This window comes from Micromonospora sp. NPDC023966, from assembly GCF_040639095.1.
Classification (GTDB): domain Bacteria; phylum Actinomycetota; class Actinomycetes; order Mycobacteriales; family Micromonosporaceae; genus Micromonospora.
Genome location: NZ_JBEZZJ010000021.1, coordinates 1 through 56,506, shown reverse-complemented (window position 1 = coordinate 56,506; position 56,506 = coordinate 1). Strand labels below are relative to the sequence as shown.

55 protein-coding genes and 2 pseudogenes (1 of these 57 cut by a window edge) are annotated in these 56,506 nt (G+C 70.0%); 39 read left to right on the top strand and 18 right to left on the bottom strand.

The window, feature by feature from the left end; all coding sequences use genetic code 11:
* From AB0F68_RS24045 to AB0F68_RS24015, 7 genes are all read left to right on the top strand, one after another.
* Positions 1-869: the 3' portion of an ABC transporter ATP-binding protein gene (locus AB0F68_RS24045; protein ID WP_357341910.1), read on the top strand. Its footprint begins 244 nt before the window's first position; the window shows 869 of its 1,113 coding nt (coding positions 245-1,113); its start codon lies beyond the left edge, outside the window; it ends in the stop codon at positions 867-869.
* A 649-nt stretch (positions 870-1,518) separates the two neighbouring features.
* The gene (locus AB0F68_RS24040; RefSeq protein WP_357341990.1) at positions 1,519-2,979 is read left to right on the top strand and encodes an aldehyde dehydrogenase family protein; all 1,461 of its coding nucleotides are present in this window, start codon (positions 1,519-1,521) and stop codon (positions 2,977-2,979) included.
* 80 nt (positions 2,980-3,059) lie between these two features.
* A complete protein-coding gene (locus AB0F68_RS24035) occupies positions 3,060-3,881 on the top strand; it encodes a p-hydroxycinnamoyl CoA hydratase/lyase (RefSeq protein WP_357341908.1) in 822 nt (273 codons plus the stop codon).
* Complete coding sequence (locus tag AB0F68_RS24030) at positions 3,881-6,022, top strand: acetate--CoA ligase family protein (RefSeq protein ID WP_357341906.1); 2,142 nt, start codon at positions 3,881-3,883, stop codon at positions 6,020-6,022. The genes AB0F68_RS24035 and AB0F68_RS24030 overlap by 1 nt, the downstream gene beginning before the upstream one ends.
* Positions 6,019-6,762, top strand: a complete 744-nt coding sequence (locus tag AB0F68_RS24025; RefSeq protein ID WP_322440894.1) for an enoyl-CoA hydratase/isomerase family protein — start codon at positions 6,019-6,021, stop codon at positions 6,760-6,762. Before AB0F68_RS24030 ends, AB0F68_RS24025 begins: the two co-directional genes overlap by 4 nt.
* Before the next feature lie 33 nt (positions 6,763-6,795).
* Positions 6,796-7,941 (top strand): extracellular solute-binding protein, encoded by a 1,146-nt coding sequence (locus AB0F68_RS24020; protein ID WP_357341903.1) that lies wholly within the window; start codon positions 6,796-6,798, stop codon positions 7,939-7,941.
* A 95-nt stretch (positions 7,942-8,036) separates the two neighbouring features.
* Positions 8,037-9,689 carry an iron ABC transporter permease gene (locus AB0F68_RS24015; RefSeq protein WP_357341901.1) on the top strand — a complete coding sequence of 551 codons (1,653 nt, stop codon included), beginning with the start codon at positions 8,037-8,039 and terminating at the stop codon, positions 9,687-9,689.
* A gap of 192 nt (positions 9,690-9,881) precedes the next feature.
* Here AB0F68_RS24015 and AB0F68_RS24010 read toward each other — a convergent pair whose 3' ends face one another.
* Entirely contained in the window at positions 9,882-10,670 is a 789-nt protein-coding gene (locus AB0F68_RS24010) for a FadR/GntR family transcriptional regulator (RefSeq protein WP_357341899.1), read from the bottom strand.
* Positions 10,671-10,976: 306 nt separating this feature from the next.
* The gene (locus AB0F68_RS24005; protein ID WP_322440898.1) at positions 10,977-11,300 is read right to left on the bottom strand and encodes a 2Fe-2S iron-sulfur cluster-binding protein; all 324 of its coding nucleotides are present in this window, start codon (positions 11,298-11,300) and stop codon (positions 10,977-10,979) included.
* Positions 11,301-11,854: 554 nt separating this feature from the next.
* Here AB0F68_RS24005 and AB0F68_RS24000 point away from each other — a divergent pair.
* The 13 genes from AB0F68_RS24000 to AB0F68_RS23940 all read left to right on the top strand — a co-directional run bounded on the left by AB0F68_RS24000 (position 11,855) and on the right by AB0F68_RS23940 (position 21,972).
* Entirely contained in the window at positions 11,855-13,000 is a 1,146-nt protein-coding gene (locus AB0F68_RS24000) for an ABC transporter ATP-binding protein (protein ID WP_357341896.1), read from the top strand.
* Between the two features lie 63 nt (positions 13,001-13,063).
* Entirely contained in the window at positions 13,064-13,225 is a 162-nt protein-coding gene (locus AB0F68_RS23995) for a hypothetical protein (protein WP_357341894.1), read from the top strand.
* Positions 13,226-13,512: 287 nt separating this feature from the next.
* Positions 13,513-13,644: a hypothetical protein gene (locus tag AB0F68_RS23990; RefSeq protein WP_357341892.1), complete on the top strand. Its 132-nt coding sequence runs from the start codon at positions 13,513-13,515 to the stop codon at positions 13,642-13,644.
* A gap of 84 nt (positions 13,645-13,728) precedes the next feature.
* A complete protein-coding gene (locus tag AB0F68_RS23985) occupies positions 13,729-15,012 on the top strand; it encodes an aromatic ring-hydroxylating dioxygenase subunit alpha (protein ID WP_322440902.1) in 1,284 nt (427 codons plus the stop codon).
* Positions 15,013-15,025: 13 nt separating this feature from the next.
* The gene (locus AB0F68_RS23980; protein WP_357341890.1) at positions 15,026-15,520 is read left to right on the top strand and encodes a hypothetical protein; all 495 of its coding nucleotides are present in this window, start codon (positions 15,026-15,028) and stop codon (positions 15,518-15,520) included.
* 5 nt (positions 15,521-15,525) lie between these two features.
* Positions 15,526-16,332 carry a 3-methyl-2-oxobutanoate hydroxymethyltransferase gene (locus AB0F68_RS23975; RefSeq protein WP_322440904.1) on the top strand — a complete coding sequence of 269 codons (807 nt, stop codon included), beginning with the start codon at positions 15,526-15,528 and terminating at the stop codon, positions 16,330-16,332.
* A gap of 8 nt (positions 16,333-16,340) precedes the next feature.
* Positions 16,341-17,189 carry an alpha/beta hydrolase gene (locus AB0F68_RS23970; protein WP_357341887.1) on the top strand — a complete coding sequence of 283 codons (849 nt, stop codon included), beginning with the start codon at positions 16,341-16,343 and terminating at the stop codon, positions 17,187-17,189.
* Positions 17,189-17,497 carry a histidine phosphatase family protein gene (locus AB0F68_RS23965; protein WP_357341885.1) on the top strand — a complete coding sequence of 103 codons (309 nt, stop codon included), beginning with the start codon at positions 17,189-17,191 and terminating at the stop codon, positions 17,495-17,497. The genes AB0F68_RS23970 and AB0F68_RS23965 overlap by 1 nt, the downstream gene beginning before the upstream one ends.
* Positions 17,498-17,709: 212 nt before the next feature.
* On the top strand, positions 17,710-18,855 hold the full coding sequence (locus tag AB0F68_RS23960) for an alcohol dehydrogenase catalytic domain-containing protein (RefSeq protein ID WP_357341883.1): 1,146 nt from the start codon (positions 17,710-17,712) through the stop codon (positions 18,853-18,855).
* Positions 18,855-19,562: a 4-carboxy-4-hydroxy-2-oxoadipate aldolase/oxaloacetate decarboxylase gene (locus AB0F68_RS23955; protein WP_357341881.1), complete on the top strand. Its 708-nt coding sequence runs from the start codon at positions 18,855-18,857 to the stop codon at positions 19,560-19,562. Before AB0F68_RS23960 ends, AB0F68_RS23955 begins: the two co-directional genes overlap by 1 nt.
* The gene (locus AB0F68_RS23950; RefSeq protein ID WP_357341879.1) at positions 19,559-20,554 is read left to right on the top strand and encodes an amidohydrolase family protein; all 996 of its coding nucleotides are present in this window, start codon (positions 19,559-19,561) and stop codon (positions 20,552-20,554) included. Before AB0F68_RS23955 ends, AB0F68_RS23950 begins: the two co-directional genes overlap by 4 nt.
* Positions 20,551-21,525: an ABC transporter substrate-binding protein gene (locus tag AB0F68_RS23945; RefSeq protein ID WP_357341877.1), complete on the top strand. Its 975-nt coding sequence runs from the start codon at positions 20,551-20,553 to the stop codon at positions 21,523-21,525. Before AB0F68_RS23950 ends, AB0F68_RS23945 begins: the two co-directional genes overlap by 4 nt.
* A 207-nt stretch (positions 21,526-21,732) precedes the next feature.
* The gene (locus tag AB0F68_RS23940; RefSeq protein ID WP_357341875.1) at positions 21,733-21,972 is read left to right on the top strand and encodes a hypothetical protein; all 240 of its coding nucleotides are present in this window, start codon (positions 21,733-21,735) and stop codon (positions 21,970-21,972) included.
* Positions 21,973-21,989: 17 nt separating this feature from the next.
* On the opposite strand, the gene AB0F68_RS23935 is transcribed toward AB0F68_RS23940, so the two are convergent.
* Together AB0F68_RS23935 and AB0F68_RS23930 are read right to left on the bottom strand one after the other, a co-directional pair.
* Complete coding sequence (locus AB0F68_RS23935; RefSeq protein ID WP_357341985.1) at positions 21,990-22,334, bottom strand: oxidoreductase C-terminal domain-containing protein; 345 nt, start codon at positions 22,332-22,334, stop codon at positions 21,990-21,992.
* A gap of 36 nt (positions 22,335-22,370) precedes the next feature.
* Positions 22,371-23,227 (bottom strand): annotated as a pseudogene (locus tag AB0F68_RS23930) (NAD(P)/FAD-dependent oxidoreductase); the annotation flags it as partial.
* A gap of 435 nt (positions 23,228-23,662) precedes the next feature.
* Here AB0F68_RS23930 and AB0F68_RS23925 point away from each other — a divergent pair.
* From AB0F68_RS23925 to AB0F68_RS23910, 4 genes are all read left to right on the top strand, one after another.
* Positions 23,663-23,932, top strand: a complete 270-nt coding sequence (locus AB0F68_RS23925; RefSeq protein ID WP_357341868.1) for an aldehyde dehydrogenase family protein — start codon at positions 23,663-23,665, stop codon at positions 23,930-23,932.
* A 66-nt stretch (positions 23,933-23,998) separates the two neighbouring features.
* Positions 23,999-25,114: a hypothetical protein gene (locus AB0F68_RS23920; RefSeq protein WP_357341866.1), complete on the top strand. Its 1,116-nt coding sequence runs from the start codon at positions 23,999-24,001 to the stop codon at positions 25,112-25,114.
* 7 nt (positions 25,115-25,121) lie between these two features.
* Positions 25,122-26,636: an ethanolamine ammonia-lyase reactivating factor EutA gene (locus tag AB0F68_RS23915; RefSeq protein ID WP_357341864.1), complete on the top strand. Its 1,515-nt coding sequence runs from the start codon at positions 25,122-25,124 to the stop codon at positions 26,634-26,636.
* A gap of 137 nt (positions 26,637-26,773) precedes the next feature.
* Positions 26,774-27,100, top strand: coding sequence for a winged helix-turn-helix domain-containing protein (locus AB0F68_RS23910; RefSeq protein WP_357341861.1), 327 nt, complete (start codon positions 26,774-26,776; stop codon positions 27,098-27,100).
* A 1-nt stretch (position 27,101) separates the two neighbouring features.
* Here the strand turns inward: AB0F68_RS23910 and AB0F68_RS23905 are convergent, their stop codons facing one another.
* The gene (locus AB0F68_RS23905; protein ID WP_357341857.1) at positions 27,102-27,554 is read right to left on the bottom strand and encodes an RpiB/LacA/LacB family sugar-phosphate isomerase; all 453 of its coding nucleotides are present in this window, start codon (positions 27,552-27,554) and stop codon (positions 27,102-27,104) included.
* Between the two features lie 11 nt (positions 27,555-27,565).
* On the bottom strand, positions 27,566-28,510 hold the full coding sequence (locus AB0F68_RS23900; RefSeq protein ID WP_357341855.1) for an ABC transporter substrate-binding protein: 945 nt from the start codon (positions 28,508-28,510) through the stop codon (positions 27,566-27,568).
* Between the two features lie 105 nt (positions 28,511-28,615).
* Between AB0F68_RS23900 and AB0F68_RS23895 the strand changes: the two genes are divergently transcribed.
* Positions 28,616-28,837: a hypothetical protein gene (locus AB0F68_RS23895; RefSeq protein ID WP_357341853.1), complete on the top strand. Its 222-nt coding sequence runs from the start codon at positions 28,616-28,618 to the stop codon at positions 28,835-28,837.
* Positions 28,838-28,867: 30 nt separating this feature from the next.
* Here the strand turns inward: AB0F68_RS23895 and AB0F68_RS23890 are convergent, their stop codons facing one another.
* Together AB0F68_RS23890 and AB0F68_RS23885 are read right to left on the bottom strand one after the other, a co-directional pair.
* Entirely contained in the window at positions 28,868-30,121 is a 1,254-nt protein-coding gene (locus AB0F68_RS23890) for an FAD-dependent oxidoreductase (protein WP_357341851.1), read from the bottom strand.
* Entirely contained in the window at positions 30,118-30,441 is a 324-nt protein-coding gene (locus tag AB0F68_RS23885; RefSeq protein WP_322440922.1) for a 2Fe-2S iron-sulfur cluster-binding protein, read from the bottom strand. Before AB0F68_RS23885 ends, AB0F68_RS23890 begins: the two co-directional genes overlap by 4 nt.
* Positions 30,442-30,666: 225 nt before the next feature.
* Between AB0F68_RS23885 and AB0F68_RS23880 the strand changes: the two genes are divergently transcribed.
* Positions 30,667-31,407 carry a class II aldolase/adducin family protein gene (locus AB0F68_RS23880; protein WP_357341848.1) on the top strand — a complete coding sequence of 247 codons (741 nt, stop codon included), beginning with the start codon at positions 30,667-30,669 and terminating at the stop codon, positions 31,405-31,407.
* Positions 31,408-31,419: 12 nt separating this feature from the next.
* Here AB0F68_RS23880 and AB0F68_RS23875 read toward each other — a convergent pair whose 3' ends face one another.
* Complete coding sequence (locus AB0F68_RS23875; protein WP_357341847.1) at positions 31,420-32,697, bottom strand: MFS transporter; 1,278 nt, start codon at positions 32,695-32,697, stop codon at positions 31,420-31,422.
* Between the two features lie 780 nt (positions 32,698-33,477).
* Between AB0F68_RS23875 and AB0F68_RS23870 the strand changes: the two genes are divergently transcribed.
* The 5 genes from AB0F68_RS23870 (at position 33,478) to AB0F68_RS23850 (ending at position 40,135) form a co-directional block, all read left to right on the top strand.
* Positions 33,478-34,611 carry an ABC transporter substrate-binding protein gene (locus AB0F68_RS23870; RefSeq protein ID WP_357341845.1) on the top strand — a complete coding sequence of 378 codons (1,134 nt, stop codon included), beginning with the start codon at positions 33,478-33,480 and terminating at the stop codon, positions 34,609-34,611.
* Entirely contained in the window at positions 34,608-35,744 is a 1,137-nt protein-coding gene (locus AB0F68_RS23865) for an extracellular solute-binding protein (protein ID WP_357341843.1), read from the top strand. The genes AB0F68_RS23870 and AB0F68_RS23865 overlap by 4 nt, the downstream gene beginning before the upstream one ends.
* Positions 35,745-35,819: 75 nt before the next feature.
* On the top strand, positions 35,820-37,553 hold the full coding sequence (locus AB0F68_RS23860) for an iron ABC transporter permease (RefSeq protein WP_357341841.1): 1,734 nt from the start codon (positions 35,820-35,822) through the stop codon (positions 37,551-37,553).
* A gap of 23 nt (positions 37,554-37,576) precedes the next feature.
* A complete protein-coding gene (locus AB0F68_RS23855) occupies positions 37,577-38,722 on the top strand; it encodes an ABC transporter ATP-binding protein (RefSeq protein WP_357341839.1) in 1,146 nt (381 codons plus the stop codon).
* A gap of 69 nt (positions 38,723-38,791) precedes the next feature.
* Positions 38,792-40,135: an MFS transporter gene (locus AB0F68_RS23850; RefSeq protein WP_357341838.1), complete on the top strand. Its 1,344-nt coding sequence runs from the start codon at positions 38,792-38,794 to the stop codon at positions 40,133-40,135.
* 65 nt (positions 40,136-40,200) lie between these two features.
* Here the strand turns inward: AB0F68_RS23850 and AB0F68_RS23845 are convergent, their stop codons facing one another.
* From AB0F68_RS23845 to AB0F68_RS23805, 9 genes are all read right to left on the bottom strand, one after another.
* Positions 40,201-41,964, bottom strand: coding sequence for a thiamine pyrophosphate-binding protein (locus AB0F68_RS23845; RefSeq protein ID WP_357341836.1), 1,764 nt, complete (start codon positions 41,962-41,964; stop codon positions 40,201-40,203).
* Positions 41,961-42,620: an isochorismatase family protein gene (locus tag AB0F68_RS23840; RefSeq protein WP_357341824.1), complete on the bottom strand. Its 660-nt coding sequence runs from the start codon at positions 42,618-42,620 to the stop codon at positions 41,961-41,963. Before AB0F68_RS23840 ends, AB0F68_RS23845 begins: the two co-directional genes overlap by 4 nt.
* Positions 42,617-44,098 carry an aldehyde dehydrogenase family protein gene (locus AB0F68_RS23835; protein ID WP_357341822.1) on the bottom strand — a complete coding sequence of 494 codons (1,482 nt, stop codon included), beginning with the start codon at positions 44,096-44,098 and terminating at the stop codon, positions 42,617-42,619. Before AB0F68_RS23835 ends, AB0F68_RS23840 begins: the two co-directional genes overlap by 4 nt.
* 22 nt (positions 44,099-44,120) lie before the next feature.
* Positions 44,121-45,929 (bottom strand): thiamine pyrophosphate-binding protein, encoded by a 1,809-nt coding sequence (locus tag AB0F68_RS23830; RefSeq protein ID WP_357341820.1) that lies wholly within the window; start codon positions 45,927-45,929, stop codon positions 44,121-44,123.
* Positions 45,926-46,831, bottom strand: a complete 906-nt coding sequence (locus tag AB0F68_RS23825) for an AAA family ATPase (protein ID WP_357341819.1) — start codon at positions 46,829-46,831, stop codon at positions 45,926-45,928. Before AB0F68_RS23825 ends, AB0F68_RS23830 begins: the two co-directional genes overlap by 4 nt.
* 12 nt (positions 46,832-46,843) lie before the next feature.
* Positions 46,844-47,911: a cupin domain-containing protein gene (locus tag AB0F68_RS23820; protein WP_357341816.1), complete on the bottom strand. Its 1,068-nt coding sequence runs from the start codon at positions 47,909-47,911 to the stop codon at positions 46,844-46,846.
* A gap of 69 nt (positions 47,912-47,980) precedes the next feature.
* Positions 47,981-48,454 (bottom strand): isoprenylcysteine carboxylmethyltransferase family protein, encoded by a 474-nt coding sequence (locus AB0F68_RS23815; protein ID WP_357341814.1) that lies wholly within the window; start codon positions 48,452-48,454, stop codon positions 47,981-47,983.
* Positions 48,451-49,593, bottom strand: a complete 1,143-nt coding sequence (locus AB0F68_RS23810) for an MFS transporter (RefSeq protein WP_357341812.1) — start codon at positions 49,591-49,593, stop codon at positions 48,451-48,453. Before AB0F68_RS23810 ends, AB0F68_RS23815 begins: the two co-directional genes overlap by 4 nt.
* A gap of 27 nt (positions 49,594-49,620) precedes the next feature.
* Entirely contained in the window at positions 49,621-50,616 is a 996-nt protein-coding gene (locus AB0F68_RS23805; protein ID WP_357341810.1) for a cupin domain-containing protein, read from the bottom strand.
* A 318-nt stretch (positions 50,617-50,934) separates the two neighbouring features.
* On the opposite strand from AB0F68_RS23805, the pseudogene AB0F68_RS23800 reads away from it, so the two are divergent.
* From AB0F68_RS23800 to pcaC, 8 genes and pseudogenes are all read left to right on the top strand, one after another.
* A pseudogene (locus tag AB0F68_RS23800) lies at positions 50,935-51,252 on the top strand (CoA transferase subunit A); the annotation flags it as partial.
* Between the two features lie 44 nt (positions 51,253-51,296).
* Complete coding sequence (locus AB0F68_RS23795; protein ID WP_357341808.1) at positions 51,297-51,752, top strand: CoA-transferase; 456 nt, start codon at positions 51,297-51,299, stop codon at positions 51,750-51,752.
* A 23-nt stretch (positions 51,753-51,775) separates the two neighbouring features.
* Positions 51,776-52,519: a CoA-transferase gene (locus AB0F68_RS23790; RefSeq protein WP_357341983.1), complete on the top strand. Its 744-nt coding sequence runs from the start codon at positions 51,776-51,778 to the stop codon at positions 52,517-52,519.
* A 160-nt stretch (positions 52,520-52,679) separates the two neighbouring features.
* Complete coding sequence (gene pcaH, locus AB0F68_RS23785) at positions 52,680-53,396, top strand: protocatechuate 3,4-dioxygenase subunit beta (RefSeq protein ID WP_357341981.1); 717 nt, start codon at positions 52,680-52,682, stop codon at positions 53,394-53,396.
* On the top strand, positions 53,389-53,961 hold the full coding sequence (pcaG, locus tag AB0F68_RS23780) for a protocatechuate 3,4-dioxygenase subunit alpha (RefSeq protein ID WP_357341806.1): 573 nt from the start codon (positions 53,389-53,391) through the stop codon (positions 53,959-53,961). Before pcaH ends, pcaG begins: the two co-directional genes overlap by 8 nt.
* The gene (gene pcaB, locus AB0F68_RS23775) at positions 53,936-55,279 is read left to right on the top strand and encodes a 3-carboxy-cis,cis-muconate cycloisomerase (protein WP_357341804.1); all 1,344 of its coding nucleotides are present in this window, start codon (positions 53,936-53,938) and stop codon (positions 55,277-55,279) included. The genes pcaG and pcaB overlap by 26 nt, the downstream gene beginning before the upstream one ends.
* Positions 55,276-56,049 (top strand): 3-oxoadipate enol-lactonase, encoded by a 774-nt coding sequence (gene pcaD, locus AB0F68_RS23770; RefSeq protein ID WP_357341802.1) that lies wholly within the window; start codon positions 55,276-55,278, stop codon positions 56,047-56,049. Before pcaB ends, pcaD begins: the two co-directional genes overlap by 4 nt.
* Positions 56,050-56,060: 11 nt before the next feature.
* Positions 56,061-56,441: a 4-carboxymuconolactone decarboxylase gene (gene pcaC / locus AB0F68_RS23765; RefSeq protein ID WP_357341976.1), complete on the top strand. Its 381-nt coding sequence runs from the start codon at positions 56,061-56,063 to the stop codon at positions 56,439-56,441.
* Positions 56,442-56,506: the final 65 nt, after the last annotated feature.

Genomic DNA, 56,506 nt, shown 5'->3' with positions numbered 1-56,506 from the left:
GGCGCGCCATCGGCATGGTGTTCCAGTCGTACGCGATCTGGCCACACATGACCGTGGAGCAGAACGTCGGCTACCCGTTGCGCGTGGTGCGGCCGCGCCTGCCGAAGAGCGAGCAGAAGGAGCGGGTGGCCGAAGCGCTCGACCTCGTGGGTCTCGGTGCCTACGCGGCTCGCAGCGCCACCGCGCTCTCTGGTGGTCAACAGCAGCGGGTCGCTCTCGCTCGAGCCCTGGTACGGCGCCCGAAGATCCTGCTACTCGACGAGCCGCTGAGCAACCTCGATGCCGAACTCCGGGACCGGATGCGTGACGAAATCCGGCAATTGCAGCAGCAGCTCGGGATCACCACCGTCTTTGTTACCCACGATCAGGCGGAGGCGCTGGCGATCTCCGATCAGGTGATCGTGATGGATCAAGGCCGGCTCGTGGAGTCCGGCACGCCCGAGGAGGTCTATCGGCGACCGACGAGCCATGTCACGGCCCGCTTCCTCGGGCTGTCCAACCGACTGCGGGGTGAGGTCGTCGCTGTCGGTGAAGGGACCGTCCGGGTGCGGCTCGGTGGCAGCACGCTGGAGGTGGCTACCCCGGTGGCGGTGCCGACGGGATCGCCGACAGTGGTCGCCATACGTCCATCCGGGCTGCGTATCGACCGTCGGCGGATCTCTGCGGATTCGTGGCCTGGCACAGTCGAGCGCGGCATCTTCCGCGGCGACGCCTGGGACTACGCCGTCAAATTGGGTGCGGCCACGGTCTTCGTCCGCAGCTATGACCTCGACGCGCGGCTCCAGCCCGGCGAGGCGGTCTTCGTCGAGGCCCGACCAGGAGCGGCGATCCTGGTCGAAGACTTGGTGGCGGACGAGTCCCGGGGGTGACCGGGCCGAGGTCCCCGTCCGACCCTCAGCCGCTGGCCCGGATCCGTTGAGTGAGCGGGACCGCCCGATCCACGGCGCCGGCGCAGGGATCGATCGCCCGGTCCCGAGGAGCTTGCCGACGGCCAGGTAGTCCTGCGGAGAGTCCACCGTGTCGATCGACACGAGCCGGCCGGTCCGGTAACAGCGGACGGACGAACTGCTGCTTGCGGCGTGGTCGCATCACCGGCTCCGGTGGTGGGTCCGGTCAGCCGGCCGGACTCGCCCACTCGCAGACCAGGTCGATGTCCTCCTCGCGGTAGAGGTCCGGGCCGCGGAGGGCGGGGCCGCTATCGGTCACGGTTCCTTGCAGGAACGCTTTCGAAAGGGGCGGTGGCTGGTACGGCGGGCGTGGCTCCCCGCCAACCACGGTGACCGTCCCCCGTCGCCGAGAAGTCGCAGGCTTGCCGCAAGCCACAGCCCCGCCTGGCCCGCCCGATTACCGGTTGTGCCTGCGGCGCAACGTTTCGTCGCAGCCGTCCTCCTCGTATTTTCTCACCCCCGGGGTAGAGACATTCCAGGGGTTTGGGCTTATGGTCATACCACCAAATGGTTTGTTGTAGGGTCCAGTCGAGCCAGTTGGATCGGCTGATCGCAGGGCGCAGAGGTGAGCATGGATCAGGGCCACGAAACCGAGGTTCCGCTCCGCGGAATGCTCATTGATGGCGAGATCGTCGAGGCGTCTGACGGGGCGACGATGCCGTCGGAGAATCCGACGACCGAGGCGCGGATGGGAGCGCTGCCGGTCGCGACCACCGCGGATGTCCACCGCGCCGTCGAGGCGGCGCGGCGAGCATCCAGGAGTTGGAGCGAACTGCCGTGGGAGGAACGCGCGCGCGTGCTGCACGTGTACGCCGACGTGCTCGATGCTCACCGCGAGGAGTTGGCGCTGCTCGACGCGCTCGACGCCGGTCTGCCCGTGAAGAGTATGCGTGCGGACGTGACGAGCGCCGTCGCTGAGATCCGCTACTTCGCGGGCCTGGCGAGCGAGACCAAGGGGACCACGTTCCCGTCCGGTCCGGGCGCGGTGACCTTCACCGAGTTCGTTCCGTACCCGGTCGTCGCGCGGATCGTCCCGTTCAACCATCCGATCAAGTTCGCCGCCGGGAAATGCGCGGCCGCGCTCGCCGCCGGCGCTCCGGTTGTCATCAAGCCGGGAGAGCAGACCTCGCTGTCGGCACTTCGCCTGGGTGAGTTGGTCAGGGACGTCTTTCCGGCTGGCGTCTACAACATCATCACCGGCCCAGGCGCGACGGTGGGTGCCTTGCTCGCAGGTCACCCAGCGGTGCCGCGAGTGGCCTTCACCGGCAGCGTTGCCACCGGCGCCCGCATCACCGAGTTGGGAGCGCCGTACATCAAGCACGTCAGCCTGGAGTTGGGTGGCAAGAATCCTCTGATCGTCATGCCGGACGCCGACCCAGCGGACGCCGCGAGGGGCGCCGTCGGCGCGATGAACTTCGCCCGCTCGATGGGACAGTCCTGCGGATCCACCTCGCGTGCGTTCGTGCACGGGGACATCTACGACGACTTCGTGGCGCACCTCGTCGAGGCGGTCGCTGGCCTGAAGGTCGGGGATCCGCTGGACCCCGGAACCGACATGGGGCCGCTGGCCTTCCGCGCGCACCACAACAGGGTCCTGGAGTTCATCGAGGCCGGACGAAACGACGGTGCCAAGCTGCTGTACGGCGGGGGCCTGCCCACCGGCGTCAACCGCGGATTCTTCGTCGAGCCCACCGTGTTCGGAAACGTCGACATGACGATGCGGATCGCTCGAGAGGAGATCTTCGGCCCGGTGCTCTCGGTGCTGCGCTGGACCGACTACGAGCAGATGCTCGACGACGCGAACGGACTCGACGTCGGCCTCACCGGCAACGTCTGGACCAACGACATCTCGCTGGCCCTGAAGACCGCCCGCCGCATCGAGTCGGGCTACATCACCGTCAACGGGACGGGCAGGCGACCGTCAGGCTCGCCGTTCGGTGGATTCAAGCAAAGCGGAATCGGCAAGGAAAGCTCGCTCGACGAGCTCCTCAGCTACGGCCGGGAGCGCGCGGTGAACATCACGCTGCGGTGAGAGCGGACCGAACAGAAAGGCAAGAAAAATGCCGGCGATCAGCCTGGTTGAGCGAATCGACTAGCGAAAGTAGGGGAGCTTTGTACAACACGATTCTGATCGACAAGAAGGACCGTGTCACCACCCTCACCCTCAACCGTCCAGAGAAGCGCAACGCGATGAGCCCTGAGCTGCACGCGGAGATGGTCCAGGCGCTCACCGAACTCGCGCACGACGACGAGACGGCGGTGCTGGTGATCACCGGCGCCGGCGAGTCCTTCTGCGCCGGTCAGGACCTGAAGAAGTACTTCCACGAGATCCGCGACACGCCCGCGGCGCGCGAGGCGGCCCGCAAGAACTCCCATGACTGGCGCTATCGGATCCTCAATCACTTCCCGAAGCCGACGATCGCCGCGGTCAACGGCTACTGCTTCGGCGGGGCCTTCACCGTGGTGGCGTCGTGCGACATCGCGATCGCGGCCGACGAGGCCACGTTCGGCCTGTCGGAGATCAACTTCGGCCACATTCCCGGCGGGATGGTCGCAAAGATCGTGGCCGACGCGATGATCCCGCGCCAGGCGCTCTTCTACATCCTGACCGGCCGCAAGTTCGACGGTAAGACCTCGCGCGACATCGGTTTCACGACGATGTCCGTGCCGCGCGCCAATTTGATGGACACGGTCTACGAGATCGCCGAAGAGCTGAAGGCCAAGGACCCGCTCGCCCTGCGTGCCTGCAAGGAGGCCTTCAAGCAGGTCGACCTGCGCCGGATCTCGCACGAAGAGGCCCTCTCGTGGCTGACGGCCAAGAGCGACCAGCTCATCCGGAAGCAGAGCCAGCGTGGGGGCATTGACGGCATCGAGAGTTTCTTGAAGAAGGAGTACCGCCCCGGCTTCGGCCCGGCTCCCCAGGTCAACGCCTGATGGCCGAGTTCTCACCACCCCGCACCGGCGCCGTCGACGCCTTGCTGCACCCGTCGTCGATCGCCATCGTCGGGGCCAGCGAGCGGCCTGGCGGGTGGCCTCAGCGCATCCGCGACAACCTGCGCCGGTTTGGGTACGCCGGCGTGGTGCACCCGGTGAATCCCAACCGGGAGATCGTCTGGGGCGACATCTGCTACGCGAGCCCCAGCGACCTCCCGGAGCCGGCCGACCACCTGATCGTCCTGATCCCGGCGAAGCATGCGGTCGAAGCAGTGCGTCAAGGGGCGAGGGCCGGCTCGCGGAGCGCGACGGTGTTCTCAAGCGGGCTGGACGCGGACCAGCTGGCAGAGCTGCGAGCGATTGCCGACGAGACGGGCATGGCGATCTCCGGGCCGAACTGCCTGGGGAACATTTCCGCAGTCGCCCGAATGGTCACGACGACCGACTCCCGGCTGGACAAGATCAAGGATGGTCCGGTGGCTGTGGTCGGCCAGAGCGGAGGCGTCGTCACGGCGTTGCACCGTGCGCTGGTCAGCCGCGGCGTCGGCGTGCGCTACATGGTCTCCAGCGGCAATGAGACCGCTCTCACCACCGCGGACTACATCCGGTACTTCGCCGCGGACGACCAGGTCCGCGTCGTGGCGGCCTTCGTCGAGAGCGTGCGAGACCGGGACGCCTTCTTCGCGGCGTGCGACGAACTCGCCGCTCGTGGGAAGCGCCTGGTGGCGCTCAAGGTCGGCCGGTCGGAGGCGAGCCGGCTGGCGGCCGCCAGCCATACGGGCGCCCTGGCCGGATCGTTCGCCGCCTTCACGGCGGTGGCGGCCGCGCACGGCGTGGTTGTCGTGCCGTCGCTCGACGTCGCGGTCGAGGCATGCGAGCTGCTGTCGCGGGTGCCGGCCCCGTCCGGCGGCAGCGTCGGTGTGGTCGCGGTGTCCGGCGGCGTGCGAGAGCTGGCCCTCGACAGCGCCGCACTGCACGGGGTCGAGCTTGCCTCGCTTGCCGAGGCGACCCAGGAGCGGATATCCAAGATCATCGGGCCGGACATGGAGGTCAGCAACCCGCTCGACAGTGGATACGCCGGCCTCTCCGACCCGGCGAACCTGGTGGCGTGCGTCGAGGCGATGGCCGACGACCCCGCGGTCGGAATGGTGTTGCTGCAGGAGGAGTTGCTCGGAGTGCGGGCGCCGCACAAGGAACGAGCCCTCCGGTTGTTCGACGACTCCTTCCCCGGAGGAAGGACGGTTGGGGCACAGGTGCCTGTCGCGCTGTTCTCGATGACGTCCACCAACGTCACGGAGATCGGCCGGGAGATCCGCGACTCGCTGCCGAACCTCGCATTCGTCCAAGGGATAGACAACGCGGTCGCGATCGCCGGAGCGTTGCTCTCGGTCCGGCCGCACCTCACTGCGCCGGGGGGCCCGGCTTCCGCGACCACGTCAGCGACCGCCGACCCAGCCCGCTCGCTGCTGCGTGAGCTGCCAGAGGTCCTCACCGAGGCCGATGCCAAGCGTCTGTTGGCCCTGTACGGCGTGACCGCTCCGGAGGAGGCAGTCGTCGCTTCCCCCGAGGAGGCGGCGGCGTGGGCCAGCGGACACGGGCCGGGACCGTTCGTCGTCAAGGTCGTCGCCTCCGGCCTGCACCACAAGTCGGAGAGCGGCGGGGTGCGGCTGGGTCTCGTCGACCCCGAGGCCGTGGCGTCCGCCGCCGCCGAGGTGGTGGCGAAGCACCCGGGGCTCGACGGACTCCTCGTCGCCAAACAGGTCGTCGGCGGGATCGAGCTGATCGTCGGCTTCCAGAACGACCGCGAGGTGGGGCCCGTCGTGGCGGTCGGTCTGGGCGGGACCGCTGTGGAGCTGTATGGCGATGTCAGCCTCCTACCGGCCAGGTGTACGCCCCAGGAGGCGAGGGCGGCGCTCGACAAGACGGCCGCGGGTCCTGTGCTTGCCGGCTGGCGCGGAGCGGCAGGCGGTGACGTTGATGCGGCTGTTGACGTGATCTGCGCCATGGCCCAGTTGGCGGGCGACCTCGGCGACGAATTGGAGTCGGTCGAGATCAACCCCCTCGTCGTACTGCCGCCGGGCCAGGGCGCGATGGCGCTCGACGCGTTGTGCCTCGGGTTGCCGAGGGAGGCCGCATCGTGAGCGCAGATCGACCGGATCAGGCGGCCGAGCCGGGCATGACCTTCTCGGTAAAGGACGGCGTCGGCCTGCTCACTCTTGACCGTCCGGCCAAGCACAACGCACTCAGTACCCGCATGCGGTCGACGCTGCTCGAGATTCTCGAGGCCATCGGCACCGACAATTCTGTCCGCGTCGTGGTGCTCCGAGGCAACGGCCCGTCGTTCTGTGCCGGCGTGGACATCAAAGAGGCCCGTCCGCCGGAGCCGTCCAAGCGGAACGCTCTCTGGACCCGGGAACACGACAACCTCGGCGCAGCCATCGGCTGCCTACCCGTCCCGGTCGTCGCGGTGCTGCGCGGGAACGTGCTGGGTCGCGGGCTCGACCTCGCGCTGGCAGCCGACCTCCGCATCGGTACCCCGGAGGCTCGCCTCGCCTACCCGGAGGTCGAGCGCGGGATGATCGTCGGCGGGGGTGGCGCCCGTCGGCTTGTTCGTCTCGTAGGGGAGTCACGCGCCATGGACATGGTGCTGTGCGGAAAGATCCTCGACGGCCGAACGGCGCACGAGTGGGGCCTGGTGACCCGGCTCGTAGACGACTCGGAACTCGAGGAAGCTGCCTTGGCCCTGGCCTATCGGCTGGCCAAACAGCCGGCGCTGGCCACGTACATGGCGAAGGTGACCGTTCGGAGCGCGTTGGACGCATCGGCTGCGGTTGGTGCGTGGACGGACAGCGCGTTCAACGTTCTCGGACTCTCCGAGTAGGTCCCGGGTCGTCGAGCAGGTCTCGGCGCGTCGGTGAAACCCCTGTCGAACCGGCTTCAGTGGCGGAACGGAAGGCAAAGGAGCAAACACATGAGAAAGATGAGCATTGCGGCTCTCGCCTTGGTGATCGGAACGTCGGCGCTGGCCGGCTGCGGTAGGGATGCGTCGGCCGACGTGTCGGCGGAGGTAGCGAAGATCGATCAGCAGTCGGGCCCCGCCCGAGAGCAGGCGCTCTACGCCAAGGCCAAGGACGAGGGCAGCGTCACCTGGTACACCGGGTTGATCCCCAACCAGGTGGTCATTCCGATCAAGGAGGCGTTCGAGAAGAAGTACCCGGGCGTCGAGTTGAAGTATTACCGCGGGGGAAGCTCCGAAATCGCTCAGAAGATGCTGCTCGAGGCGAAGGCGCGCGCTCCCAAGTCGGACGTCTGGGACGGTGCGCACGCCGGCGAGGCGTTGAAGGGTGCCCGAGCCGCCGAGAAGTACGACTCGCCGTACGCCGAGGACTACCCGAACGACCAGAAGGACCCGGACGGCTACTGGACCGCGGTCAACATCTACGTCAAGGGCATCGCTTACAACACCGACCGAGTCAAGCCGGCGGACGCGCCGAAGACCTTCGACGACCTGCTCGACCCGAAGTGGAAGGGGCAGGTGGCCTGGACGCCGGAGGCGACCGGTGGCGCGGACTTCATCGGCAACGTGCTGAACACGCTCGGCGAGCAGCAGGGCGAAGAGTTCCTGCGGAAGCTGGCCGGCCAGAAGCTGAAAGTCGTCCAGGTCAGCTCGCGTGAGCTTCTCAACCAGGCGATTGCCGGGCAGTACCCGATCGTGCTGCAGGTCTTCAACAATCACGTCGCACTGAGCAAGAAGGACGGCGCGCACGTCGCATTCTCCGCCCTCAACGCCGCGAGCAAGGAACTCAACCCGCTGGGCCTGACGGCCGGCGCCGCGCACCCGTTCGCCGCTCGTCTGCTGATCGACTTCCTACTCTCGCCCGAGGGACAGGCGGTCTTCCGCGACGCTGCCTACATTCCGGCCAGCCCGGACGTGAGACCCACCGACCCCGATCTGGACCCGGAGTCCGGCCGCTTCAAGACGACGCTGCTGAGCCCGGCGCAGATCGAGAAGGACAGTGGCCGGTGGATGGACCTCTTCGACAAGGTCAACGCCGGCTAGCCAGATCACGCCCGTCGCCGGGGTACCGGGTCACCGCCCCGGCGACGAGTGAGGAGGAGTACATGAGAACCCGGTTCGTTGGTTGGGTTGTCCTAGTGCTCGGCGTCGTGCTCGCCGCCGTGATGGCGCCCATCCTGTGGCAGTTGATCGCCGGTAGCCTCACCGAAGGCATGCTGGTTGACTCGCGGGTGTGGACCCTGGAGAACTTCAGGGAACTCTTCGGGGACAGCTCGAACATCCACGCCGCGGTGAACACCGTCGTGTTCGCCATCGGGTCTGCGCTGCTCGCGATCCTGATCGGCGGAACCCAGGCATGGCTGGCCGAACGTACCAACGCGCCGTTTCGCACCCTGGCCTACCTGGGCGCAGTCATCCTGATCGGCACGCCGTACCTCGTCTACGTGATCTCGTGGACGCTGATCCTGGGACGCAACGGGCTGGTGAACTCGATCCTGGGACGGCTAACAGGATCGGACAATCCGTCGATCATCACCGTCAACAGCCTGCTGGGGATGATCTTCATCGAGGGGCTGATCTGGTCGCCGCTGGCCTTCTTGCTGATCGTCAGCGCGTTCAAGCGGGCGAACCCCGCCCTCGAGGAAGCGGCCCAGATGTCGGGCGCCGGCACCTTCACCGTGTTGCGCCGAATCACCCTCCCGCTGGCCTGGCCTGCCATCCTCGCGGTCGGTCTGCTGGCGTTCGTCCGTGTGATGGAGGCGTTCGAGGTGCCCGCCGTCGTGGGCCTGCCGGGCGGCGTCGAGGTCGTCACAACGAAGGTTTACCAGACGATCCGGCGCGGGATCACACCCGACTACGGCTTCGCCAATGCCTTGTCGGTGACCCTCATGCTCGTTGTCGGCGTCCTGCTGTGGCGCTACAACCGTCTGTCGAAGAGGGCCGAGCGCTACCAGGTGGTGAGCGGAGAGGCCTACCGGCCGGGCGTCATGGACTTCGGGCGATGGCGCTACGCCTACGGTGCCGTGTCCGTGGTGCTCTTCGGAATCCTCGTCGCCCTCCCGATCGTCGTCCTGGCATGGGCCGCCTTCGTGCCGGTCTTCCAGGGCTTCAACTCGAGCATGTTCAATTTCGTACTGCAGAACTTCCGCTGGGCTCTGAGTACCCCATCGCTCGTGGAGGGGGCGATGAACACCATCCTGCTGTGCGCGATCGCGTCCGTGGCCGCGAGCCTCATTACGTGCCTGGTGGCGTGGCTTGTCGTACGGCGGGCCCCAGCCAGTGCGCTGCTGGACCAGTTGGTGAGTGTGCCTCTGATCATCCCCGGCATCGTTGTCGGCATCGCGATCGCCCAGGTCGGCCTGGCCTCGCCCATCCCGGTGTACGGGACGATCTGGATCCTGATGTTCGGCTACTTCGTGACGTTCCTGCCGTTCACGATGAGGTTCGCCTACGCCGGAGTGATCCAGATCAGAGCCGACCTGGAGGAGGCAGCGCTGGTGTCGGGAGCGAGCCGGTTCCGGCTGTTCGTCCGGGTCGTCCTCCCCCTGCTGGCGACCTCGCTGCTCACCGGAGGAATCTTCGCGTTCATGCAGGGTGCCCGGGCGCTTTCGATGCCGATCTTCCTGGCCTCGCCGGACTCTCCGGTCGCTGCCGTCTCCTTGTACGACGCGTTCGTCAACGGCAGCACCACGCAAGTCGCGGCATTCGGACTTCTCTGGATGCTCGTGATGGTAACGATGTCCGGCCTGATCTTCGCTTTCGCGAAGCGAAGTAACGTATCGCTCTACTGACTCTCCGCGTCGCGATTTCGCGGGCACCGGGAACCGGTTCCGGTATCTCGGCTACGACACCGTTCACGTCTTCGACAATGCCAGCGGCCCTGCCGCGTCTGACGTCGGCTCCTCACGCCGGGTCGGGCGCACTCGCACGGCAGACGGCGGCGGGTTTCCAGAAACCCGCCGCCGTGGTGGTCCTTCCGGCCCTCAGGGCGATCGGACGGGCTCGGGGTCGGACACGTCCGCCGACGTTGCCTGCGTCTGGACGCGGGCTGCCGTGCGGTCGAGGTGAACACGCATGATCTGCTGAGCCCGCTCCAGGTCACGGTCCCGGATCGCTTCGGCGATCTCCAGATGCTCTGTGGTGCCCCGTTTGCCCATGAGCGGTGCGGCGACCTTGGCCTCGTGAAGCGACATCAACATCGGGCCGTGGAAACTGTGCACCAGCATCGCGATGGCCGGGTTGTGGGTGCACTCAGCCAGGCGTACATGGAACGCGGCCGACATCTCCATGGTGTACTCGCCGGCGTCCACGGCCTTCCGGCCCTCTTCCACCATCGCCAGCAGCGCCTGCACGTCGGCGTCGGTGGCCCGCTCCATCGCGAGCGGAAGCACGCCCAGCTCGACGATCTTGCGGGCCTCGGTCACGTTGGGGGCGGTCAGGCGGGACACGCTCAGCAAATCGGCGAGCCCTTCCCCGAGATGTTCGGGCGAGGGCGTAGTCACGAAGGCGCCGCCGCGGGCCCCGACCCGGATCGTGACTAGTCCGCCCGCCTCCAGCATGCGTAGCGCTTCGCGGACGGTGACCCGGCTGACGGCGAACCGCTGGCACAGGTCACGCTCACTGGGGAGTCGGTCGCCCGGCTTGAGTCTGCCGTCATGGATCAACATCTTGATTTGGTCGACGATGACTCGCGACGCGCGGTCGATGTTCACGCGACTGAACATGTCGTCGGACGTGTCGGAGCCCTCGCTGATCCTGAAGTTCGACGCCATCGTCGGCTCCCCGGTCGGGTGAAGATTGATGGACCAATGGTATGCCATTGGACGCGCGAGCCCGGTGATCCTCGCTGACCCTGACCGATCTCGTGAAGTCGTACGGGAGCCGATGCGGGCGCCCGGCGGCAGGGGCTCGGTATTCGCTGTGAACGGCTTGAGCTTCGATGTCCAGCCTGGTGGGCTGTTTCACCCTTCCCGGTCATGCGTCGAACAGGTGATGGGTCCGTCGTCGCCGTAGTCGCGCAGGGACACCGCCAACTGGGACGCCGGCGTGGCTCGCGCCGACGATGAGTGCTCCGCCGCTCACGGTTGTTCGTCCGGAAGCTCGACGGTCAGGCCGTCCAGGGCCTCGGTGACGGTGATCTGGCAGGACAGGCGGCTCGTCGGCCGGCGGTCCGACACCGCGAGGTCCAGCATGTCGTCCTCGAGATCGTTCGCAGGACCGACGAGCGGCAGGAAGTCCTCGTCGACGTAGACGTGGCAGGTCGCACAGGAGCTGTTACCTCCGCATTCGCCGACGATGCCGCGCACGCCGTTCCTGACGGCCGTGACCATGACCGAGTCGCCAACCGTCGCATCTATCGTGCGTGGGGTTCCACCGACGGTGACAAAGGTGACCTTGGGCACTAGACGGCTTCCTCTCCGGTAGTGGTCTTACCGTGCTGCCTTCTGACGTTCTCTGGCGCATCTCTCTTTGCTTCTTGACCCACAGGTAACGCTTCTGTAACGTCTCGAACCAAAGGTTAGACCTTTAGTCCTTGGCAGGATCTACTCGTCGTGACCACCACCACAGGAGGCGCTGTGCGACGATCACCTTCCGGTCGTACCCGGCAAGAGTCCTCGGCGTATCAGATGACGCGTACGGGACCAGGCACGACGACCGCGCCGCGGCCGTGGCCAGGCGCTCGATCACGGAGGTCGTGCGTCGCCTACTGGCGAGCTGACCACCCCGGTGGCGGGGAGAAAACGTCCAGTTGGCCGCTTCGGGTGGCCCACGTCCAGCCCATCGTCACGGGACCAAACGGGGTCGCCTCATGAAGACGGCGGCAAACGGGCCATGGCGATGCCTTCGTGGACTGGGAGTGCCCCAAGTGCCTTACAAGCTCGGCGCCAAGGTCGGGCTGCGGCAGGACTGAGCCGCGGGCTGCGATCAGTCCGCCGGCTGCTATCAGGAGGACAAGATGTTGCGCATCGACAATCTCGTCAAGACCTTCGACGGCGAGCGTCGCCGGCGTCGTGCACTTTCGTCCGGCACTGAGGAGCGGGTGTTCGCCGTCAACGACATCGGCTTCAAGGTCGAAGAGGGCGAGCTTTTCACCCTGCTGGGCCCGTCCGGGTGCGGCAAGACGACCACCCTCCGTTCCATCGCCGGACTTGAGAGCCCTGACTCCGGCACCATCGAGGTCGGCGACCGGGTCTTCTTTTCGGGCGCTGCGGGCAGGAAGACGGTCAACGTGCCCGCGAACGAGCGCGGGCTGGGCATGGTCTTCCAGTCCTATGCGATCTGGCCGCACATGTCAGTGTTCGACAATGTGGCGTTCCCGTTGCAGGTGAAGAAGCGCCGCGAGCGGCCGGGCAAGCGGGAGATCGCCGAGCGGGTGATGCGGGTGCTGGAGACGATGGAGCTAGGCAGCTATGCCGACCGTCAGGCCACCAAGCTCTCCGGCGGGCAGCAGCAGCGGCTCGCCCTCGCCCGCGCGCTCGTCATGGAGCCCCCACTGCTGCTGCTCGACGAGCCGCTGTCCAATCTCGACGCGAAGCTGCGGGAGTCCCTGCGTTACGAGCTCAAGCGGCTGCAGCGGGAGCTCGGCATCACCTCGGTGTACGTCACCCACGACCAGACGGAGGCACTGGTCCTCAGCACCTCGATCGCGGTGATGCGCAGCGGCAAGGTCGTTCAACTGGGCCGGCCCCGGGAGATCTACGAGAATCCCAACTGCAAGTTCGTCGCCGAGTTCATCGGCACGTCGAACTTCATTGCTGGCAACGTCGTGGCGAAGGACGGCGAGCGGTACTCCGTCGGCACCGAGGACGGGCAGCTCCTGGTCGATTCGGCGGCGGACCTACCGGTCGGCGCCGACGTCATCGTCTCGATCCGGCCCGAGGCGGTGGAGGTCAGCACCAGCTCGCGGGCGGGTGCGGTGCCGAACGAGTGGACGGGGACCGTGCTGACCCGGGCCTTCCTCGGGGAGGCCGTCGACCATGTGGTCAAGGTCGGCAAGCACGAGATCCGGGCCCGGGGCAACCCCTCGGTCTCGATCGAGCAGGGGACCTCGATCTACCTGCGCCTGGATCCCAGCAAGCTGGCCCTGGTGCCCGTGGGTTGAGGCGGTCACGCGTGGCGCTGCCCGTGGTCCTGCACAACCGTGACTTCAACCCCTACTGGGGGAGTGGTCCTCTCCGAGATCGGCACCCGGGGCACCGTCGCCGCCAACCTCTGCCAGGTCTACGACCTGACCGGCGCCATCGCGTACACCGGCCCGGTCGGTGTCGGACAGGCTGTCGCGCTGCTCGTGCTCAGCCCGCTCGGTGGGGCGGCTGGTAGAAGGTGATCACCCGGCCGCAGGCCTCGTCCGGTCTGGCCCGTTGACGTACGTCACACCTGTGGAATAATGGTCAGGCCATTAGGCAACAAGGAGGACGTGCCGCGTGCCGAAGGTCGTGTATGTGGGCAGTGACGACGACGAGCGTGTGATCGACGCCAGCGTCGGCGAGAACGTCATTGAGCGCGCGCCGTGCACCGGCGTCCCCGGCATCATCGGCGCTGCGGCGGCAACAACTCCTGCGCCACCTGCGATGTGGGTCCGCGAGGGGTTATTCGAGGCCGTCGGCGGGCCTGGTGACCTCGAGGAGGACCTGCTCGACCCTCGGTGTCACCAGCCGCCGCGACTGCAGCCGCCTCGGTTGCCAGATCGAGATCACCGACGCGCTCGACGGGCTCACGGTCGAGGGGCCGCCCACGCAGTCCTGACCACAAGCAATCCCTGGCCACACAGGCCCCTTTCATCCCGCCCATCGGTTTGATAGCCCTCAGACAGGTCCTGGAAGGAACGAGATGCTCCGCGCCGAGATCAACGAGCTGCTGACGCGTACCGGCCCCGGCACGCCGATGGGTGAGCTCTTCCGCCGCTATTGGCAGCCCGTGCTGCTGGCCGAGGAGCTACCGTCCAACGACTGTCCGCCGGTGCGCGTGAAGATCCTCTCGGAGCGCCTGATCGCCATCCGCGACAGCAACGGCAACTACGGCCTCATGGACGAGTTCTGCGCGCACCGTGGCGTCTCGCTCTGGTTCGGCCGCAACGAGGAGGGCGGGCTGCGCTGCCCTTACCACGGCTGGAAGTACGACTACACCGGCCAGGCGATCGAGGTTCCGAGCGAGCCGGAGACCAGCAACTTCTGCGCCAACGTCAAGCTCAAGTCCTACCCGCTGGTGAAGCTCGGCGACGTGCTGTGGACCTACCTGGGCGACCCGGAGAAGCAGCCGCCGCTGCCGGAGTGGGAGGCCTACACCGTCCCCGAGGGCCAGGCGTTCACGTCGAAGCGCCTGCAGGAGTGCAACTGGCTGCAGGCGCTCGAGGGCGGCATCGACTCCAGCCACGTCACGTTCCTGCACTCCGGCAGCCTCGACCGCGACCCGTTGTTCAAGGGCTCGAAGGGCAACCAGTACAACAAGGGTGACCTCAAGCCGTTCTTCGAGGTCGTCGACTACGAGGGTGGCCTGCTCATCGGCGCCCGCCGCAACGCGGAGGAGGGGTACTACTACTGGCGCGTGACGCCGTGGGTGCTGCCGAATTTCACGATGGTGCCGCCGCGCGGCGACCACCCGGTGCACGGCCACTTCTGGGTGCCGATCGATGACGAGAACTGCTGGGCCTACAGCTTCGACTACCACCCCACCCGTCCGCTCACCGAGACCGAGGTCGCGGCGATGCGGGCCGGCAAGGGCGTCCACAGCGCGAACGACGCGGCGTACCGTCCGCTCGCCAACAAGGACAACGACTACCTGATGGACCGCGAGGCGCAGCGCCGCGGTGAAACCTACTCCGGCATCGAGGGCATCGCGCTCCAGGACTCCTCCCTGCAGGAGTCGATGGGCCCGATCGTCGACCGGACGAAGGAGCGCCTCGTCGCCACCGACGCCGGCATCATCAAGGCCCGCCAGAAGCTCCGCAAGGCTGCGCTCGCGCTGTCCGAGGAGGGCACCGAGCCGGTCGGCAACCGCGCGCAGGACCAGAAGGTCCGCTCGGTCGCCATCGTGCTCCCGGCCGACCAGTCGTTCGTCGAGGGCATCGGCGAGGCGATGATCGCCAAGCCGGGCGTCCCGCAGACCACCGTCTGAGGCAGGCGCGTCGATGACCGACCAGCAGCTGTCGATCCCGGCAGGCGTCAGTGCGTGCTCCGAGGCGACCACCGCCAGGGAGGCGGCCTTCCGCATCGACTATCCCTTGGCGGCGGCCCGCAACACGCGGGTGGTCGCCCTCGGCGCGGAGGCGGAGCGGATCGTCCGTCGAGCCTCCGAGCTGGAGTGGGGCCAGGCCCGGTTCTACTCCGTCGTCGACCCGGGCCACACCCTGGTCGCCATGACGGGTGAGTCCGTGCCGCTGGCCGACGCGCTGGAGGACAGCAACACCGTCGTGATGGTCTCCGTCGACGGCGCCAACGTCGAGGCGGTCGGCACCATCGGCGCGGCCTGCAAGGTCCGCGGCATCATGACCGCCGGCCTCGTGGTCGCGCCGGGAGCACTTACCAGCGAAGCGCTGTTTCACCTGCGGCCGCACGCCCGGATCCTCCTGGTTCCGGCCGAGGAGGACGACCTCACCGAGCTGCTGAGGGCGACGCGCGCATGAGCGGGATGACCGTCCCCCTGCTGCAGGCAATGAAGGCGGCCGGCGAGAAGAGCGTCTGCATCGTCGCCTGGGACTACCAGATGGCCAGGATCGCCGACCGGGCCGGCGCCGACATCATCTCCGTCGGCGACACGGTCGGAGTCAACCTGTGGGGCCAGCCGCACCCGCTCGAGATCACCTTCGACGAGCTGCTGGTGGTCGCCAAGGCGGTCCGCCGCGGGGTCAAGGATGCACTCCTGAGCTGCGACTTCCCGTACGGGCCGCTGCAGTCCGGTGACGCGGTGCCTGCCGCAATCCGGCTGGTCAAGGAGGCCGGCGTCGACCTGGTCAAGCTCGACGGCGCCGCTGACTTCCCCGAGGCGGTCGAGGCGGTCACCCGGGCCGGGATCCCGGTCTTCGCGCAGTTCGGCATCACGCCGCAGACGGCGCTCAAGTACGGCGTGGAGTACGTTGCGGCGCACACCGTCCAGGTCCCCGACGAGATGCTCGGAGAGCTTGTCGCTGAGGCCAAGCGGCTCGAGGCGGCCGGTGCGGTCGCCCTCAACTTCACCAACTCGGGGCCGGTGGTCGGCCCGGCCGTCGTACAGGCCGTGTCGATCCCCGTCCTCGGTGGCTTCGGCGGCGGCCCATGGCTCGACGGCCGGATCAGGATGTCCACGGCTGCGATCGGATACTCGGCGAAGTGGCTCGACGAGGAGCCGGACACTTACGCCAACGTCGCGCGGGTCGCGTACGACGCGCTGACTGAGTGCATCACCGACATCCGTGAGGGCCGTCAGATCCGCGGCGGCATCCCCGTTCCGAAGCAGTAGGAGGCGTCATGCCCATCGTCGAGCTCGACGGCATCCGCACGCGCTACGAGACGGTCGGCCAGGGCCCAACGCTGCTGATGTTCAGTCCCGGCGGCTTCGACTCGAGCCTCGAGAACTGGACCTCCTTCGGCCGCTACCGCGACCTGGGGTTCATCGACGCGCTCTCGCCGCACTACACCTGCATCGTCTTCGACCGCCGCGAGTCCGGGCGCTCCGGTGGGCGGCTCGAGCGCCTCTCGTGGGACAAGTACGTCGCCCAGGCGATCGCCCTGCTCGACCACCTCGGCGTTGAGCAGACCCACACGATGGGCGGCTGCGTCGGCTGCTCGACGGCGGCGCTGATCGCTGTCGCACAGCCGGAGCGGGTCCGCAGCATGGTGCTCGTCTCGCCGGCCGGCGGCGTCACCTATCGCGCTGCCCAGCACCGCCGGTTCACCCAGCACCTGGGGTTCGTCGCCGAGCACGGCTTGGCCGCGGTCGTCGAGCTGGCCCGGTCGACCGGAGCCGGGTTCAGCAAGGACCCGCGGGTCGGCCCGTGGGCGGCGGTGCTGCGCAGCGACGACGAGTTCGCGAAGGCCTACGCCGAGGCGGACCCCGCGCGCTACGCGACTATCGTCAGCGGCACCTCCCGGCTGCTCTTCGACCGCGACACCGTGCCCGGCCCAGAGCCGGAGGATCTTCAGGTGCTCGACGTGCCGGCGCTGATCGTGCCCGGCGACGACACCTCCCACACTCGCTCCGCCGCGCGCTACCTGCAGGAGTGCCTGCCCGACAACGACTACTGGGACGTCCCGGTCGCGGAGCAGACCCCCGAGGCGTCGCAGCAGCGCGTGCTGGACTTCCTCGCGAGACACTGATGCTCATCCTCGTCCGCCACGGCGAGAGGGCGTGGAACGCCGCCGACCGGTTCGCCGGCTGGGCCGACATCCTGCTCACGCCGGCGAGGTCCTTCGGGGTCGCGATCGGCCGGTCCCGCAGCACCTGCGTCGCAGCGTGGTGGAAGTTGCGGACGAGGAAGACCGGCAGCGCGGTGAACGCGACCCCGTGCTCCCTGGCGGTCAGGTACGTCTTGAGGGCCATCTCGGCGACGTCGTACTCGAGGTCGCGGACCATCTTGCGGAAGCCCTTAATCAGGACCGGCTCGTCAGCGCACGAGAGCGTGTAGCCCGCCGGTGTCGCCTCCCCGTCTATCAGCGCGCGGTTGGCGCCCTGGGGGCTGGTGAGGGTCGGCCAGCTCTCGCATGACGCTCCCTCTGGGACGGCGGGGACGGCGGGAAGCGTGGGCGGAGGTGGGCCGCAGAGAGGTTCGTGACCGATCCCACCCGTCGATGATATGTTGGTCAGACCATTCTGCCAATCTGTTGTGATGGAGTGCCGATGCCCGACCTGGTGCGCGCGGCGGTGCGGACCGCGCCGCGGACGACAGAGATCCGCGAGTTCCCGCTCCCCGCCGTGGGCGACGACGAGGCGCTGCTGCGCGTCGAGGTCGCTGGGATCTGCGGGACCGACGTGAAGCTGTACGACAACCCCGTGATCGGCGGGCCTGTGATCATGGGCCACGAGAACGTCGGGATCATCGAGCACGCCGGGCCGGGGTTCACCCGGCTGCACGGGGTGAGGGACGGCGACCGCGTCTTCGTCGAGCACTACGTCGGCTGCTACCACTGCGAGTGGTGCCGGATCGGCGAGTTCCGCCACTGCGAGGCGACCGACTGGCGCACCAACTCCGACGCCCGGCGCTACGGATACACACCGGCGACGAACGACGGGACGCTCTGGGGCGGCTTCTCCGAGTACATGTTCCTGCCCTGGAACGCCGTGGTGCACAAGGTCCCCGAGGGCGTCACCGCCGAGCTCGCCGGCCTCGTGACCCCGCTCTCGAACGGCATCGAGTGGGCGCTGCGCGCCGCGGGCGTCGGCTATTCCGACACCGTCCTCATCCAAGGCCCCGGTCAGCAGGGCCTCTCCCAGGTCGTCGCCTGCAAGCAGGCCGGCGCCTCGCAGATCATCGTCACCGGCACCGCCCGCGACAAGGCGCGCCTCGAGCTCGCCCGGGAACTGGGCGCCGACCACGTCATCGACATCCTCCAGGAGGACCCGCTCGAGCGGGTCATGGAGATCACCGGCGGCCGCGGCGTCGACTTCGTCCTCGACTGCACCTCCCGGGCCGGGGTCGGCCCGGTGCTGCTCGGCGTCGACGCCCTCAAGCGCCGCGAGGGCGTGCTACTCATCCAGGGCGAGCTGGCGGCCTTCCCCGACTTCCCGGTCAAGAAGATCACCGAGAAGGCGATCACGATCAAGAGCGCTCGCGGGCACTCCTACGAGGCGTGCGAGCTCGCCCTCGAGCAGCTCGCGTCCGGACGCTTCCCGCTCGAGAAGCTGGCGACGCACCGGTTCGCGCTGGAGGACGTTGACTTGGCCATCCGCACGCTCGGCGGCGAGGGCGTCGGGGACGTCATCCACATCTCGCTCCTGCCGGGGATGACCCGCGAGCAGGTCGCTGCCCTGGGAGCGGGTGCCTGATGGCCGGCCTCGTCGTCACCAACCCGCCGCGCGCCGACCGCGCCGTCGTCGAGGGCCTCGCCGAGTACGGCGTCGCCACCATTCACGAGGCGCAGGGCCGCACCGGCCTGCTTGCCTCCTACATGAGCCCGATCTACGCAGGCGCCCGGGTCGCGGGCACGGCCGTGACCGTGTCGGTCGCGCCCTGCGACAACTGGATGCTCCACGTCGCCGTCGAGCAGTGCCAGCGCGGCGATGTCCTCGTCGTCGCCCCCACGTCGCCGTCCGACGCCGGCTACTTCGGCGAGCTGCTCGCCACCGCCCTCGCTACCCGCGGCGTGCGCGGGCTGGTCATCGACGCCGGCTGCCGCGACGTCGCCGAGCTGACCCACATGGGCTTCCCGGTCTGGTCGAAATGCGTCTCGGCGGAGGGGACGGTGAAGGAGACGCTCGGCGACGTCAACCTCCCGGTCGTGTGCGCCGGGCGCGTGATCAACCCGGGCGACGTCATCGTCGCCGACGACGACGGTGTGGTCGTCGTACGCCGTGAGGAGGCGGCCGAGGTGCTCGCCGCGTCGAAGGTGCGCGAGGAGAAGGAGGCGGTCTCGCGGGCCCGGTACGCCGCCGGCGAGCTCAGCCTCGACGTCAGCTCGATGCGCGAGCGGCTCGTGCGCAAGGGCCTGCGGTACGTCGACTACGAGGGCCACGTGAAGGAGGCGGAGGCGTGATCATCGACGTGCACGGCCACTACACGACCGCGCCCCCGGCGCTGCAGGAGTTTCGCGACGCCCAGCTGGCGGGCGGTTGCGCCACGCTGGCGCCGGTCTCCGACGACCAGCTGCGCGAGAGCGTCGAGGGCAACCAGCTGCGCATCCTGCGGGAGCGCGGCGGCGACCTGATGGTCTTCTCGCCCAAGGCCTCCGGCATGGAGCATCACGTCCCCGACGCCGCGACCGCTGACGCCTGGGCGCGGGCCTCCAACGACCTCGTCCACCGCGTGAGCGAGCTCTTCCCCGAGCACTTCGCACCGGTCGCTCAGCTGCCGCAGACGCCCGAGGGCAACCTCGCCGGCGTCGTCGCCGAGCTGCGCCGCACCGTCGGCGAGCTCGGCTTCGTCGGCGCCAACCTAAACCCCGACCCGTCGGGCACCTGGGCGGGCAAGCCGATGACGGACGAGTCGTGGTTCCCGGTCTACGAGGTGCTCGAGGAGCTCGACGTCCCGGCCATGGTGCACGTCTCGACGGCGTGCAACCCGAATTTCCACACCCTCGGCGCACACTACCTCAACGCCGACACCAGCGTCTTCGTGCAGCTGCTGCAATCGGATCTGTTCCAGCGCTTCCCGGGGCTGCGCTTCGTGATTCCGCACGGCGGGGGAGCGGTGCCCTACCACTGGGGACGCTACCGGGGTCTGGCGATGCGCAACGGCTGGCAGGACCCCGCCGAGCTGCTATCGAACGTATTCTTCGACACCTGCGTCTACCATCAGCCCGGCGTTGACCTGCTGCTCGACGTGCTGCCGGCGGACAACGTCCTCTTCGCCTCCGAGATGCTCGGCGCCGTCCGCGGCGCCGACCCGGACACGGGCGTCGCCTGGGACGACACTCTCACCTACGTGCGCGCCGCCGGCCTGCCGGAGGAGGCACTCGGCAAGGTCCTCACCGACAACGCCCTGAGGGTCTACCCGCGGCTGGCCGCCCGCATCGGAGTACGCGCATGATGCGACGCCTCCCGCTCACGCTCGCATGCGGTGACTACGACCGCACGCGTGCCCTGCTCGAGGGCGACGTCCGGCCCGACGGCATCGACCTCACCTACCTCCGGCTTCCGGTCGAGGAGACGTTCTTCCGCATGCTCCGGCATCGCGAGTTCGACGTCGCCGAGATGTCGTTGTCGACGTACGCGGCCTCGCTGGCGCGGGAGGACCGCCCGTTCGTGGCGCTGCCGGTGTTCACCTCGCGGATGTTCCGGCACTCCTCGGTCTACGTCCGCGAGGGGATCACCTCGGTCGAGGAGCTCAAGGGCGGCGTCGTCGGCGTGCCCGAGTTCCAGCTCACCGCGTGCGTCTGGGTCCGCGGGATCCTCGAGGAGCACCACGGCCTGCCGGCCTCCTCCGTCCGATACGTGACCGGTGGCCAGGAGTCGCCGGGTCGGATCGAGAAGGGCGCCGTCTCCGTGCCGTACGACGTCTCCGCGATTCCGTCCGACCGGACGCTGTCGCAGATGCTCGGTGCCGGCGAGATCGACGCGCTCTACACCCCGCGGGTGCCGTCGACCTTCGGGGCGGGGGTGACCCGGCTCTTCCCCGACGTGGTCCGCGCCGAGCGAGCCTACTTCGAGGCGACCAGGATCTTCCCGATCATGCATGTTGTCGTGTTGCGCCGGGAGGTCTACGAGGCGAACCGGTGGGTCGCACAGGCGCTCCACAAGTCGTTCGTCGCCGCCCGCGACCTGGCCTACGCCGGCCTCTCGGACTCCTCGGCGCTGCGGTTCCTGTCGCCGTGGCTGGTCCAGCACGCCGAGGCCGACCGGGCGCTGCTCGGCGACGACTTCTGGTCCTACGGTCTGGACGCCAACCGGCACGTGCTCGAGGCGTTCCTGCGCTACCACCACGCGCAAGGGCTCTCGCCGCGGCTGCTCACCCCGGAGGAGCTGTTCGCGCCGGAGACGCTCGAGAGCTTCGTCATCTGATGGACGAGCTGCGCCTGCACGCGCATCCTCGGTCGGCGCTGCTCGCCGGGCTGGCCGAGGTGCCCGTCAAGCCGGTCTTCGGCGCCTACGACATCCCGGCCTAACCGTCTCCCGGTTGCCGGAACCCCTTCCCCCCCCCGCATGCGGGGCTGGTCCGCTCGGCCGGGGCCGGCTGGGTCCTGGCCGGCACCCTGTGGATGCCTCGGTGTGCGTCCTGCGGGTCACGGCATCGTCACGGTCCGGGCCGACGTGCTATCGGTGGTCGCGCAGGCGCTGGCCCTCGACGAGCTGCTCTCCGTCAGCGTCGAGCTGGTGCGGCTCGGTGCGACCCCGCGCGACGTCGCCCTGGACGACCTGCCCGACCTCGGGCCGTCGTTCAACGTCGCCGCGCTGTGGCGGCACCACGTTGCGCTGCTGGAGCGGCAGGGCCTCGCCGACTTCGGCTGACCCCGCCCGCTCCCCGCTCAGGAGGCGCGGACGAACTCCCGGAGGGCGACGCTGGTGTCGGCCGCGGCGTCCGCCAGGATGCTGCAGCCGGTGTCGAGCAGCTTGCGGACCGCAATGTAGTCGTGGGGCGCGTTGACCGCGTCGATCGAGAGTAGCCGGCCGTCGCGGTAGTAGAGCGCCGAGAACTGCTCGCTCGCCGGCTCGCCGCGTAGGACGACCTGGTCGTAGCCGGTGTTGATGCCCGCCATCTGCAGCCTGAGGTCGGCCTGATCGGGCCAGAACCACGGGACCCCGGTGCTCGGCGGCTCGACGTCGAGCAGCGTCGCGGCGGCGACCTTCGCCTGCGCGATCGCGTTCTGCACTGACTCCAGGCGCAGCGCGCCGTGCTCGGGGTGGGCGGTGACCGTGCAGTCGCCGGCGGCGGCGATGCTGGGGACGCTCGTGCGGGCGAGCTCGTCGACGACGATGCCGCCGACGCACTCCAGGCCGAGCGACTCGGCGAGCTCGGTGTGCGGCACGAGGCCGATGCCGACCACGACGACGTCGGCGGGCAGCAAGCGTCCGTCGCAGAGCTCGACGCTGTCCACGCGGCCGTCGCCACCGAAGCCCGCGACCGCCGTGTCGAGGAGCACCTTCGTGCCGCGACGGCGGTGTGCGGCGGCGTAGAACTCGGACATCTCCGGTGCCACGGCGCGCGGCATCAGCCGTTCCGCGGTCTCGACGACGGTGACGTGCTTGCCGGCCGCCGTCGCGGCCGCAGCGGCCTCCAGGCCGACGAAGCCGCCCCCGACGACCACGACGTTGCCGGCGGCCCCGAGTTCCGTGCGCAGGGCGGCGGCGTCGTCAACGTCGCGCAGGTAGTGGATGCCCGCGAGGTCCGACCCGGCACCTGCATCCGCCGCGGCGCGCCGCCGACGGTGAGCGCGAGCCGGTCGAAGCCGAGCGTGCGGCCGCTGCGCGTCGTCGCCACGCCGGCGCCCTTTTGCGGGTCGGTCAGGCGGATCGCGTCAACCCACTCGCCGCAGACCAGGTCGATGTCGTGGTCGCGGTAGAAGTCAGGCCCCCGCAGCACTAGTCCGTCCTCCGGCAGCTTGCCCTGGAGGTAGGCCTTCGACAGCGGCGGACGCTGGTACGGCGCCCGCGACTCGCGCCCGATCAGTGTGATGCCTCCGGTGGCCCCGAGGTCGCGCAGGCTTGTCGCCAGCTGCAGGCCGGCCTGGCTCGCTCCGATGACCAGCGTGCCGACCCGTTCCATCGTTCCCCTTTGGTTAGACCATTACGCCTTACGTCGAAGGCAGACTCTGCGTGAAGGCGGCGGAGGAGCTGGGTGAACGCGTGTCTTTCGGGCGGAAATTTGCGGCGGCTCGACAATTCGAACGGTCTCAAGAAGGTTAGCGGCGGTGAGTGACTCGGGGTCGAGAGCGCTCTCCGGTCGCGACGCGGCTGCGACCCGGCGAGGGGTCACAGCCGACGTCCGACACGGGCGGAGTCTTGAGATTTGATTCGATGATTGGTTAGACCAATAGTCTATTTTTGTGGTACGTTCCTGTGGGGGCGCCACCCGGGGTCGCGCCAGTCGCTGAAGCGCGATTCGCGGACGTCGTACGAAACCGGGGGAGCGAGCTCTCTTCCCCAGAAAGGGTGATCTTGCTGTGGTCCAGGCCGAGAACGTGACCAGGCCCCAGCGGGCATGCTGATCGACGGCGAACTCGTGATGGCGCCGGACGGTGCGGTGCTGCCGTCCGAGAGTCCCGCGACCGAGGAGATCATCGGCGAGCTGCCCGATGCGACCGCCGAGGACGTCGACCGTGCCGTGCGGGCCACCCGCCGGGCGAGCATGGAGTGGTCCGCGACGGCTTGGTCCAAGCGCGGGGCCGTATCGTACGCGGCGGACCTTCGGCGGAGCGCGGCCCGGCGACGCGCTGAGATCGTCGGATCGCTCCTCAGCGCTCGGACCTGACACTCGCCTGCGGTTGGCCTCACCCGGAGCGGTCATACCTTTAACCAGTTGAACTGGAGGAAACCCGTGGCCAAGGACGCACTCGTCTCCGACGAGCTCGCCAAGAAGTTCAAGACCGAGAAGGACTCACCTTACGTGCGCTGGGTGCGCGACGAGGGCCTCGACATCATCGCCGCGCACTACGTCTACGACCTGAACACCGTCGAGCTGAAGCCGTGGGCGCGCCGCGGCGGTCGGGGCGTGTTCATCAACCACGAGGCCTCGCGGACCTCCAACGACTGCTACGTGTGCGAGATCCCGGGCGGCGGGGAGCTCAACCCGCAGCGCCAGCTGTTCGAGGAGATGATCCTCGTGCTGTCCGGCCACGGCTCCACCTCGGTGTGGAACGACGCCGGCCAGAAGGTCACCTTCGAGTGGGGCCCGGGTTCCCTCTTCGCGATCCCGCTCAACACCTGGCACCAGCACTTCAACGGCTCGGGCACGGAGGCGGCCCGGTTCGTCTCCTCGACCAACATGCCGCCGGTCCTCAACCTCTACGACGACGTCGACTTCGTCTTCAACACCGCGCACGACTTTCCGAATCGGTTCGCCGGTGAGCCCGACTACTTCGCGGACAAGGAGGAGGTCGACGGCTTGCTGCTGAAGACCAACTTCGTCGCGGACGCGGTCAACCTGCCGCTCATCGCGGCCAAGGAGCGCGGCGCCGGCGGCGGCCACATCCGCTTCTCCATGGCGCGCGGCTCGATGAACAGCCACATCTCGCAGTTCCCGACGGCGACGTACAAGAAGGGCCACCGGCACGGTCCGGGCGCCCACGTCATCATCCTGTCCGGCGAGGGCTTCAGCCTCATGTGGCCCGAGGGCGAGGAGCCCAAGCGCTACGACTGGAAGGCGGGCAGCATGATCGTGCCGCCGAACATGTGGTTCCACCAGCACTTCAACACCGGCACCGAGCCGGCTCGCTACCTCGCCTTCAAGCACGAGGTGGTCTCGGTCCGCAACGCCCAGGGTGTCCCGAAGGCCTGGATCAGCCAGCGCGTCGGTGGTGATCAGATCGACTACGCCGACGAGCACCCGCTGGTGCGGGAGACCTTCGCCAAGGCGCTCGCCGGGAACGGTCTCGTGCCGCAGATGGACGCCGCCTACGAGGCCGAACTGGCCGACCTGCCGCCCAAGCCGTGAGCCGACAGTGAGCATATGGGTAGGGCACGGGCACCACGACCGGGACGACGACCACGACCATCACGACGGTGAGCCCGACTCCAACGTGATGTGGGTGCAGGACAACGTCGTCCTGCACAGTGTCGGCGTCGACATCGGGTCGGCGACCACCCAGATCGCGTTCTCCCGGCTCCACCTCCGTCGCCACGCGGCCGACCTGACCAGCCGCTACATCGTGGTCCGGCGCGAGCTGGTCCACGACGGCGGGACCCGGTTGACGCCGTACGCCGACGGCAACCTGATCGACGCCGTCGCGCTCGGCACGATGCTCGACGAGGCGTACGCCAGCTCCGGCTGGACCGCGGACGACATCGACACCGGGGCGGTCATCCTCACCGGCGAGGCGCTGCGGCGCGCCAACGCCGAGCTGATCGGCAAGGTCGTCGCGCAGCGGGCTGGGCAGTTGGTCTGCGCGACGGCCGGCCATCACATGGAGGCGCTGCTGGCCGCCTACGGCTCCGGCACGGTGCGCCGCTCGCACGACGAGGCGAGCGTGCTGCTCAACGTCGACATCGGCGGCGGCACCACCAAGCTGACCCTCGTCGAGCGGGGGCGCGTGGTGGGCACCGCAGCGTTCCTGGTCGGCGGGCGGCTCGCGGTCGTCGACGACGGCGTGCTGGTGCGGCTCGAGCCGGGCGGCGCGCGGCACGCGGCCGCCGCGGGCTTCACCTGGGAACTCGGCGGCGCGGTGTCGCCGGCCGAGCTGGTCCACGTCGGCGAGGTCATGGCCAAGGCGGTCGCGGATGCAATCGCTGGCAAGCCCGATCTCTACCTCACCGACCTCCTACCGCTGCCCGACGCTGTCGACGGCGTCGTCGTGTCCGGAGGGGTCTCCGCCTACCTCCACGGCCGCGAAACCCAGTCGTACGGCGACCTCGGGCCCGCCCTGGCCGACGGCCTCCGACGCCGCTTCTCCGAGGGCAGCCTGCCCGGGCCGCTGCTGGCCGGCGAGGAGGCCATCCGCGCGACCGTCGTGGGCGCCTCCGAGCACACCGTGCAGCTCAGTGGCATCACCGGCCATCTGAGCGACCCGGAGGCCAGCCTGCCGCGGCGCGACCTGCCGGTGGCGCATCTCGACGACGCCGTGGGAGACGAGGTTGACGAGGTCGCGGTCGCCGACGGCGTACGGGGGGCGTTCGCGGGGCGCGACATCGGGCCCGACCAGGAGGCGGTGCTCGCCGTGACGTGGGGGGCCGGAGCGCCACGCTACCCGCGGGTCGCGGCGCTCGCCCGCGGGCTCGTCGCCGGGCTGGGCGACCGGGCTGCCGCCGGGCGCACGGTCTACCTCATGCTCGACGGCGACGTCGCGATGACGCTGGGGCGGATCCTCACCGAGGAGCTCGGCGTGGAGGCTGCGCTCGTGGTGCTCGACGGCATCCAGCTGCGGGAGTTCGACCACGTCGATCTCGGCCGGGTCCGGCCGATCTCCGGAAACGTCCCGATCACGATCAAGTCACTGGCCTTCACGCACGGACGGGACTGATCTGGCTGTGCCGTGCGCCTTCCATAGGATGTGGGTGCGGCGCAGGTAGGCCCAGGTCCGAGCGCGGAGCGGCCGAAGCCGCTGCGCCCATCCCGATTGCGGTGCGGGCCGAAAACGTCTCGGCGACCCAGCCGATCATGGGGCTTGTTCGCTGGCGAGGGGTGTTCCGCGGCGAGACGGAGATCGACCTGTCCGCGCGGGAGTTCGACATCCCCGCTCTGCTGCTCACCCGCGCCGGGCAGTGCCTGATCCGCTACCAGATCCTTGACGAGTTGTGGGACGGCGAAGCGGACATCCGCTCCAACGGCAGCTCCTCGACGCCACCAACCACGTGCTCGCCACCAGCCCCGGCCTGCCAGCTGGAGGAGTGCCTGCCGCGCGCGGAGTACTGGGACGTCCCGGTCGGCGAGCAGACCGAGCAGACGGCGCCGGCCAGCGTGATGCGGTTTGTCGACGGGGTGTAGGTCAACCAAGTGACTCGCCACGCTCCAGCGCCGCGATCTGGTCCAGGCGGTGCTGGTGCCGGTCTCCCTTGAAGGGGGTGGCGAGCCAGGTCGAAGTGATCTCCGCCGCCTCCTCCGGACCGACCACCTTGGCACCGAGCACGAGGACGTTGGTCTTGTTGTGCGCGCTCGAGATCTCGGCGAGGAACACGGAGTGGCACAGGCCGGCGCGAATGCCCCGGATCTTGTTGCACGCGATCGCTTCTCCGCCGCCGGTGCCGCCGATCACGATGCCTCGCTCGGCGCGAGCTTCCACGACCTGCCGGCCGATGTCGGCGCAGAGCGGCGGGTAGTCCACGAGCTCGGTGTCGTGCGCCCCGCGGTCGTCTACCTCGTGACCCTCGGCCGTCAGCCACCGGATCAGCTGAGCCTTCATGGCGACGCCGTTGTGATCCGCTCCGATGACGATCCGCATGGTCTAACTCCTCAAGCGGTCAGCTGGTGCGTGCTCTGCGGGAACAGGTCCGTCACGGCGGGCGGGCGGTCGAGAATCCGCTGGCGTACGGCGTGTGAGATGAGTTGTTCTATCATCGGCCGGTTCGGGGCGATGCCGTACGGGAGGGGATCCTCGCCGGTGAGCTCCATGACCCGCTGGTACATCCGGTCGGTCGGGGTCGGAGCTTCGATCGCGTCCGCGCGCAGCTTCTCGACGTAGCGCCGCTTGGCCTCGGCGAACGCCTCGAACAGCGCGTTCGCCAGCGCGGGATGCGCCTCGAGCAACTCGTCCTTGACGACCACGAGGTGGTTGATGGGGTACAGCCCGCGCTGGCGTAGCGCCGCGAAGGCCGCCTCCTCGGCGTCGGGGATCAGCGGGACCAGTGGGCCGCTCGCCTCGACGCCGACCGCGGCCGCCAGCTCGCCCGTTGTCACCGACGTCTGTAGGTCTTCCCCCGGCCGCATCGCGACCACATTGGCCGGCCGTCGGTACTCCGCGACGTGCTCGTCGCCGGAGGGCACCCACGTCACCTTTTCCAGGTCGACGCCGTACTCGTCGGAGAGGATGCCCCGGGCCCACACTCCCGTCGTGACGGTGTAGCCCCGGTTGACGCCCACCCGGCGGCCCTGCAGGTCGGCCGGGGTCCGGACGCCGGCGGTGGGGTGGTGCACGATGGCGCCATGGTGGAAACCGCGCACCAGGAAGATGGGCAGAGCGGTGAAGCGCTTGCCGTGGGCCCTGGCGCAGAGGTAGGTCGTGAACGCCATCTCGCAGACGTCGAACTCCAGCTCGCGCACCATCCGACGGAACGCCTGGACGAGGACGGGGACCTCCCGGAAGTCGAGGCTGAAGCCCTGGGGTGTGACACCGGCGTCCTTCAGGGCCTGGTTGTTCCCCTGGGTCCGGGTCACGGTCGTGAGATGCAGCGGCGCCATCGTCCTGCTCAGCTCCCTCGTGTTCGCCGGGCTGCCGGAACGTGCCCGTACCCCTATTCTGAGGCGACCGTAGCATAACTGTTAGACCATAAGACCACAGCGCTGGTGGGGGTTATCGATGCCGGATGCCGGGACGTGGCGGAGCTGACCCGAATCACCTTCCCGGCCTGGTCGCGGTGCGTGTCGGCGACCGGAACGATCAAGGAAACACTCGGGAGCGTCAACGTGCCGCTCGTCTGCGCCGGTCAGCTGGTGCGGCCCGGTGACGTGATCGTGGCCGACGACGAGTTGTTCGCCCCGGAGTCGACCGCGTCGGCGGTGGTCTGAGGGCCGGTGCCGCCCGCCGCCGGCGGGGCGTCAGGCCGCAGGCCTCAGGAGCAGCTCCTTGAGGGGCACGTCGGAGGCCGCCGCACCTTCCGCTGGAATCGACATGCCGCTGGCGAGAGCCTTGCGCACCGTCAGGTAGTCGCGGGTGTTGTTGACGGCGTTGATGGCCAGCAGTCTTCCCCCGCGGTAGTACAGGACCGAGAAGCTCTCGCCGTCGGGATCGCCGCGCACCACGAGCTGGTCGTAGCCGATCGGCACACCGGCGATCTGCAGTTTGAGGTCGTACTGGTCCGACCAGAACCATGGCACGTCGGTGTAGGGCTGCTGCCTGCCGACCAGCGTTGCCGCTGCCGCCCGTGCCTGGGCAACGGCATTGGGCACGGACTCCAGACGCATCCGCCCCTCGCCCGTCAGCGGGTCGGGCGCCGCGGTGCAGTCGCCCGCCGCGACGACGGCGCACTCACTGGTACGGGCGTACTCGTCGACCACGATCCCGCCGTCGCACCGGAGGCCGAGCTGTTCGGCGAGTTCGGTGCGGGGGACGACGCCGACGCCGACGACGACCAGACCGGCGGGGAGCAGCTCGCCGTCGACGAGCCGGACGCCGGTAACCCGACCGTGCTCGCCCTCAATCGCGGCGACGCCGGCGCCGAGGCGGATCCGCGTCCCGCGCCGGATGTGCGCCCGTCGGTAGAACTCCGAGATCTCCGGCGCCACGGAGCGGGCGATCAACCGGTCAGCTGCCTCCACCACGGTGACGTTTGCGCCTTCCGATCTGGCGACCGCGGCCACTTCGAGGCCGATGAAGCCGCCGCCAACGACCACGACGTCGCGCGCCGCCGCCAGGTGGGTCCGGATCTGGGCGGCATCGTCGACACCGCGTAGGTAGCAGACGCCGTCGAGGCCGACGCCGGGCACGTGGAGGCGTCGGGGGCGGGCGCCCACGGTCAGGGCGAGCCGATCGAACATCAGTGTGCGACCGCGATCGGTCAGCGCGGTCCCGGAACCGGGTGGGCCGGAGGGGGAGAGGTGGAGCCGGGTGACCCGCTCCGCGGCCAGCACCGTGATCCGCTGCTCGGCATAGAACGACCCGGTGCGCAGTGGGAGGGTGGCGATGTCCGCGGTCCCGGCGAGGAACGCCTTGGACAGCGGAGGACGCTCGTACGGGGGGTGCGACTCGGCACCCACGAGGGTGATCGCTGCGTCGTGACCGTAGTCCCGCAGGGAGGCGGCCAGCTGGACACCGGCCTGGCTCGCGCCGACGATCAGTACCCCGCCGTTCACGGCTGGTCTTCCGGCACCTCGACGGTGATCCCGTCCAGGGCCTCGGTGAGTTTGATCTGGCAGGACAGGCGGCTCGTGCTCCGGCGGTCCGACACGCCGAGGTCCAGCATGTCGTCCTCGAGGTCGTTCGCCGGGCCGACGAGTGCCGCGAAATCCTCGTCCACGTAGACGTGGCACGTGGCGCAGGACAGGTTGCCCCCGCACTCCCCGATGATGCCGGGGACACCGTTCCTTACGGCGGTCGCCATGACCGAGTCCCCGACCGCTGCGTCGATCGTGCGCCGCGAACCGTCGAGGGCGACAAAGATGACCTTGGGCACTTTCGCGTTCCTCTCGGCTGCATCTCGCGTCCTGCGAATGGTATGACCATACTACCCTAAGCCGCCGACGGGTACTCCGGCGGCGAGGAAAGGGTTGCCGACCCGGAGGAGTGCCTCTTGCGGTCCGGGCCGCGCTCAGCCACTGTGGTGGGTCCGTGGCGCTCCCCGTCCGGCGGTGATGCCGCGGGTCGACGTCAGCATCCGGCCGAATGGAACCCTGTGACCATGCCCGCCGAACTCGCCGACCCGCGCCGGACCGTCGCCCTGGCATGCCGCATCCTCGCGAACTCCGGCCTGGTGGAGGACATCCTCGGCCATGTCAGCGTGCGGGTGGGCCACGACCGGATGCTCGTGCGGTGCCGGGGACCGCAGGAAGAGGGTCTGCTGTTCACCCTCCACCGGGACGTGCACTTGGTGGACCTCGATGGGAGCGGTGACCTTCCGGCGGGCTGGGTGGTCCCCAACGAGCTGCCGATCCATGGCGAACTGCTTCGGGCACGGCCCGAGATCGACGCGGTCGTGCACTGCCACCCGCCTGCGGTGCTGCTGGCCGGGGTGGAGGAGGTGCCGCTGCGCCCCGTCTTCGGCGCCTATCACATCCCCGCTGCTCGTCTCGCCGTCGACGGAATACCGGTCTACCCGCGGGCTGGTCTCGTACGCCGCCCCGAACTCGGCCGCGAACTCGTCGAGACGATGGGGTCGTCCACCGTGTGCCTCATGCGGGGTCACGGGATCACCACCGTCGGGTCGGGAGCGCACGCCGTCGAGCAGGCCGTCGTGCGCGCGTTGGCCGTCGACGTACTCGCCCGGGTCAGCGTCGAGCGGGCACGGCTCGGCGACCGGGCGGCCGACCTCACCGCGGAGGATCTCGCGGAGCTGCCGGACCTCGGCTCATCGTTCAACGACCTGAACATGTGGCGTCATCACATCGCCAGACTGCGGCTGGCCGGGCTGGCGTTGGAGTAGGAAGGCGGTACGTCACGATGTGGTCGCGGGCTCCGCCTCGGCCGGCTCCGGCGCTCGGACGCGGCGCAGTTGTGGCAGCACCGCCAGCGCGGCGAGTCCTGCGGAGATCCCGGCGACCAGGAGACCCGCCCGCGCCCCCCACTGCTCGCAGACCCATCCGATGATCGGTCCGCCCAGCGGGGTGCTGCCGAGGAAGACGATGCCGTGCAGGGCCATCACCCGGCCCTGCATCGTCGCTTCGGCGCCGAGCTGAAGCAACGTGCGGGCGAGGGTGTTGACGCAGATGTTCGCGACGCCGAGGCCGACCATCACCACCAACGCGATGCCGAGTCCCGGCGCGAGCGCGGCGATCAGGTTGACGGCCGCGAAGACGCCCGTCCAGACGAGCAGCGACCAGGCGGTGACGCTCGCGCGGGCGGCGCTGGCGAGCGCCCCGAGTACGGCGCCGGCCCCGAGCGCCGATGTCAGCCAGCCGTAGACCTCGGGACCGCCGCCGAAGGTGTCGCGTGCGAGCAGCGGCAGCACCACGCGGAAATTCTGGCCCAGCAGGGCCACCACGGCGACGAGCAGCATGCAGGCTCGTAACTCCGGGTGCTGCCAGGCGTAGCGCAGGCCCTGCCGTGCCTGGCCGCTCTCCCGCAGTGCGCGCGGCCGGCGATGGAGTTGCCGGGGATTCACCCGTACCAGGCCGACCAGGACGGCCGCGAAGGACAGCGCGTTGATCGCGAAGGCCGCCCCGACGTTGACGCCGGCGATGAGGAGGCCGGCGACGGCGGGGCCGACAAGGCGCCCGGCGTTGTGGACGGTGGAGTGGAGCGCCTGGGCGTTCACGTAGTTCTCGGGCTCGACCAGCTCGGTGATGAACGCGTGCCGCGCGGGCACGTCAATGACGGTGACCAGACCCAGTCCCAGCGCGAGCAGGTAGACCATCCAGAGCGTCACCGCGTGCGACAGCACGAGCGCCGCGAGCGCCGCGGCGAGCAGGGCGCTGACCGCCTGGGTGACCATGATCGCCCGACGCCGGTCGATCCGGTCGACGAGTACGCCGCCCCACAGGCCGAGGAGGAGCATCGGCAGGAACTGCAGCGCGCTCGCGACACCCAGCGCGACGGGGGAGTGCGACAGGTCGAGCACCAGCCAGTCCTGCGCGACCCGTTGCATCCAGGTGCCCGCGACGCTCACCGCGTGCCCGACGAAGAACCGCCGGTAGTTGGGTACGGCCAAGGAGCGGAACGTGCGCTGTCGTGCCGCCACCAGGTGGTGGACCAGCAATCCGCCGAGTCGACGCAAGAGGTCCCTCCCCGAGATTGGCCCAATGGTATTACGTTCTAGCCGAGGCGGGGCTCCCGGGCAATGCGCCGCCCCTCACAAAGCGGATCGGTCCCGCCTCGCCCGCCAGACCGACATGTCGACGAGGGGGGCTCATGGAGACAACGGTTGCCGTCAGCGTGATCCACCACCTCGGGCCGCTCGGCGCGGGCCAGGGCGTCAAGACGGCGAACAATCTCGTGCACTGGGCGTAGATCTGCGCGATAACCGAGGCCCCGGAACTCGCCCGCCGGTTCGGGGTCTCCGTACCCCGTCCTGCGCCGAGCTCTCATCGATGGCCGACCGACTCGCGCAGGCTGCGCGAGCTGGACCAGATGCGGCTGACCTGGCACGCGAAGGGCCTAGCCAACACGGCTGCCATGGCGCATTGTATACAACCTGACATTCCCATCGCCGAGACGGCCCGCGAGGTTCTGCGCGGGATCGCGGTAGGGGGCGCCGCCCGGGTGCTAGCAGGAGGTCCGCTCCACCCCTTGCCCGACGCGTAACATTCCGGTAAACATTTGGATCAAAGATTAGACCTTTAGTCCCCTGGTGCTATTGACTAGCGTGACGCGGAACACAGGAGGCAACAGTGCGCGACGACTACCTGCCCGGCGTGCTCGCGAACGAGAAGCGGCACGGGGGCTGAGCCCAGGAAGAACGCGGCGCGCACACATCGATTTCACGCGGGGGAACCACACATCCACATGTCGCTGGGCCGGCAGGCGCCCCGCCCACAGAGCTCGCAGGAGAGCAGCGATGCGACACCACGTAATCGTCAGATCGGTGGCCATCACGGCCGCCGCCCTCCTCCTTGCGGCCTGCGGCGGATCGCCCACGGCCTCCGACAACGGGTCCGCCCGCGGCAACGACGCGGCAAAGCAGACCGCGGCGAAGGCGCAGGAGGTCTACGACCGCATCAACGGCCTCACCGGGGAAGAGCGGCGCAAGACCCTCGTCGAGCTTGCCGAGAAGGAAGGCAAGCTCTCGATCTACACCTCCAACACCGACATGGACAAGTTGGTCGAGGGGTTCGAGGACGCGTACGACATCGATGTGAGCGTCTACCGGGGGAACTCGGAATCGGTCCTCCAGCGGATCCTGCAGGAGCAGCAGGCGAACTACCTCGGCAACGACTTCGTCGACACCAACGCCGGCGAACTCAACATCCTGAACAAGGAGGGAAAGCTCTACCCCTACAAGGGCGAGCTGCGCGACAAGGTCCGCAAGGAGGGCCAGGCCGAGGGCTGGACCGCCTCCCGGTTCAACGTCTTCGTCGTCGGCTGGAACACGAACCGGGTCAAGCCCGGCCAGGAGCCGAAGTCCTTCGAGGAGCTGGCCGACCCGAAGTGGAAGGGTCAGGTCTCGATGGAGGTCGGCGACGTCGACTGGTTCGCCGGCCTGTACAAGTACTACCAGGACCAGGGCAAGTCCGAGGCTGAGGTCAAGGACTTCTTCACGAAGATCGCCGCCAACTCCAAGGTCGCCAAGGGTCACACAACCCAGGGTGAACTGCTCTCCGCCGGCCAGTTCGGCGTGACGGTCTCGTCTTACAGCCACACCGTGGATAAGGCTGCCGACAAGGGCGCGCCGGTGACCTGGCACCCCGCCTCGGGTGTCCCGGTCCAGCCGATCCTCGTTCGCCCGAACGGCGTGGCGCTGATGAAGACGGCCACCAACCCGGCTGCCGCGATGCTCTTCGCGGACTGGGAGCTCACCGAGGGGCAGAAGATCCTCGCGGACGCCTTCCGCATCGGGTCGATTCCCACCGGCAAGGACCCGCTGGCCGGCCTGAAGGTCGTCGCCGTGCCCGAGCAGGAACTGCTCGACAACGCCAAGAAGTGGGACAGCCTGTACGCCGAAATCCTCGAGGCTGGGCAGGAGATCAAATGAAAACCATAGGACTCTGGCGCCGGGGGAGACTGGCGTGCGTGCTCGCGGCCGGCATCGCGCTCACCCTCGTCGGTGGCTGCGGCGGCTCGCCCACGGCGGGCGGTCCGAAGGCCGGCGGTAGCGACGGGCCGACGGCCGCGGAGAAGGTCTACGCCGAGATCGCCGGACTCTCCGGCAAGCAGCGGCGGGACAAGCTCGTCGAGCTCGCGGAGAAGGAAGGCAAGCTCGACCTCTACACCTCGATGACCAGCGATGTCGCCGACGCCGTGACCGGGGAGTTCAGTGACAAGTTCGGCATCGACGTCAACGTCTACCGGGCCGGATCGGAGACGGTGCTGCAGCGGATCCTGCAGGAGCAGGGCGCCAACTTCCGGGGCAACGACGTGGTCGAGACCAACGCGAACGAACTCTTCGCGTTGAACAAGGAGCACTTCCTCGCCGAGTACAAGGGCGAGCGGCGCGATCTCGTGCCGGAGGCGGGACGGTTCGAGGGGTGGACCGCGACCCGGTTCAACCTCTTCGCGCCGAGCTGGAACACCAAGCTCGTCCCCGCCGAGCAGCAGCCCAAGACGTGGGAGGATCTCGCCGACCCGAAGTGGGACGGCAAGCTCTCCATGGAGCTGGCCGACTACGACTGGTACCTCACGCTCTACGGCTACTGGAAGAAGCAGTCCAAGAGCGATGAGGAGATCGACCGACTCTTCGCCGCGATGGCTCAGGGGGCGAAGATCGCCAAGGGGCACACCGTCCAGGGCGAGCTCCTGTCGGCCGGGCAGTTCTCGGTGGTCGCCTCGAACTACTCCTACATCGTGGAGCGCGCGAAGAAGAAGGGCGCACCGGTCGACTACCTGCCCTTCGTGCAGCCCGTGATCGCCCGCCCCAACGGCGTCGGACTGATGAAGACCGCCCAGCACCCGGCGGCCGCGATGCTCTTCGCTGACTGGCTGCTCGAAGAGGGGCAGAAGCTCCTAGTGGACGAGGGACTGACGCCGGCCATCGTCGAGGACAACGACCCGCTCAAGGGCGTGGAGATCGTCCCGGTGGACGTGAAGACGCTGGTCGAGCACGGCGACGAGTGGAGCAAACGCTACGAGAAGGTCGTGTCCAACGGCGAGCAGGTCAAGGACAAGTAGCTGATCGCGGGCGGCGGCGCAGTCGGCGCCGCCGCCCGCCTGATCCGGTAGACAGGCTCCAGGAAGGGTGACGGCATGACCACCACGGCATCACCGGCCTTGCCGGCCACGAAGCCGGAGATCCGACGAGTGCGCCGGTGGTGGCCAACTCCGAAGCTGCTCATCATCGTCGCAGTCGTCGGAGTCATCGGCTATCTGGCTCTCGTGCCCCTCTACTACCTGCTCTGGGGCACCTTCTTCGACGCCAACGGCTTCAGCCTGGGCGGCTTCGCCCGCGCGTACGGCGACGGGCGAATCGGCGGCCTGGTCGCGAACTCGCTGTGGTTCGCGATCGGGGCGGCCGTCCTCGCCCTCTTCGTCGGCACCTCGCTGGCCTACCTCAACGTCCGCACGGACGTGCCGTTCAAGGCGTTGTTCTTCGCCGCGTCCATCATTCCGTTGATCATTCCCGGCATTCTGTACACCATCGCCTGGATCTTCCTGGCCAGCCCGGACATCGGCCTCCTGAACAAGGTGATCGAGCCGATCTTCGGGCACGGCATCGTCCTCGACGTCTTCACCGTCTGGGGGATGATCTGGGTCGAGGGCCTGCACCTGTCGCCGATCGTGTTCCTCCTGATGGTGGCCGCGTTCCGCGCCATGGACCCCTCGCTGGAGGAGTCGGCGCTGATGAGCGGGGCCACCCGGTTGCAGGTCTTCCGCAGGATCACCGTGCCGCTGACCCGTCCGGCGATCATCGCCGCGGTGCTCATCATGACGGTGCGCAGCCTGGAGAGCTTCGAGGTGCCGGCGCTGCTCGGTCTGCAGAACGGCATCTACGTCTTCACCAGCCGCATCTACTTCGTCCTGCGGACGTATCCGCCGGACCTCGGGGCGGCCGGCGCGCTGGCGGTCGGGCTGCTGGTGCTCGCGATGATCGGGGTGGCGATCTCCAACCTCGCGGGCCGGTCCGGGAAGAGCTTCCAGACCGTGACCGGTAAGGGATTCCGGCCCCGCCCGATGGAGCTCGGCCGGTGGCGGCCGGTGATGGGAGCCGCGATCCTCGCGTACTTCTTCTTCACCGTGGTCGGGCCGCTGCTCGTGCTCCTGTACACCTCGTTCCTCAAGTTCTACCAGCCGCCATCGGCCGCGGCGTTCAAGTCGATGTCGCTGGACAACTACCGCCAGCTGCTGCACCTCTCCCAGGCGATGACGGCGCTGAAGAACTCCGTCTACCTCGGCCTGGGCTCGGCCACCCTGGTGATGGCCGCCATGGCCATCGGCGCCTGGATCGTCGTACGGTCGCGAATTCCCGGCCGGCAGCTCGTCGACCAGCTCGCCTTCGTGCCGCTGGTGATCCCCGGCCTCGTCCTCGGACTTGCGCTCTCGTTCGTCTACCTGCGCAGCCCCATCCCGATCTACGGGACGCTGTTCATCCTGCTCATCGCCTACTGCACCCGCTACATGCCCTACGGCATGCGCTACGCGGTCACGTCGATGCAGCAGATCTCCGCGGAGCTGGAGGAGTCGGCCCAGGTCAGCGGTGCCAGCTGGTGGCAGACGTTCCGCCGGGTGCTGCTTCCGCTGCTGTCGCCAGGTCTGCTGGCGGGCTGGATCTACATCCTCGTGGTCTCGTTCCGCGAGTTGTCGAGCTCGATCCTGCTCTACAGCCCCGGCAACGAGGTGCTCTCCATCCTCATCTTCGAACAGTACGAAAACGGGCAGTTCACCGTCCTGTCGGCGCTCGGCGTCGTCATGGTGCTCACCCTCGTCGTCCTCGTCACCGTCGCGTACAAGCTCGGTGCCAAAGTCGGCCTCAAGCAGGACTGAACCGCCGCTGCCAGGAGGGCAAAGTGCTCTGTGTCAAGAACCTTGTGAAGACCTTCGACGGAGAACGGCGGCGACGGTCGCGAGCCGCGGGTGCCGAATCGGCCCGGGTCTTCGCCGTCAACGAGATCAGCTTCGACGTCGAGGACGGCTCCCTGTTCACCCTGCTCGGGCCGTCGGGCTGCGGGAAGACGACCACCCTGCGCTCCGTCGCCGGCCTCGAACGGCCCGACTCCGGGACAATCGAGGTCGGCGGACGGGTTCTCTTCGCCGACGGCTCGGGCGCAAAGACGGTGAACGTCCCCGCGAATGAACGGGGCCTGGGCATGGTCTTCCAGTCCTACGCCATCTGGCCGCACATGTCGGTCTTCAACAACGTCGCCTTCCCGCTGCAGGTGAGAAAGCGCGCGGACCGGCCCGGCAAGAAGGAGATCGCCGAGCGGGTCATGCGGGTGCTCCAGACGATGGAACTGGCCGACCTCGCCGATCGCCAGGCGACCAAGCTCTCCGGCGGGCAGCAGCAGCGGCTCGCCCTCGCCCGCGCCCTGGTCATCGAGCCCCCGCTGCTGCTGCTGGACGAGCCGCTGTCCAACCTCGACGCCAAGCTGCGGGAATCCCTGCGGTACGAGCTCAAGCGGCTGCAGCGGGAACTCGGGATCACCTCCGTGTACGTCACGCACGACCAGGTGGAGGCGTTGGTCCTCAGTACCTCGATCGCGGTGATGAGGGGCGGCAACGTGGTGCAGCTCGGGCGCCCGCGGGAAATCTACGAGAACCCCAACTGCCGGTTCGTCGCCGAGTTCATCGGCACCTCCAACTTCATCGCAGGCACCGTGAGTCAGCGCGAGAACGACCGCTACGTGGTCGACACAGCCGACGGCCCGCTCGTGCTCGACTCCGCCGCGTCGATTCCGGTCGGTACCGACGTGGTCGTCTCGATCCGGCCCGAGGCGGTCGAGGTCAGCACGGCGTCCCGAGCGGGCGAGGTGCCGAACGAGTGGACGGGCAAGGTGCTGACCCGCGCGTTCCTCGGGGAGGCCGTCGACCACGTCGTCGCGATGGGCCGGCACGAGATCCGCGCGCGCGGGAACCCCTCGGTCTCGATCGAGCAGGGGACCGAGGTGTACCTGCGGATGGACCCCAGCAAGCTGGCACTGGTACCGGTCGACTGAGGTGCACGTGAGCACGAGGAGTGAGCCGGGTTTGCGAGCCCCGCAGTCGCGAACGGACGGCAGGACGGCATGAATGTGCCCGACGTCCTGCGCAACCGCGACTTCAACCTCTACTGGGCTGGAGTCGTCCTCTCCCAGATCGGCACCCGCGGCACCGTCGCGGCCAACTTCTACCAGGTCTACCAACTCACCGACTCGATCGCGTACACCGGACTGGTCGGGGCGGCGCAGGCGCTGGCCCTGCTCGTGCTCAGCCCGCTCGGTGGGGCGCTGGCCGACCGCGTCGACCGCCGCCGTCTGCTGCAGACCGCCCAGGCCGTCGCGTTGCTCGTGGCCGCGGCCCTCGCGTGGCTGACGCTGACGGACCGGGCTCAGGCGTGGCACGTGGTCCTCTCCGTGGTCCTCACCACGGCGGCGGCGACCTTCGACCAGCCGGCCCGGCAGGCGCTCATCCCCGCGCTGGTACCCAAGCGCCAGATCGCGCAGGCGATCGCGCTGCTCAATCCCTCGCGGGAACTGGCGATCCTGGTCGGCCCCCTGATGGCCGGTGTGCTGATCGCGGTCGCCGGCCCGGGCCTGATGTACGTCGTCGACGCGGCGTCGTACGGCCTGCTGGTGGCCGTCCTCGCGGTGCTGCGCACACCGGCGCTGCAGGCGTCGGCCAAGCGGCGATCCGTGTTCGGCTCGATCGTGGAGGGGGCCCGGTACATCGGCCACCGCCCGCTGATTTACAACCTCATGGCACTGGACCTGTCGGCCACCGTGTTCAGCGCCTACCGGGTGCTCCTACCGGCGCTCGCCGTCGACGTCCTGCACGTGGGTGCCACCGGGTACGGCGTCCTGTCGGCCGCCCCGTCCGCCGGCGCGCTGCTCGCCACCTATTCGGTCTTCCGCACGGTGCAGCGCAGTCAGCGGCAGGGCCGGGTGCTGCTGGTCTCCACCGCGCTGTACGGCGTCGCGGCTCTGCTGCTGGCGCACTCGCCGGTGTTCGTCCTCGCGGTGCTGGCCGCCGGGCTCCTGGGGGCGTTCGACGCCATGGCCACCACCATCCGGCACGCCGCCGTGCAGATCGACACGCCGGACGAGCTGCGTGGCCGGGTGACGGCCTTCTACCAGATGTCCTCGCGGGGTGGGCCGGCGATCGGCGACGTGGTCGTCGGGGCCTTCGCCGGTCTCGTCGGACCAGTGGTGGCCCTCACCGTCGGGGCGTTCGGCCCGATCGTCGTCGCCGGCTCGTTCTGGTGGCGGGAGAACGTCGTGCGCTCCTACAGCGGCGTGGTGCCGGCCGAGGAGGTCGACGATCACGCAGCTGGGCCGACGCCCGAGGTTCCGGCCGACGAGCAGGTCGACGACCACCCGGCGAGGTCGACGCCGGAGGTCCCGGCCCCACAACCGGCGACGGAGAGCGGCTGACGTCAGGCACGCCGGGTTGCACCGACGGTGGAGTGGGCGCCGGACCGGTTCGGTCCGGCGCCCGTTCACTTGGGCTGGCAGACCACGTCCACGAGGGCCGGCCTCCCGGTGCCGAGCACGTGGTCGGCGGCCCTCCGTACGGCGTCCCGGACCCCTGCCGGGTCGGTCACCGGGCCCTCGGCCCACCAGCCGAAGCCCCGCGCGACGGTGGCGAAATCGGGGGCCGGTCCGTCGATCGCCATCCCGATGCTCGCCCGCTCCATCGGGGTGCCGCGCTGCCGCGCCAGCCGTTCCTGGTGTTCCCAGTCGTTGTAGTAGGCGCGGTTGTTGAACATGACCACGAGCAGCGGCAGCTCGTAGCGGCTCGCCACCCACAGTGCTCCGACGTCGAACATCAGGTCGCCGTCGGGCTGCAGATCCACCACGAGCCGGCCGGTGCCCTTGTGGGCGAGCGCGACGCCCAGCGAGATGCCGATCTGGGTGGCCGTGCCCAGTTGGCGCCCCGGGTGCCGGTACGCCCGGTCGAAGTCCCAGGTCCGCAGTGCCCACTCGGCGGCGGTGCCCGCGGTGAGCACCCAGTCGTGGTCGCGGATGACCTCCCACAACTCGGCGGTCAGCCGGGACGTCGACACCGGCGAGCGGTCGGCCAGCTCGTCGGCCCTGCGTCGCCACCCGTTCCAGGTGGAGCGGTGCATCCCGGTCAGCTCCTCGCGCCAGTCCGTCCGCTCGGCCCGCCGCTCCGGCGAGTCACCGTCGAGGATGCGCCGGCACTCGTCGAGCAACAGGGGCAGCGCTATCGTCGTGTCGGCGGTCACCTGCAAATCGGTCGGCACCAGCTCGGCGTAGTCCTCGCTCCACGAGGAGATCCCGACGTCGTTGAAGCCGAGGTCCAGGACGGTGCAGCCGGCGGCGAGACGCGAGGTGATCCGCCGGGTGGTGGACTCCAGCCGCTGGGTCGCCTTGCCCATGTCCTTCACGTCGACGAAGAGAAGGCAGTTGGCGCGTTCGAGCGCCTCGGAGCCGGTGACGTTGAGGTCGTGGCGGTTCGGGAAGTTCAACCGCCAGTGCGTCTCGATCGCACCGATGCCGACCTCCTCGGCGAGCCGCACGAGCACGTCGAAGGAGCCGGGGTGGCGGCCCGGATAGCCGAGCACCATCACGGGTCGCCGCGCCGCGCAGAGCCGTTCGGCGAGCGCCCGCAGCGCCTGGGGGTCCGGGCCGAGGGGCGAGGGCACCGCCGCGAGTCGGTGCAGGTCGTCCAGGGGTAACGGTTCTGGGACCTGGTCCTCCTGTAGGCCGGCGTCGAGCGCGACGTAGACCGGGCCTCGCGGCTCCTCCCTGGCGATCCGGTGGGCTCGCGCCAGGACGGTGGGCACGGATGCGAGCGACCGGGGTTCGTGGTCCCACTTGGTGTAGGCGCGCACCGCCTCGCCCTGCACGTTGGCCGAGTGGGTCCAGTCGATGTTCGGCCGCCGCCGGGCGTGGTCGGCCGGGCCGGAGCCGCCGAGGACGAGGACGGGCGTGCGGTCGATGTAGGCGTAGTACACGCCCATGGTGCCGTGCAGGAGCCCGACCAGGTCGTGCAGGATCACCGCCATCGGCTCGCCGGTCGCCTTCGCGTAGCCGTGCGCCACGCCCATGGCGATCTTCTCGTGCGGGCACTCGATCATCATGATCTCGTCGCCGCCGTAGTTGACCAGGGAGTCGTGCAGCCCGCGGAACGACGAGCCGGGATTGAGGGCCACGTGTTTGAGCCCGAGCCGGCGCAGGACGTCGACCATGACGTCGGAGCCCCAGACGGGTTCCTCGTACGGGGCGAAGTTGGTCATTGTCCCGCCTCCCTTCGTGGCGGCCGGCTGCGGTCCATCGCCGCCAGTACCTGGTCGACGGTGCGCACTCGGCACACCCGTGGGAAGACATGCTCGGCGAAGAAGTCGCGTTGCGGCTGGCGGCCGGTGAGCCCGTCCCGGACCACCACGATCTGGTAGTCCAGGTCGCGGGCCGCGTAGACGGTCGACGCGACGCCGACGTGGGTGGAGCCTCCGACGACGAGGACGGTGTCGACACGACGAGCCCGCAGCGAGGTGTCCAGGTGCGTGCCGTGGAAGGCCGACCATCGGTGTTTCGGTACGTCGTAGTCCTCCGCACGTTGCCCGAGCTCCGCGAGGGTCCGGTACATCGGAGAGCCCGAGCCGGGCGGTGGGCGCGTCGGCCTCGGGTTGTCCGCCCCGAACGGGCGGTGCTGGTTGTCGACGTCGGTGAGCGTGCGGGCGAAGTCGGCCCCGTCGGCCCGGTGGTCGGCCCGCGCCCACGCGACCATCGCGCCGCGCGACCGGCAGCCGTCCACCAGCCGAGGCACCGGACCGATCACGCCCGCCGCCTCTGCCGCCGGCCGGTAGTGCTCGAGCAGGTCGAAGACGACGAGGGCGGTGCGACCCGGTTCCAGGAGTTCCTCGTCCGGCCCTTCCGGCCGCGTCCCGGTCACCACAGGGTCACCGTCACGGTCTTCTCCCGGGTGTAGGAGACCAGCTCCTCCAGGGAGTTTTCCTTGCCCAGGCCGCTGCTCTTCCAGCCGCCGAACGGGGTGCCGGTGGGGCGTCGGCCGGTGCCGTTTACGTAGACGTACCCGGCCTCCAGTGCGGCGGCCGTCCGGTGTGCGGCCGTGACGTCCCGGGTCCACACGTTGGCGGTGAGGCCGAGCGGCGTGGCGTTGGCGCGGCGTACCACCTCGTCCACGTCACGCCAGGTGAGCACCGACATCACCGGGCCGAAGATCTCCTCGCGGACCACCGTCATGCCGTCGTCGAGGTCGGTCAGCACCGTGGGCTCGACGAAGAAACCGCGCGCCAGGCCGTCGGGCCGGCCGCCGCCGTGGGCGACGGTCGTCCCCTCCCGCCGCGCCGTCTCGAGGTAGCCGAGGACCCGCTCGTGGTGTCCCCGGAACGCCAGCGGCCCCACCTCGGGGTCCGGGTCCATCGGGTCGCCGATGCGCAGCGCCGACAGGCGCGCGACCAGCGCGTCCAGGAACCGGTCCGCGATGTCGGCGTGAACGAAGAGCCGGGAGGTCGAGCCGCAGGACTGGCCGGTGCAGCGGGCGATGTTCATGCCGGCGACCGCCGCCCTGGCGGCCTGTGCCACGTCCACGTCGGGGAAGACGATGATCGGGTTCTTGCCGCCCAGTTCGAGGCTGACATGCTTCACGGCCTCCGCCGCCAGGCGGAGCACCGCGCGTCCGGAGGGGACGGACCCGGTGAAGGCGACGCGGTGCATCTCAGGATGGGCCACGAGGGCGGCGCCGGCGGTCACGCCGCGGCCGGTGACGACGTTGAGCACGCCGGGCGGGAGCACGTCCGCGGCGATCCGGGCGAACTCGAGGGCGGAGAGCGAAGTCTGCGCGCCCGGCTTGAGGACGACGGTGTTGCCGGCGGCCAGTGGCGCGGCCACCTTGCCGGCGGCGAACTTGAACGGGTGGTTGAACGGCACGATGCGGGCCACCACGCCGTACGGCTCGCGGACGGTGTACGAGAGGGTGTCGCGGCTGGGTGGTGCGGTGCTGCCGTTCGTCTGCGGGGCGATGCCCGCGTAGTAGAGGATCTCGGCGACCGCCCCCGACACGTCGCTGAGCATTCCTGCCAGGGGCAGCCCACCGTCGCGTACGTCGAGCCGGGCCAGGTGCTCCGCCTCGGCCTCGATCCGCGCCGCGAGTTCCCGCAGCAGGGCGGCCCGCCGGGCCCACCCGAGGTCACGCCAGTCCGCCGCCGCGGCCCGGGCGGCGGCGACGGCGGGGGTCACGTCCCGTTCGTCGCCGTCGGGGACCGTCGCGATGACGTCCTCGCTGGTCGGGTCCACCGCGTCGATGCGTCCGCCCGCCGCCGCGTCGACCCACGCGCCGCCGATGTGCATCAGCCGGTGCGGCACGGGCGTCGGCCGAGCGCCGTCCCGCTCTGTCACCTGGGTGCTCATATTGCCGCCTTGTTCTGCTCGTTCATCGGGGCGCGACTCGCGCATGGACGATCGCCATCGCGCCCTCCTGCGCCGCGAGTAGCCCGCGCCGCAGGGCCGGCCCCAGTTCGTCCGGATCCTCGACCGGCCCGGTGGCCCAGCACCCGTACGACCGGGCGAGCGCACTGATGTCCACGGCCGGGTCGGCGATCCGCATGCCGATCCAACTGTTCTCGACCGGACGGCCGCGCTGGCGCGCCACCTCGGCCTGGTGCGGCTCGTCGTTGTAGAAGGAACTGTTGTCGTTGACCACGAGCAGGCCGGGCACCCGGTAGTGTGCGGCGGTCCACAGCGCGCCGGAGGCCATCAGCAGGTCCCCGTCCCCGATGATGCCGACCCCGAGTTGGCCGCGGTCCCGCGCGGCGAGGGCGCCGCCGACGAAGGCCGCCGGCCCGTACCCGACCCCGCCGCCACCGGAGTGGCCGAGGTAGGAGCCGGCGCCCGGCAGCTGCCACAACCCCTCCGGCCAGGTTCTGGTGTTGCGCAGGCAGAGCAGGTGGTCCACCTCGCGGACCGCCTGCCACGTCTCGCCGACCAGCCGGGCCGGCGAGATCCGGCGGTCGGCCCAGCGGGCGGCGACCTGCTCGCGCTGCCGCTGCCGCACCCGCGTGGCGCGGGCCGTGGCATCCTTGCGTCGGTCCGCCGCCCTCGCCGGGTCGACCCGTTCGACGAGGGCGTCGTGCAGCAGCCGCAGCCCGAGCAGCGGGTCGCCCAGCAGCTGCACGTCCCGCGGTACCGGAGTGGCGAAGGCGTTGCTCCAGGACCGCAGCCCGAGGTCGCCGTGCGACAGGTCGACGACCACCGGCCCGGTGCCCTGGACGTCCCCGGCCGCCCCGCGAGCCCCGCGCCCCGTCGGACGCAGCAGGGCGGCCAGGTCGACGACGTCCACGGCGAGCACGACGTCCGCCTCGGCCAGGACGCTCCGGTCTCCGGTGCAGTTCTGCCGATGGCCGGTGGGCAGCGCCGTCATGTTCCGGTCGTCGTGGTAGGCCGCTCCCAGCAGTTCGACCAGCGCGGCGAGGGGAGCGGTGGCCGCGGGGTCGAGGGCGATCCGCCCGGCCACCACCAGCGGCCGCCGGGCGCGCGCCAGGACGTCCGCCGCCTGCGCCAGCGCCGCCGGGTCGGGCGCGAAGGCGGGGGCGGGAGCGTGCCGCTGGAGGTCGGGCACCGGCACCGGCCTGTCGAGCCGTTGCTCCTGTACGCCGGCGTCCAGCGAGACGTACGCCGGTCCGCGCGGTGCCGACAGCGCCCGCTGGCGGGCCCGTACGACGTCGGCCGCGAACGCGGTGGCGGTCATCGGCTCGGCGTCCCAGACGACGAAGTCACGTACGAGCTGGGCCTGCGTCGTGGCGGAGTGGATCCAGTCCACCGGCCGGCGCAGAGTCGGGTCGGCCGGTCCGCTTCCACCGAGCAGCAGCAGGGGCGTCCGGTCGCACCAGGCGTTGTACGCGGCCATGGACCCGTGCATGAGGCCGACCAGGTCGTGCAGCGCGGCGACCCCCAGCCGCCCGGTCGCCTTCGCCCAGCCGTGCGCGACCGCCACGGCGATCTCCTCGTGCAGGCAGAGCAGGAACTGGGGGGTCCGGTTGCCGCCGTAGTTGACCACGGAGTCGTGCAGCCCGCGGAACGAGGAGCCCGGATTCATCGGCAGGTACGGCACATCGAGCGCGTGGAGCACGTCGACGACGACGTCGCTGCCCCACTCGGCGGCACCCGCCTGTGGCGGCAGCCCGCCCGGGCGCTCCACCGCTTGACCCGCCCGCCCCAGCCCGCGGTCCGCTGTCGCGGTCACCGTCGGCTCTCCACCGTGGTCGTTACCGCCGCCCGCTCCACGGCGCAAAAGAGGTCCTCCGCCGTGAGTCGCGCGGGGTCCGCGGCCAGCTCCGGGCGCTGGGCCACCGAGGCGAGCACGACCTTGCGGGCGTGCCGGCCGTCGAATCCGGCGCAGCGGCCGGCCAGCTTGGCGTGCAGGGCGGTGTCCTCGGCGAGGTGTCTTAACGGGGGCCAAAGCGCGGCGAGTTCGGCCAGCGACGAGCCGATGATCCGGGCGAGCACCTCCTCGTCCGGCAGGTCGAGTTCCAGCACGAGGTCGGCCCGCGACAGGAAGGCCTCGTCCACCGCGGCGGTGAAGTTCGTCGTCGCCAGCAGGAGCACGTGGGGGCAGGTCGCCCGGAGCGCGTCGAGGCCGGCCAGCACGGCGTCGGTGGCGCGGTGCACGTCCACCGGGTTGGTCTCGAAGGAGGCGGCGCTGCGCCGTACGGCGAGAGCCTCCACCTCGTCGACCAGCACGACGGTGTGCGGGCGGCGGGCCGCGAGTTCGGGCAGTGTCTCGGTGAAGAGTCGGCGCACGGCCCGCTGGCTTTCGCCGAGCATCTCGCTCGGGAAGGAGTGCGGGTCGAGCTCGACGAACGTCGTCGCGCCTCGGCGGGCGACCTGCATCGCGGCGGCCTGGGCCAGCCCCTGACACAGGGTGGTCTTGCCGGTGCCGGGTGGACCGGAGAGCACGATCAGGCCGTGTGGTGGGCCGGAGAGCGATCGCAGCGCCCGGCCGTGCTGGAGCACGAGGACCGCCGTGCCGAGCAGTCGTTCCTTCGTACCGGGCGGCACGATGATCGATTCCCAGGGCCCGTCGTGGTGATCGGCCGGCAGGACGTGGATGCCCGTGATTCCCGGCGGCAGGCGTACGTCGGCCATTCCGTCTCCCGGTCAGGGCCAGGTGGGGCGTTCGAGCGCCGGCCACTGGATGGTGAGCGGGTCGCCGGCCTGTCGGTCCCGGATGTGGGTCGGCGGCTCCTCGAAGAGCACCAGTGGGTCGCAGAGCGCCCGCATCGTCTCGAGCAGGCTGTCGAACATGTGGATCCGGACGACCTTCGCGGTCTTCTCCGGGTCGTCGTTGAAGTGCTGGTGCCAGAGGAAGTGGTCGACGATGATCAGATCACCCTTCTTCCACGGGTGCTCGGTGCCGCCCTCGGGCTCCGTGCCCAGGTAGGTGTGGCCGGACCCGTCCAGGACGTACAGCCACGCCTCGCCGGGATGCCGGTGCATCGACTGCCCGCGGCCCGGTCCGATCTCGAACATGGCCATCGTGATGCCGGATGCCTGGTAGCCGATCGCGCGGTCGAGGAGGAAGGTGGTCCGGGTTCCCCGCGGGGTGTTGATCAGCTCCAGGTCGTCCCAGCTGGTGTGCAGGCGGCCTGCCCGCCGGGTCTGCTGTTCGCGGCCGAGTCGGCGCACCCGGCGCGCGTACGGGTCGTCCCCGGGCAGTTGAGAAGTGTAGTTGGGGCGCCGGGGCAGCTCGGTGAAGGGGGTGTGGCCGGCGTCGTCCAGAACGGACATGCCCATGGTGTCGAGCATCGGCTCGCTGGAGAACGTCAGGTAGCGCGCGGTGGTGGTGCCGTCGTTGCCGGAGCGGTGCCAGGCCCAGGCGGGGATGTGCAGCGAATCGCCGGGGCCCCACTCGATCTGCTCGCCGTCGATCTCGGTCCAGCCCCATCCGGCGACGACCAGGACCATCGCGTCCCACGAGTGGCGGTGGATCGTGGTGGTCGTGCCCGGGTCGAACTCGTGCACCAGGGCGTCCATCGTGCGGGTGGGACGGTCGCCGTCCACGCCGACGTAGACGCCGACGCGGCTGCCGCGCTCGCTGTCGTGCATGACCACGCTGTCGGCGGTGACGACGTCCCGGTGGTTCTGCCGCCAGTCCTCGAGGAACTTGGCGCGGCGGGTCTTCTGGACGTGGTAGTGACTGACGCCTGTCGTCGTTCGGGTCGTCACGAGCTATACCTCCAATGGACTGACCATTGGCTGTACTCTGTCAGCTCGGCGTGGCTTGCACAAGACCACCTACTGCTCGGCGCTACGGCTTCCCGTCCTCGGCCCGGGAATCCACCGGGGCGTGCGTGCGCGGTACTCGTCGTACGCCGCGCCGAACCGCTCGTGCAGCCGCTGCTCGTCCCTGCGCACCCGGTCGGCGAACCACCGCACGTGCCAGCCGAGCAGGCCCGTCGCCAGCGGCGACCGGGTCGAGAGGGCGAGCCCGGACAGGAAGAGCAGGTGGCCGGCGTACATCGGGTTGCGCGTCCAGCGGTAGGGGCCGTCCTCGACGAGGCGCTCGGGCATCCCCTGCGACATGCCGGGCGGCCCACCCGCCCGTGGCAGCCGGTACGCGCCGGCGAGCCGGTAGGCGGCGTAACCGGCCGCCATCAGGGGCAGGCCCGCAACGCCGACCCGCCGACGGCTCACGGCCTGCTCGACCCCGACCACGAGGGGCCAGAGCAGAAAGGTTCGGGTGGAGGTGGACGACAACGACTTCCTCATGGTGGGCCTCCGGTGCCGGACAGGGCGGGGGAGCGGTGAACGAGGGCTGCGGTGGCGGCGATGAGTGCTCCGGCCAACCCCATGGCGACGCCGACCGGGATGAGCGCGACCGCGCCGGCCACCGCCAGCGGGGCGGCGAACAACGCGGCCGCCCGAAACGTCCCGGCGGCCGCGATCGCGCGCTCGTCCGGATGCACCGAGTCGGTGGCCAGGGCGGGACCGACGGTTTGCAGCGCGCCCGCGCCCAGCCCGGACACCGCCAGCAGCGCTGCTGCGGCCCACCACGTCCCCGCCACCGGCGCCACGAGGCCGATCGCCGCTCCGGTGGCGAGGCTGCCCAGCAGGAAGGAACGCACCATCCAGCGATCGCGGACCCGCCCGACGAGGACTGAGCCGACCACTGATGCGCCGTTGGCGACCGACACGAGGACGCCGATCGTGGCGGCGGACTGGCAGGCAGCGTCCAGCATCACCGGCATGTAACTGGAGAGCAGTCCCCGCCAGGCGCCCGCGCTGACGCCGGCCCAGCACCCGACGTCCACACCGGGTCGGCGCCAGATCTGTCCCGGGGTCCGCTCGGGCGGCGGGCGGAACGGCGGTAGGCGGTCGAGCGCCAGCGCGGGCAGCGTGGCGATCCCGGCGATGGCGGCGCCGGCCGCCAGCGCCGTGCGCGGGGAATGCTCCACGAGCACACCGGCGAGGACGGGCCCGGCGAGCAGCCCCAGGCTGGAGCCGAAGTTGATCGTGGCGAGGGCACCGACGGCTGGGCTGTCACCCCGCACCACGTGGGTCTGGCTGCCCGTCCAGAAGCAGGCCCGGGCGATGCCCTGAAGCATCTCCGCGACGGCGAACGGGACGAGCGCGGCCGACGCGACCACGAGTCCGTTCGAGAGGCACAGGGTGGCGGCCGCGGCCACGACGAGGACCCAGTCACCGACCAGCCGCATCGCTGCGCCGAGCACGAGCCGGGTGGCCATCTGGGCGATCGCCGAGATGGCGGTGAGCACGCCGACCTCGACGGCCGAGTAGCCGGAGCGCAGCGCCAGCAGCGGCAGCGCAACCGAGGCGATGCCAAGCGAGCAGGAGAAGACCGCGGCGCCCCCCGCGGACGCGACGATGTCGCGCGGGGGGCGCCGCAAGGTCGGTACGGACCACACGGGGTGTGGTCAGACGGAGGCGGTGCTCAGCTGGTCGGCATCCGGGGTCCGCTCGGAGGCCGGCTCGAAGTAGTGCACCGTGTCGTACCCGAGGTGCTTGAAGACGCGGTTCTGGGCGTTGAAGAGCCGCAGCGGCGTACCGTCCGCCGCGAAGATCTGGCACACGTGATTCTGCGGGACGTAGAGCGTGTCGCCCTGCTTGATCTCGTACCGCTCGGGCTCCAGCGCGATGCGGGCGTAGTACTTCTCGGCGATCTCCGCCTCGACCTCCCACTGCAGCGCGTAGCCCTCGCCGTCGAGCACGTAGTACACCTCGTCGGCCATCTTCCAGTACTTGCCGCTGTGGCCGCCGGCGGGAATGTCGAGCTCGAAGGCGTCGACGCTGAAGATGCGCGCGTCGGTGCGCTCCGGCGAGGACATGACCCGGACCCGCCCGAGTGGAGTGTCCTCCCACGTCGTGTCGGCCGGGGAGATCACCTTCTTGCGCTCCAGGACACCCGGGGTCCAGATCCGCGACCAGTCCTCGCGCGGGCCGAAACGTTCCTCGTCCTCGACCGGGCCGGAGCGGCCCTGCTGGATGAGGCCCATGAACATCCAGGTGCACTTCGCCTTCACGACGAGCGCGACCGCGCGCTCGGAGTACGGGTTGAAGTGCCGGTGCACCGAGTCGGTGTGCACGAAGACCAGGTCGTCCTTGTTCCAGTCGTAGCGCTGGTCGTCGTGGATCTCGTACCCGCGCCCCTCGAGGATGTAGAACGCCGCCTCGTTCTGGTGGCCGTGCCCGTGGTTCGAGGATTCCGCAGGCAGTTCGACGAAGTGCACCTGAATCGTCTGGGTGAGGAAGTCCTCGTCACCCGGGCCGATGCGCCACCAGGTCCGGCTCTTCGCGCTGTCACCCGAGTGTGCGACCTTCGCGTCGTCGACGACGACGCTGTCGTCGCGTACGCGGTCGACCTCCAGCTGCCGGCGCCGGAACTCGTTGAGCCCGTAGGTCTGCGATGTCAAACCCCGTACGAACACGCGCCCGCTCTTGCCCATTGGTCCTCCGGTTCTCGCTGATGGTGCCTGCTCCAGCGGGCACCGACCCGCTCGGATCAGTCACACCGATCCAGCCAGGCGGCTCGTCAGTTCCGCAGCCCGACCGTGCTGGGGGCTACGTCCTACCCAGTCGGGCGTCGGCTAATGGTATTACCTTTGTCAGGTCGCGGCAAGGGTGGCATTGACGGATCGCTGCCCAGGATCGTACGTTCGGGATAAGGACGGCCGTACGCATGACGAACAGCCGGGGACAATGTGGAGTGGTTCCCGGGAGGCGGGAGGCTCATGGCGAAGCTTGTCTCGCTGGCCAAGGGCGTGGCGGACCTGGTCCGCGATGGTGATGTGGTGGCCCTGGAGGGCTTCACCCACCTCATTCCGTTCGCCGCCGGCCACGAGATCATTCGTCAGGGACGACAGGACCTGACCCTGGTGCGGATGACGCCCGACGTCATCTACGACCAGCTCATCGGCATGGGGTGCGCTCGTCGCGTGGTCTTTTCCTGGGGCGGCAACCCGGGCGTCGGGTCTTTGCACCGCTTCCGCGACGCGGTGCAGAACTCCTGGCCGGTGCCGCTCGAGCTGGAGGAACACAGCCACGCGGGCATGGCCAACCGGTACGTGGCCGGCGCCTCCGGCCTGCCGTTCGCGTGCTGCGCGGCTACACCGGCACCGACCTGCCCCGGCACACCGGCACCATCAAGACGATCACCTGCCCGTTCACCGGGGAGGTGCTCACCGCGGTTCCCGCGTTGCGTCCCGACGTCACCGTCGTGCACGCCCAGCGGGCCGACCGGGCGGGGAACGTGCAGATGTGGGGCATCACCGGGGTGCAGAAGGAGGCCGTGCTCGCGGCGCGTCGGTCGCTGGTCACGGTCGAGGAGATGGTCGACCACCTCGAACCCCTACCGGGCCAGGTCGTGCTGCCCACCTGGGCGGTCACCGCGGTGGCCGAGGTGCCCGGTGGCTCGCACCCCTCGTACGCCCAGGGCTACTCGGTCCGCGACAACGACTTCTACCTCCGTTGGGACGCGGTCAGCCGGGACCGGGACACCTTCCGCGACTGGATTGAGCAGCACGTGCTCAGGGCGGACGTGCGACCGTGAGCCCGGAGTGCACGTCCGACGAGATGATGACCGTCGCCGCGGCCCGCCAGCTGCGCGATGGTGCCGCCTGTTTCGTCGGCATCGGCCTGCCCAGCACGGCGGCGAACCTTGCCCGGGCCACCCACGCGCCCACCCTCGTCCTCATCTACGAGTCGGGCTGCCTCGGCGCGAAGCCGGACCGGCTCCCGCTCTCCATCGGCGACGGGATCCTCTCCGACACCGCCGACGCGACGGTCTCCGTGCCCGAGATCTTCAACTACTGGCTGCAGCCCGGCCGGATCGACGTAGGGGTCCTCGGCGCGGCGCAGCTCGACCGGTACGGCAACATCAACACGACGGTGATCGGGGGCGACTACCGCGACCCGAAGGTAAGGCTGCCCGGCGCCGGTGGCGCGCCCGAGATCGCCGCGTCGTGCGGCGAGGTCGTGGTGGTCGTCCGGCAGAGCCTGCGTACGTTCGTCGACCGGGTCGACTTCGTCACCTCGGTCGGGTACGGCAGCGGACCTGGCGACCGGGAACGGCTCGGCCTGTGCGGTGGCGGACCGCGCCTGGTCATCACCGACCTGGGCGTCCTGGAGCCGGACCCGGCCACCTGCGAACTGACCTTGACCCGCCTGCACCCCGGCGTCACCGTCGACCAGGGCCGGGCGGCCACCGGCTGGCGCCTCGCCGTCGCCTCGAGCGTGACGACGAGTGAGCCGCCGACGGAGCACGAGCTCACGGTGCTCCGCGCGCTGGAGGCGACGAAGAGGGGAGCGCCCCGGTGAGCAACGAGGTCTCGACGCCTGCCCGGCAACTGCACCGCCGCGGCGGCAGTCGCCGGCTCGCCACCATCCGCAACAGGGCCAGCCGGCGGCCGGCCCTCGTGCCGCAAGCCTGAGGGAGAGGGCAAGGACCCAAGACATCGCCGGGCGGACCGACAGCGGTCTGCTGTTGCCGCAGTACCGGCGCGACGACGTCGAGGCCCACCCGCCCCTGCTCAGCCCCGGCTACAAGTCGACGGTGCTGCGCTCGCCACGGCAGCCGCTGACCTACTTGCCGCAGCGGTTGACCGAGGTCACCGGGCCGCTGCTCGGCGAGGGTCGGCTCGGCCCGCTGGACCACGACCTGACCCGCCAACACTACGGGGAGCCGCTCGGGCAGCGGATCATCGTGCACGGCCGGGTGCTCGACGGCGACGGCCGCCCGGTGCCGCAGACCCTGGTGGAGATCTGGCAGGCCAACGCCGCCGGCCGGTACCGGCACACCGTGGACAACTGGCCCGCCCCGCTGGACCCGAATTTCGACGGGGTGGGGCGGGTGCTCACCGACGACCAGGGGCGCTACCGCTTCGTCACCATCCAGCCAGGCGCCTACCCGTGGCGCAACCACGACAACGCCTGGCGCCCCGCGCACATCCACTTCTCGCTCTTCGGCCGCGCCTTCGCCCAGCGGCTCGTGACGCAGATGTACTTCCCCGGCGACCCGCTCTTCTTCCAGGACCCGATCTTCAACTCGGTCCGCGATCCCAGGGCGCGGGAGCGGCTGATCGCCCGCTACAACCACGCCGTCACGCAGCCGGAGTGGGCCCTGGCGTACGAGTTCGACATCGTGCTGCGGGGTCGGGAGAGCACCCCCTTCGAGGACGAGGACGACGATGAGTGAACGACTCGGGGTGACCCCCGCCCAGACCGTCGGGCCGTACCTGCACATCGGCCTGCACTGGCCCGACGGCCCTTACGTGGTCCCCGACGGGACGCCGGGTGCGTTCTGGATCCGGGGGCAGGTCTTCGACGGCGCCGGGACTCCGGTCGTCGATGGGACGGTCGAGACCTGGCAGGCGGACCCCGACGGGCGCTTCGACCACCCGGACGATCCGCGCGGCGCCCGGAAGCCGTCCGTGCCCGGCTTCCGGGGCTTCGGGCGCAGTTCCACCGGCGCGGACGGGCGGTACGCGGTCCTGACCGTCAAGCCGGGAGCGCTGCCCGACCCCGACGGCGGCACCGAGGCGCCGCACCTCGACCTGTCGGTCTTCGCCCGGGGCATGCTGCACCGGGTGGTCACCCGGCTCTACTTTCCGGACGAGGCGGCGGCCAACGCGGCCGACCCGGTGCTGCGCAACGTCGACCCCGACCGCCGACATACGCTGCTGGCGGCCGCGGCGCCGGACGGGCTGCGGTTCGACATCCACCTGCAGGGGGAGCATGAGACCGTCTTCTTCGCCGTCTGACGGCCTGCTCGGCGGCCTCTCCGGCGACGCGAGCGTCGACGCCGAGCTCACCGACCGGGCCCTGCTCCAGGCGATGCTCGACGCCGAGGCCGCGCTCGCGGCGGCCGCCGCGGACTGCGAGCTGGCCCCCCGGGCTGCGGCGGAGGCGATCGCCGCGAAGTGCGACGCCGACCGGTACGACCGGGCCGCGCTCGGCCGGGCCGCCGAAAACGCCGGCAACCCGGTCGTCCCGCTCGTCCGGGCGCTGACCGAGGCCGTGCCGGCGGACGCGCGGGCCTGCGTGCACCTCGGCGCGACCAGCCAGGACATCCTCGACACCGCGCTCGTCCTGGTGGCGGTGCGCGCCGCCGGGCCGCTGCTGGGTCACCTCGACGCCGCGGTCGCGGCGGCGGCCCGGCTCGCCGAGGTCCACCGCGACACGGTCATGGTGGGCCGCACCCTCGGCCAGCAGGCCGCGCCCACCACCTTCGGGCTCAAGGCCGCCGGATGGCTGGTCGGCCTCACCGGGGCCCGCGCCCGGCTTCGGCAGGTCCGGGCGGCGCTGCCCGCGCAACTGGGCGGCGCGGTCGGCACCCTTGCCGCCCTAGGACCGGCCGGGCCGGCGGTGGCCGACCGGTACGCCGCGCACCTGGGCCTCGCCGCCGCTCCGCTGCCCTGGCACACCCGCCGCCAACCCCTGCTCGACCTGGCCGCGGCACTCGGCGCCCTGCTGGCGGCGACCGGCAAGGTGGCCGTGGACGTCGGACTGCTCGCCCAGACGGAGGTCGGCGAGGTGACCGAGGGCGGCGCCGGACGGGGCGGTTCGTCGGCGATGCCGCACAAGCACAACCCCGTCGATTCGGTCCTCGTGACAGCCGCGTCCCGGCGGGCGCCCCAACTGGTGGCCACCCTGTTCGGCGCCGCCGTGCAGGAGCACGAGCGGGCCGCCGGCGCCTGGCACGCCGAGTGGGAGCCCCTGCTCGACCTGCTGCACCTGGCCGGCGGCGCGGCCGCCCGTACCGCCCGGATGCTGGACGGGTTGCAGGTCGACCCGGACCGGATGCGGACCAACCTCGACGCGACCGGCGGCCTCGTGCTGGCCGAGGCCGTGTCGGCCCGGCTGGCCCACGCCCTCGGCCGCAGCGGCGCGCACGACGCCGTCGCCCGAGCCACGCGGCGACCCCCGTTCCGCGACGCCCTGCACTCCGATCCCGACGTGCGGGCGCACCTGAGCGAGCCCGAGATCGGTGAGGCACTCGACCCGCACGGCTGGCTCGGCTCGGCGGGGACCTTCGTCGACCGGGCGCTGGCCGCGTACCGGACGAAGGAGACCTCGTGACGTCCCGGCTGCACGCCACCGTGGACGGCCCGGCCGACGCGCCGGTGCTCGTGCTCGGCAGTTCCCTCGGCACGACCGGTGCGATGTGGGCGCCCCAGCTGGCCGCGCTCGCCGCCCGCTACCGGGTTGTCCGGTACGACCACCTGGGCCACGGCGGCTCCGCCGTGCCGGCGGGTCCGTACCGGATGGACCTGCTGGGCCGCGAGGTGCTGGCCCTCCTCGACGACCTGGCCGTGCCGCGGGCGCACTACGCCGGGCTCTCCCTCGGCGGCATGGTGGGCATGTGGCTCGCGGCGCACGCGTCCGAGCGGGTCGACCGGCTGGCGCTGCTCTGCACGTCGGCGTCCCTCGGTCCAGCCGAGGGGTGGCGACAGCGGGCGGCGACGGTCCGGGCGCGCGGGATGGAGGCGATCGCCGACGCCTTGGTGGCCCGCTGGTTCACCCCGCCCTTCGCCGAGTCCCGGCCGGAGGTGGTCGCTGCGCACCGTGCCCTTCTGACCGCCACGCCCGCCCCCGGGTACGCCGGGTGCTGCGAGGCGATCGCCGCGATGGACCTCCGCCCCGATCTGGGCAAGATCGCGGCCCCGACGCTGGTCATCGCCGGCGCAGACGACCCGGCCACGCCCGTGAAACACGCCGACGAGATCGTCGAGCGGATCGCGGGGGCCCGGCTCGCCGTGGTCGACCGGGCGGCGCACCTGGCCACCGTGGAGCAACCGGAGCAGATCGGCCGGATGCTCCTGGAACACTTCGACGAGGAGACACCGTGACGGGCGAGCCGATGGACGACCGTGAGCGCCATGACGCCGGGATGGCGGTGCGGCGGCAGGTGCTGGGCGACGCGCACGTCGATCGCGCCGTCGCCGGCACCGACGAGTTCACCGCCGACTTCCAGGACTTCATCACCCGGTACGCCTGGGGCGAGATCTGGACCCGGCCCGGCCTGGATCGGCGTACCCGCAGCTGTATCACCCTCGCCATCGTCGCCACCCTGCACCACGATGAGGAGCTGGCGATGCACGTGCGCGCTGCGCTGCGTAACGGGTTGACCCCGGAGGAGGTGTGTGAGGTTCTGCTCCAGGTCGGCGTCTACGCTGGCGTACCGGCGGCGAACCGGGCGTTCAAAGTAGCGCAACAGACCCTGCGGCAGGAGGCCGGATGAGCGAGGAGGCGGCGCGGACCCCGGAATTCGTCCAGTCGCTGGAACGCGGGCTGGCGGTCATCCGG

Coding starts and splice junctions, on each gene's coding strand:
- AB0F68_RS23900 (WP_357341855.1), bottom strand. CDS start 28,510: ATGGCGCCGCTGCATCTCACGACCGTGACCCGGACCCAGGGGAACAAC.
- AB0F68_RS23870 (WP_357341845.1), top strand. CDS start 33,478: ATGCGACACCACGTAATCGTCAGATCGGTGGCCATCACGGCCGCCGCC.
- AB0F68_RS23815 (WP_357341814.1), bottom strand. CDS start 48,454: ATGAGGAAGTCGTTGTCGTCCACCTCCACCCGAACCTTTCTGCTCTGG.
- AB0F68_RS24010 (WP_357341899.1), bottom strand. CDS start 10,670: ATGGCGTCGAACTTCAGGATCAGCGAGGGCTCCGACACGTCCGACGAC.
- AB0F68_RS23905 (WP_357341857.1), bottom strand. CDS start 27,554: ATGCGGATCGTCATCGGAGCGGATCACAACGGCGTCGCCATGAAGGCT.
- AB0F68_RS23845 (WP_357341836.1), bottom strand. CDS start 41,964: ATGACCAACTTCGCCCCGTACGAGGAACCCGTCTGGGGCTCCGACGTC.
- AB0F68_RS23850 (WP_357341838.1), top strand. CDS start 38,792: ATGAATGTGCCCGACGTCCTGCGCAACCGCGACTTCAACCTCTACTGG.
- AB0F68_RS23965 (WP_357341885.1), top strand. CDS start 17,189: ATGCTCATCCTCGTCCGCCACGGCGAGAGGGCGTGGAACGCCGCCGAC.
- AB0F68_RS23975 (WP_322440904.1), top strand. CDS start 15,526: ATGACCGTCCCCCTGCTGCAGGCAATGAAGGCGGCCGGCGAGAAGAGC.
- AB0F68_RS23910 (WP_357341861.1), top strand. CDS start 26,774: ATGGGGCTTGTTCGCTGGCGAGGGGTGTTCCGCGGCGAGACGGAGATC.
- AB0F68_RS23835 (WP_357341822.1), bottom strand. CDS start 44,098: ATGAGCACCCAGGTGACAGAGCGGGACGGCGCTCGGCCGACGCCCGTG.
- AB0F68_RS23955 (WP_357341881.1), top strand. CDS start 18,855: ATGGCCGGCCTCGTCGTCACCAACCCGCCGCGCGCCGACCGCGCCGTC.
- AB0F68_RS24040 (WP_357341990.1), top strand. CDS start 1,519: ATGGATCAGGGCCACGAAACCGAGGTTCCGCTCCGCGGAATGCTCATT.
- AB0F68_RS23860 (WP_357341841.1), top strand. CDS start 35,820: ATGACCACCACGGCATCACCGGCCTTGCCGGCCACGAAGCCGGAGATC.
- pcaB (WP_357341804.1), top strand. CDS start 53,936: ATGAGACCGTCTTCTTCGCCGTCTGACGGCCTGCTCGGCGGCCTCTCC.
- AB0F68_RS23945 (WP_357341877.1), top strand. CDS start 20,551: ATGATGCGACGCCTCCCGCTCACGCTCGCATGCGGTGACTACGACCGC.
- AB0F68_RS23970 (WP_357341887.1), top strand. CDS start 16,341: ATGCCCATCGTCGAGCTCGACGGCATCCGCACGCGCTACGAGACGGTC.
- AB0F68_RS23865 (WP_357341843.1), top strand. CDS start 34,608: ATGAAAACCATAGGACTCTGGCGCCGGGGGAGACTGGCGTGCGTGCTC.
- AB0F68_RS23925 (WP_357341868.1), top strand. CDS start 23,663: ATGCTGATCGACGGCGAACTCGTGATGGCGCCGGACGGTGCGGTGCTG.
- AB0F68_RS23825 (WP_357341819.1), bottom strand. CDS start 46,831: ATGGCCGACGTACGCCTGCCGCCGGGAATCACGGGCATCCACGTCCTG.
- AB0F68_RS23960 (WP_357341883.1), top strand. CDS start 17,710: ATGCCCGACCTGGTGCGCGCGGCGGTGCGGACCGCGCCGCGGACGACA.
- pcaG (WP_357341806.1), top strand. CDS start 53,389: ATGAGTGAACGACTCGGGGTGACCCCCGCCCAGACCGTCGGGCCGTAC.
- AB0F68_RS24030 (WP_357341906.1), top strand. CDS start 3,881: ATGGCCGAGTTCTCACCACCCCGCACCGGCGCCGTCGACGCCTTGCTG.
- pcaC (WP_357341976.1), top strand. CDS start 56,061: ATGGACGACCGTGAGCGCCATGACGCCGGGATGGCGGTGCGGCGGCAG.
- AB0F68_RS23880 (WP_357341848.1), top strand. CDS start 30,667: ATGCCCGCCGAACTCGCCGACCCGCGCCGGACCGTCGCCCTGGCATGC.
- AB0F68_RS24000 (WP_357341896.1), top strand. CDS start 11,855: ATGTTGCGCATCGACAATCTCGTCAAGACCTTCGACGGCGAGCGTCGC.
- AB0F68_RS23790 (WP_357341983.1), top strand. CDS start 51,776: ATGATGACCGTCGCCGCGGCCCGCCAGCTGCGCGATGGTGCCGCCTGT.
- AB0F68_RS23980 (WP_357341890.1), top strand. CDS start 15,026: ATGACCGACCAGCAGCTGTCGATCCCGGCAGGCGTCAGTGCGTGCTCC.
- AB0F68_RS23985 (WP_322440902.1), top strand. CDS start 13,729: ATGCTCCGCGCCGAGATCAACGAGCTGCTGACGCGTACCGGCCCCGGC.